The sequence below is a fragment of the Devosia sp. XGJD_8 genome (genome assembly GCF_046614475.1).
Lineage (GTDB): Bacteria > Pseudomonadota > Alphaproteobacteria > Rhizobiales > Devosiaceae > Devosia.
The window spans coordinates 110,400-165,591 of the sequence record NZ_JBKJHF010000001.1 but is presented as its reverse complement, the minus strand read 5'-3'; the positions used below and the strand labels follow the sequence as shown (position 1 = coordinate 165,591).

The 55,192-nt window shown below is 65.4% G+C and carries 57 protein-coding genes and 1 tRNA gene (2 of these 58 only partly in view); 22 read left to right on the top strand and 36 right to left on the bottom strand.

Going from position 1 to position 55,192, the window contains the following annotated elements; translation table 11 throughout:
* Positions 1–109, top strand: the 3' portion of a protein-coding gene (locus ACLI1C_RS00825) for an alpha/beta hydrolase (RefSeq protein ID WP_411394956.1). Its footprint begins 704 nt before the window's first position; 109 of the gene's 813 nt are visible here — the last part of the coding sequence; its start codon lies beyond the left edge, outside the window; the stop codon is at positions 107–109.
* On the opposite strand, the gene ACLI1C_RS00820 is transcribed toward ACLI1C_RS00825, so the two are convergent.
* Genes ACLI1C_RS00820 through ACLI1C_RS00805 form a run of 4 tightly spaced genes read right to left on the bottom strand, consistent with a single transcriptional unit; the run spans position 106 to position 3,472 of the window.
* A complete protein-coding gene (locus ACLI1C_RS00820) occupies positions 106–762 on the bottom strand; it encodes a GNAT family N-acetyltransferase (protein WP_411394955.1) in 657 nt (218 codons plus the stop codon). The two genes, ACLI1C_RS00825 and ACLI1C_RS00820, sit on opposite strands and share 4 nt — an antisense overlap.
* A complete protein-coding gene (locus ACLI1C_RS00815; RefSeq protein WP_411394954.1) occupies positions 759–1,628 on the bottom strand; it encodes an NAD-dependent epimerase/dehydratase family protein in 870 nt (289 codons plus the stop codon). The genes ACLI1C_RS00820 and ACLI1C_RS00815 overlap by 4 nt, the downstream gene beginning before the upstream one ends.
* Entirely contained in the window at positions 1,625–2,764 is a 1,140-nt protein-coding gene (queG, locus tag ACLI1C_RS00810; RefSeq protein WP_411394953.1) for a tRNA epoxyqueuosine(34) reductase QueG, read from the bottom strand. The genes ACLI1C_RS00815 and queG overlap by 4 nt, the downstream gene beginning before the upstream one ends.
* A 30-nt stretch (positions 2,765–2,794) precedes the next feature.
* Positions 2,795–3,472 (bottom strand): glutathione S-transferase family protein, encoded by a 678-nt coding sequence (locus ACLI1C_RS00805; protein WP_411394952.1) that lies wholly within the window; start codon positions 3,470–3,472, stop codon positions 2,795–2,797.
* Positions 3,473–3,586: 114 nt separating this feature from the next.
* Here ACLI1C_RS00805 and ACLI1C_RS00800 point away from each other — a divergent pair, with 114 nt between their 5' ends.
* On the top strand, positions 3,587–4,399 hold the full coding sequence (locus ACLI1C_RS00800) for an undecaprenyl-diphosphate phosphatase (protein ID WP_411394951.1): 813 nt from the start codon (positions 3,587–3,589) through the stop codon (positions 4,397–4,399).
* Positions 4,400–4,435: 36 nt separating this feature from the next.
* On the opposite strand, the gene ACLI1C_RS00795 is transcribed toward ACLI1C_RS00800, so the two are convergent.
* The 4 genes from ACLI1C_RS00795 to ACLI1C_RS00780 all read right to left on the bottom strand — a co-directional run bounded on the left by ACLI1C_RS00795 (position 4,436) and on the right by ACLI1C_RS00780 (position 10,012).
* Positions 4,436–5,059: a LolA family protein gene (locus tag ACLI1C_RS00795; RefSeq protein WP_411394950.1), complete on the bottom strand. Its 624-nt coding sequence runs from the start codon at positions 5,057–5,059 to the stop codon at positions 4,436–4,438.
* A 175-nt stretch (positions 5,060–5,234) separates the two neighbouring features.
* Positions 5,235–7,940 (bottom strand): DNA translocase FtsK, encoded by a 2,706-nt coding sequence (locus ACLI1C_RS00790; protein WP_411394949.1) that lies wholly within the window; start codon positions 7,938–7,940, stop codon positions 5,235–5,237.
* A gap of 349 nt (positions 7,941–8,289) precedes the next feature.
* A complete protein-coding gene (locus tag ACLI1C_RS00785) occupies positions 8,290–9,651 on the bottom strand; it encodes an ammonium transporter (RefSeq protein ID WP_411394948.1) in 1,362 nt (453 codons plus the stop codon).
* A 22-nt stretch (positions 9,652–9,673) separates the two neighbouring features.
* Positions 9,674–10,012 (bottom strand): P-II family nitrogen regulator, encoded by a 339-nt coding sequence (locus ACLI1C_RS00780; protein WP_332691979.1) that lies wholly within the window; start codon positions 10,010–10,012, stop codon positions 9,674–9,676.
* Between the two features lie 264 nt (positions 10,013–10,276).
* Here ACLI1C_RS00780 and ACLI1C_RS00775 point away from each other — a divergent pair, with 264 nt between their 5' ends.
* Positions 10,277–11,500: an FAD-dependent monooxygenase gene (locus tag ACLI1C_RS00775; protein ID WP_411394947.1), complete on the top strand. Its 1,224-nt coding sequence runs from the start codon at positions 10,277–10,279 to the stop codon at positions 11,498–11,500.
* A 2-nt stretch (positions 11,501–11,502) separates the two neighbouring features.
* Positions 11,503–11,709, top strand: a complete 207-nt coding sequence (locus ACLI1C_RS00770; protein WP_411394946.1) for a KTSC domain-containing protein — start codon at positions 11,503–11,505, stop codon at positions 11,707–11,709.
* Here the strand turns inward: ACLI1C_RS00770 and ACLI1C_RS00765 are convergent.
* Genes ACLI1C_RS00765 through ACLI1C_RS00755 form a run of 3 tightly spaced genes read right to left on the bottom strand, consistent with a single transcriptional unit; the run spans position 11,706 to position 13,628 of the window.
* A complete protein-coding gene (locus ACLI1C_RS00765) occupies positions 11,706–11,948 on the bottom strand; it encodes a Trm112 family protein (RefSeq protein WP_411394945.1) in 243 nt (80 codons plus the stop codon). The two genes, ACLI1C_RS00770 and ACLI1C_RS00765, sit on opposite strands and share 4 nt — an antisense overlap.
* Before the next feature lie 2 nt (positions 11,949–11,950).
* On the bottom strand, positions 11,951–12,619 hold the full coding sequence (locus ACLI1C_RS00760) for an LON peptidase substrate-binding domain-containing protein (protein ID WP_411394944.1): 669 nt from the start codon (positions 12,617–12,619) through the stop codon (positions 11,951–11,953).
* A gap of 58 nt (positions 12,620–12,677) precedes the next feature.
* A complete protein-coding gene (locus ACLI1C_RS00755) occupies positions 12,678–13,628 on the bottom strand; it encodes a tetratricopeptide repeat protein (RefSeq protein WP_411394943.1) in 951 nt (316 codons plus the stop codon).
* Positions 13,629–13,833: 205 nt separating this feature from the next.
* Here ACLI1C_RS00755 and ACLI1C_RS00750 point away from each other — a divergent pair.
* A tRNA-Gly gene (locus ACLI1C_RS00750) sits at positions 13,834–13,908 on the top strand.
* A gap of 138 nt (positions 13,909–14,046) precedes the next feature.
* On the opposite strand, the gene ACLI1C_RS00745 is transcribed toward ACLI1C_RS00750, so the two are convergent.
* The 5 genes from ACLI1C_RS00745 to ACLI1C_RS00725 are packed head-to-tail and all read right to left on the bottom strand — an operon-like array spanning position 14,047 to position 18,846.
* Positions 14,047–15,156, bottom strand: a complete 1,110-nt coding sequence (locus tag ACLI1C_RS00745; RefSeq protein WP_411394942.1) for a MalY/PatB family protein — start codon at positions 15,154–15,156, stop codon at positions 14,047–14,049.
* A gap of 2 nt (positions 15,157–15,158) precedes the next feature.
* Positions 15,159–15,887, bottom strand: coding sequence for an SDR family oxidoreductase (locus ACLI1C_RS00740; protein ID WP_411394941.1), 729 nt, complete (start codon positions 15,885–15,887; stop codon positions 15,159–15,161).
* Positions 15,887–16,813 carry a dihydrodipicolinate synthase family protein gene (locus ACLI1C_RS00735; protein WP_411394940.1) on the bottom strand — a complete coding sequence of 309 codons (927 nt, stop codon included), beginning with the start codon at positions 16,811–16,813 and terminating at the stop codon, positions 15,887–15,889. The genes ACLI1C_RS00740 and ACLI1C_RS00735 overlap by 1 nt, the downstream gene beginning before the upstream one ends.
* Before the next feature lie 12 nt (positions 16,814–16,825).
* On the bottom strand, positions 16,826–18,181 hold the full coding sequence (locus ACLI1C_RS00730; protein WP_411394939.1) for a dihydroorotase: 1,356 nt from the start codon (positions 18,179–18,181) through the stop codon (positions 16,826–16,828).
* Positions 18,182–18,183: 2 nt separating this feature from the next.
* Positions 18,184–18,846, bottom strand: a complete 663-nt coding sequence (locus ACLI1C_RS00725) for an aspartate/glutamate racemase family protein (RefSeq protein ID WP_411394938.1) — start codon at positions 18,844–18,846, stop codon at positions 18,184–18,186.
* A 193-nt stretch (positions 18,847–19,039) separates the two neighbouring features.
* On the opposite strand from ACLI1C_RS00725, the gene ACLI1C_RS00720 reads away from it, so the two are divergent.
* Complete coding sequence (locus ACLI1C_RS00720; protein WP_411394937.1) at positions 19,040–19,690, top strand: GntR family transcriptional regulator; 651 nt, start codon at positions 19,040–19,042, stop codon at positions 19,688–19,690.
* On the opposite strand, the gene ACLI1C_RS00715 is transcribed toward ACLI1C_RS00720, so the two are convergent.
* The 3 genes from ACLI1C_RS00715 to ACLI1C_RS00705 form a co-directional block, all read right to left on the bottom strand.
* A complete protein-coding gene (locus ACLI1C_RS00715) occupies positions 19,687–20,172 on the bottom strand; it encodes an SRPBCC family protein (RefSeq protein ID WP_411394936.1) in 486 nt (161 codons plus the stop codon). The two genes, ACLI1C_RS00720 and ACLI1C_RS00715, sit on opposite strands and share 4 nt — an antisense overlap.
* Positions 20,172–20,519: an ArsR/SmtB family transcription factor gene (locus ACLI1C_RS00710; protein ID WP_411394935.1), complete on the bottom strand. Its 348-nt coding sequence runs from the start codon at positions 20,517–20,519 to the stop codon at positions 20,172–20,174. Before ACLI1C_RS00710 ends, ACLI1C_RS00715 begins: the two co-directional genes overlap by 1 nt.
* Positions 20,520–20,691: 172 nt before the next feature.
* Positions 20,692–21,450, bottom strand: a complete 759-nt coding sequence (locus ACLI1C_RS00705; RefSeq protein WP_411394934.1) for an aminoglycoside adenylyltransferase domain-containing protein — start codon at positions 21,448–21,450, stop codon at positions 20,692–20,694.
* A gap of 228 nt (positions 21,451–21,678) precedes the next feature.
* Here ACLI1C_RS00705 and ACLI1C_RS00700 point away from each other — a divergent pair, with 228 nt between their 5' ends.
* The gene (locus ACLI1C_RS00700) at positions 21,679–22,392 is read left to right on the top strand and encodes a DUF1428 domain-containing protein (RefSeq protein ID WP_411394933.1); all 714 of its coding nucleotides are present in this window, start codon (positions 21,679–21,681) and stop codon (positions 22,390–22,392) included.
* A 65-nt stretch (positions 22,393–22,457) separates the two neighbouring features.
* Here the strand turns inward: ACLI1C_RS00700 and ACLI1C_RS00695 are convergent, their stop codons facing one another.
* The gene (locus ACLI1C_RS00695; RefSeq protein ID WP_411394932.1) at positions 22,458–23,369 is read right to left on the bottom strand and encodes a LysR substrate-binding domain-containing protein; all 912 of its coding nucleotides are present in this window, start codon (positions 23,367–23,369) and stop codon (positions 22,458–22,460) included.
* 104 nt (positions 23,370–23,473) lie between these two features.
* On the opposite strand from ACLI1C_RS00695, the gene ACLI1C_RS00690 reads away from it, so the two are divergent.
* Positions 23,474–23,620 carry a hypothetical protein gene (locus ACLI1C_RS00690; protein WP_411394931.1) on the top strand — a complete coding sequence of 49 codons (147 nt, stop codon included), beginning with the start codon at positions 23,474–23,476 and terminating at the stop codon, positions 23,618–23,620.
* A 54-nt stretch (positions 23,621–23,674) separates the two neighbouring features.
* Positions 23,675–24,169 carry a hypothetical protein gene (locus ACLI1C_RS00685; protein ID WP_411394930.1) on the top strand — a complete coding sequence of 165 codons (495 nt, stop codon included), beginning with the start codon at positions 23,675–23,677 and terminating at the stop codon, positions 24,167–24,169.
* Between the two features lie 125 nt (positions 24,170–24,294).
* Here the strand turns inward: ACLI1C_RS00685 and ACLI1C_RS00680 are convergent, their stop codons facing one another.
* Entirely contained in the window at positions 24,295–25,257 is a 963-nt protein-coding gene (locus tag ACLI1C_RS00680; protein ID WP_411394929.1) for an extensin family protein, read from the bottom strand.
* Positions 25,258–25,361: 104 nt separating this feature from the next.
* Here ACLI1C_RS00680 and lepA point away from each other — a divergent pair, with 104 nt between their 5' ends.
* Positions 25,362–27,167, top strand: coding sequence for a translation elongation factor 4 (gene lepA, locus ACLI1C_RS00675; RefSeq protein WP_411394928.1), 1,806 nt, complete (start codon positions 25,362–25,364; stop codon positions 27,165–27,167).
* Positions 27,168–27,350: 183 nt separating this feature from the next.
* A complete protein-coding gene (locus ACLI1C_RS00670; protein ID WP_411394927.1) occupies positions 27,351–27,605 on the top strand; it encodes a hypothetical protein in 255 nt (84 codons plus the stop codon).
* 85 nt (positions 27,606–27,690) lie between these two features.
* Here ACLI1C_RS00670 and ACLI1C_RS00665 read toward each other — a convergent pair whose 3' ends face one another.
* The 4 genes from ACLI1C_RS00665 to ACLI1C_RS00650 all read right to left on the bottom strand — a co-directional run bounded on the left by ACLI1C_RS00665 (position 27,691) and on the right by ACLI1C_RS00650 (position 31,749).
* Complete coding sequence (locus tag ACLI1C_RS00665) at positions 27,691–28,116, bottom strand: OsmC family peroxiredoxin (protein WP_411394926.1); 426 nt, start codon at positions 28,114–28,116, stop codon at positions 27,691–27,693.
* Between the two features lie 221 nt (positions 28,117–28,337).
* Positions 28,338–30,176: an AAA family ATPase gene (locus ACLI1C_RS00660; protein ID WP_411394925.1), complete on the bottom strand. Its 1,839-nt coding sequence runs from the start codon at positions 30,174–30,176 to the stop codon at positions 28,338–28,340.
* The gene (locus ACLI1C_RS00655; protein WP_411394924.1) at positions 30,173–30,667 is read right to left on the bottom strand and encodes an ABC-three component system middle component 2; all 495 of its coding nucleotides are present in this window, start codon (positions 30,665–30,667) and stop codon (positions 30,173–30,175) included. Before ACLI1C_RS00655 ends, ACLI1C_RS00660 begins: the two co-directional genes overlap by 4 nt.
* A complete protein-coding gene (locus ACLI1C_RS00650; protein WP_411394923.1) occupies positions 30,652–31,749 on the bottom strand; it encodes an ABC-three component system protein in 1,098 nt (365 codons plus the stop codon). The genes ACLI1C_RS00655 and ACLI1C_RS00650 overlap by 16 nt, the downstream gene beginning before the upstream one ends.
* Before the next feature lie 149 nt (positions 31,750–31,898).
* Here ACLI1C_RS00650 and ACLI1C_RS00645 point away from each other — a divergent pair, with 149 nt between their 5' ends.
* From ACLI1C_RS00645 to ACLI1C_RS00595, 11 genes are all read left to right on the top strand, one after another.
* Positions 31,899–32,501, top strand: coding sequence for a hypothetical protein (locus ACLI1C_RS00645; RefSeq protein WP_411394922.1), 603 nt, complete (start codon positions 31,899–31,901; stop codon positions 32,499–32,501).
* A 435-nt stretch (positions 32,502–32,936) separates the two neighbouring features.
* Positions 32,937–33,146 (top strand): cold-shock protein, encoded by a 210-nt coding sequence (locus ACLI1C_RS00640; protein WP_332688762.1) that lies wholly within the window; start codon positions 32,937–32,939, stop codon positions 33,144–33,146.
* A 57-nt stretch (positions 33,147–33,203) separates the two neighbouring features.
* A complete protein-coding gene (locus tag ACLI1C_RS00635; RefSeq protein ID WP_411394921.1) occupies positions 33,204–33,404 on the top strand; it encodes a hypothetical protein in 201 nt (66 codons plus the stop codon).
* A gap of 163 nt (positions 33,405–33,567) precedes the next feature.
* Positions 33,568–34,212 (top strand): DUF1236 domain-containing protein, encoded by a 645-nt coding sequence (locus tag ACLI1C_RS00630; protein WP_411394920.1) that lies wholly within the window; start codon positions 33,568–33,570, stop codon positions 34,210–34,212.
* Positions 34,213–34,309: 97 nt separating this feature from the next.
* On the top strand, positions 34,310–34,771 hold the full coding sequence (locus ACLI1C_RS00625) for a Crp/Fnr family transcriptional regulator (protein WP_411394919.1): 462 nt from the start codon (positions 34,310–34,312) through the stop codon (positions 34,769–34,771).
* 1 nt (position 34,772) lies between these two features.
* Positions 34,773–35,075: a SelT/SelW/SelH family protein gene (locus tag ACLI1C_RS00620; RefSeq protein WP_411394918.1), complete on the top strand. Its 303-nt coding sequence runs from the start codon at positions 34,773–34,775 to the stop codon at positions 35,073–35,075.
* A gap of 47 nt (positions 35,076–35,122) precedes the next feature.
* Entirely contained in the window at positions 35,123–35,782 is a 660-nt protein-coding gene (locus tag ACLI1C_RS00615) for a hypothetical protein (protein ID WP_411394917.1), read from the top strand.
* The gene (gene addB, locus ACLI1C_RS00610) at positions 35,779–38,790 is read left to right on the top strand and encodes a double-strand break repair protein AddB (protein ID WP_411394916.1); all 3,012 of its coding nucleotides are present in this window, start codon (positions 35,779–35,781) and stop codon (positions 38,788–38,790) included. Before ACLI1C_RS00615 ends, addB begins: the two co-directional genes overlap by 4 nt.
* Positions 38,787–42,221: a double-strand break repair helicase AddA gene (gene addA, locus ACLI1C_RS00605; RefSeq protein WP_411394915.1), complete on the top strand. Its 3,435-nt coding sequence runs from the start codon at positions 38,787–38,789 to the stop codon at positions 42,219–42,221. Before addB ends, addA begins: the two co-directional genes overlap by 4 nt.
* Before the next feature lie 77 nt (positions 42,222–42,298).
* The gene (gene trxA, locus ACLI1C_RS00600) at positions 42,299–42,622 is read left to right on the top strand and encodes a thioredoxin (RefSeq protein ID WP_332688223.1); all 324 of its coding nucleotides are present in this window, start codon (positions 42,299–42,301) and stop codon (positions 42,620–42,622) included.
* A 157-nt stretch (positions 42,623–42,779) separates the two neighbouring features.
* A complete protein-coding gene (locus ACLI1C_RS00595; RefSeq protein WP_411394914.1) occupies positions 42,780–44,450 on the top strand; it encodes a glycoside hydrolase family 3 protein in 1,671 nt (556 codons plus the stop codon).
* Between the two features lie 4 nt (positions 44,451–44,454).
* Here the strand turns inward: ACLI1C_RS00595 and ACLI1C_RS00590 are convergent, their stop codons facing one another.
* The 11 genes from ACLI1C_RS00590 to rpsA form a co-directional block, all read right to left on the bottom strand.
* Positions 44,455–45,747 carry a bifunctional folylpolyglutamate synthase/dihydrofolate synthase gene (locus ACLI1C_RS00590; protein ID WP_411394913.1) on the bottom strand — a complete coding sequence of 431 codons (1,293 nt, stop codon included), beginning with the start codon at positions 45,745–45,747 and terminating at the stop codon, positions 44,455–44,457.
* A gap of 77 nt (positions 45,748–45,824) precedes the next feature.
* Complete coding sequence (locus ACLI1C_RS00585; protein WP_411394912.1) at positions 45,825–48,332, bottom strand: methyl-accepting chemotaxis protein; 2,508 nt, start codon at positions 48,330–48,332, stop codon at positions 45,825–45,827.
* 104 nt (positions 48,333–48,436) lie between these two features.
* Positions 48,437–49,414 (bottom strand): acetyl-CoA carboxylase, carboxyltransferase subunit beta, encoded by a 978-nt coding sequence (gene accD, locus ACLI1C_RS00580; protein ID WP_411394911.1) that lies wholly within the window; start codon positions 49,412–49,414, stop codon positions 48,437–48,439.
* Between the two features lie 102 nt (positions 49,415–49,516).
* Positions 49,517–50,338 (bottom strand): tryptophan synthase subunit alpha, encoded by an 822-nt coding sequence (gene trpA, locus ACLI1C_RS00575; protein ID WP_411394910.1) that lies wholly within the window; start codon positions 50,336–50,338, stop codon positions 49,517–49,519.
* Between the two features lie 2 nt (positions 50,339–50,340).
* Positions 50,341–51,567, bottom strand: coding sequence for a tryptophan synthase subunit beta (gene trpB, locus ACLI1C_RS00570; protein WP_411394909.1), 1,227 nt, complete (start codon positions 51,565–51,567; stop codon positions 50,341–50,343).
* A gap of 47 nt (positions 51,568–51,614) precedes the next feature.
* Positions 51,615–52,262, bottom strand: a complete 648-nt coding sequence (locus ACLI1C_RS00565; RefSeq protein ID WP_411394908.1) for a phosphoribosylanthranilate isomerase — start codon at positions 52,260–52,262, stop codon at positions 51,615–51,617.
* Between the two features lie 8 nt (positions 52,263–52,270).
* Positions 52,271–52,633 (bottom strand): lipopolysaccharide assembly protein LapA domain-containing protein, encoded by a 363-nt coding sequence (locus tag ACLI1C_RS00560; protein WP_411394907.1) that lies wholly within the window; start codon positions 52,631–52,633, stop codon positions 52,271–52,273.
* 30 nt (positions 52,634–52,663) lie between these two features.
* Positions 52,664–52,945, bottom strand: a complete 282-nt coding sequence (locus ACLI1C_RS00555; protein ID WP_146291309.1) for an integration host factor subunit beta — start codon at positions 52,943–52,945, stop codon at positions 52,664–52,666.
* A 38-nt stretch (positions 52,946–52,983) separates the two neighbouring features.
* Positions 52,984–53,940, bottom strand: coding sequence for a signal peptide peptidase SppA (gene sppA, locus ACLI1C_RS00550; RefSeq protein WP_411394906.1), 957 nt, complete (start codon positions 53,938–53,940; stop codon positions 52,984–52,986).
* 66 nt (positions 53,941–54,006) lie between these two features.
* On the bottom strand, positions 54,007–54,498 hold the full coding sequence (locus tag ACLI1C_RS00545; protein WP_411394905.1) for a GNAT family N-acetyltransferase: 492 nt from the start codon (positions 54,496–54,498) through the stop codon (positions 54,007–54,009).
* A 79-nt stretch (positions 54,499–54,577) separates the two neighbouring features.
* Positions 54,578–55,192, bottom strand: the final stretch of a protein-coding gene (rpsA, locus tag ACLI1C_RS00540; RefSeq protein WP_411394904.1) for a 30S ribosomal protein S1. It continues 1,098 nt past the right edge of the window; only the last 615 of its 1,713 coding nucleotides appear in the window; its start codon lies beyond the right edge, outside the window; its stop codon occupies positions 54,578–54,580.

Genomic DNA, 55,192 nt, shown 5'->3' with positions numbered 1-55,192 from the left:
CGACCACCGCATGAGCCGGGACGAGGACCTGCAGCGGCTGAGAGATGCGGTAATGCGGCTGGTTGATTCTTCACCTCTCCATCTGGGGGAGAGGTCGGCTTCGTCCTAACCTCGCGTCGCCAGCCTGCTCTTTTGCACCCCGTCGGCATCGAAATTGTCCGGGCTCAGCCAGCGCTCATATTCCGCTCGCAGGGCGGGCCATTCGCTGTCGATCATTGAAAACCAGGCGGTATCCCGGCTCTCGCCCTTGATGATCATGTCCTGCCGGAACAGGCCCTCATACTGGAAGCCGAAGCGGCGCGCCGCCGCCTTGGACGGCTCGTTGCGGTTGTTGCACTTCCATTCGAAGCGCCGGTAGCCCAGATCGTCGAAGACGTGACGGGCGAAGAGATAGAGCGCCTCGGTGGCCAGGGGCGTGCGCGCCATGGGCAGGCCCCAATAGACGCCGCCGATTTCGATCGAGCCATGCGCGGGCCGGATGCGCATCCAACCCTGCTGCCCCACCGCCTTGCCGCTCGCCTGGTCGACGACGGCGACATAGCGGTCTTCGCCCCAGGTGGTGGCGGCAATGCGTGCTTCGACCTCTGCAAGCGTTTCGGGCGCCGTGCTGAACAGCCAGCGATAGCGCTCCGCGCCACCGGGCATGGTCGATATCTCAAAGATGTCCTTCGCATGCTTGCCGTCCAATGGTTCGAGCCGCACGAAGCGACCCTCCAGAACGATGCGCTCGGGGGCGGATTTGGCAGGCTTTGGTGCGCTCATTGTCTCGTCTCGAAAGTCTGGGCCAGCCCTTCCCGATAGGTGGGGTAGAGCAGTTCGATCCCCAGCGCCTCTTTGATGGCGGCATTGGAGACACGTTTGTTGTCGGTATAGAAACTGCGTTGCATCGGCGTCATCTCCGCCGTCTCGAAGGCGATTTCCGGCGGCGGCTCCACGCCCATCATGCCGGCGGCATGGACGATCACCTCCTGGGGTGGCGCCGGCTCGTCGTCGGCCAGGTTGAAGGTGCCGTCGAGACGCGCCGCTGCAGCCAGTGCGGTGACGCGCGCGATATCGTCGACATGGATGCGGTTGAACACCTGGCCGGGCTTGACCACCCGCCGCGACGTGCCGTCGGCCAGCTTGTCGAAGGTCGAGCGGCCGGGACCATAGATGCCGGCCAGCCGCAGGATGGTCAGCCTGACGCCGCGCCCGGCGGCATAATCGCGCCAGGCCTGCTCGGCCACGACGCGCCGGTCGCTGCGGGCATTGCGCGGCACGAGGGGCGCCGATTCATCGATCCAGGCGCCGCCGAAATCCCCATAGACCCCGATGGTGGAATAGTAGCAGAGCCATTCAAGGTGCTCCGCTGCGTCGAGATCGGCCCGGTGGTGCAACAGCGCCGGATCCCCGTCCTCGCCCGGGGCGATGGAGAAGATCACATGGCTTGATTTCCGCAGGTCGGGCGACAGGGTCAGGCCGGGCGCCGTACCGTCAAAGACATGGCCCGAAAGGCCCCTGGCGCGCAGCAGCTGTGCCTTTTCGGCGCTGCGCACGGTGCCGCCGATAGCGGCATATTGGCCCGATGCGCGCATTGCCATCGCGGCAGCGGTGGATGAGAAACCCAGGCCGAAAAAGAAGGCGTTCATGCAATATCCCCGGTCCATTCACCCATGACCGAGCTATCGCTTTCCCGGGCGCGATAGGCAAGGCTGAGTTCAGCCGCCCGCGCCGGCGCCAGTCGCCGCAAAGCCCAGACCGCTGCGCCGCGCACCAGGGCATCACCGGCATCGAGCCTTGCCTCGACCAGCGGGATCAGCGTTGCATCGTCCGAATTGCCAATGGCGATCAGCGCGTTGCGCAGGAAGCGGGCCAGCCCGATCCGCTTGATCGGCGAGCCGGCAAACAGGGCCCGGAAGCGCGCGTCATCGAGCTGCACCAGCTCGGCCAAAGCCGGCCGCTCCAGCTCGGGCCGGGCCCGCAGCCGCGCCTCGCGGCTGATCGAGGCGAATTTGTTCCATGGGCAGACGGCGAGGCAATCGTCGCAGCCATAGATGCGATTGCCCATGGGCGCCCGAAACTCCACTGGAATGGGGCCCTTGTGCTCGACCGTGAGGTAGGCAAGGCACCGCCGTGCCTCGAGCTGGAAGGGGGCGGGAAAGGCATTGGTGGGGCAGATATCGAGGCATCTGGTACAGGAGCCGCAGCTTTCCGCATGCGGCGCGTCCGCGGGCAGCTCGGCAGACGTCAGGATGGCGCCCAGGAACAGCCATGAGCCGAATTCCCGGCTGACCAGCACGGTATGCTTGCCCTGCCAGCCCAGCCCCGCCGCCTCGGCCAGGGGCTTTTCCATCAGCGGCGCGGTATCGACGAAGACCTTGACCTCGGCCGCCGTTCTTCGTGCCAACAGGCCGGCGATTTCCTTGAGCTTGCCCTTGATGATCTCGTGATAATCGCGGTTGCGCGCATAGACCGAGATCGAGCCGAGCGATTTCTCGCCCAGAATGGCCAGCGGATCGGTCTCGGGGCCGTAATTGATGCCCAGCAGGATCACCGATTTCGCCTCGGGCCACATGCCATTGGGGCTGCCGCGCCGCTCGGCAGTCTCGGCCATCCAGTCCATGTCGCCATGCCAGCCGGCGGCCAAAGCCGCGTCGAGCTTGGCCGGCAGGTCCGGCCGCGCATTGGCGGCCGCAATGCCGAAACTGTCAAAGCCGAGCGCCGTGGCACGGGCGCGCAGCTCGGCGACAAGGGTTTGGGCTGGCAATGTCGGTACTGCGTTCAATGAGCCCTCATTACCCCGCCGAGCGGCAGCTCAGAAATCCAGATCCGCATAGCCCTTTTGCGGTGGCATGCCGACGACGCGGTCGTTGAGCAGGGTCCGGAAGGCCGGGCGCGACTTGATGCGGGAATACCAGTCGCGCGTTTCCCCGGCCTTGCCCCAGTCGATATCGCCCAGATAGTCGAGCACGGACAGATGCGCCGCCAGGGCGAAATCGGCCAGCGTCAGCGCATCGCCGCCGAGCCAGGAGCGGGTGGCGAAGAGCCAGTTGAAATAGAGCATGTGCTCGTTGAGGTTGGCCTTGGCCACGCGCAGCACGGCCGGATCGGGCGTGGCGCCGCGCTGGTCGCGCTTGACGATCTTTTCCTCGAGCACATAGCGGGTCACCTCGTCATTGAGCTTGACGATGACCCATTCGAGCAGGCGCCACATTTCGGCGCGCTGGCCCGGCTCGGCAGGGATGAGGCCCGCGACGGCGCTCGGCGTATAGAGATCCTCTATCGTATGGATGGTGGCGAGGATCCCCACGATGGGCTGGTCGCTCTCGCCGATCAGGATGGGCAGGGTAGCGGCAGGATTGATCTCGAGCAGTTGCGCATCGCGCAGCCAGGGCTTGATCTCCTCCATGTCCAGCGGCACGCCATATTCGGCGCACATCAGGCGGATAAGGCGCGAGGACGGGTCGAGTGGATGATGGATCAGGCTCGGCATTTTTGACGCTCGTCTCTTTTTGAGGGCGCTGCGGGGCTGTCGCTTGGCGCTTGCTGCGAACCGCGCTAGAGCTTGCCGACACCATAGGCCCGCTGGACTGAATTAGGGGATCAAATGAACGCCGATCAAGGTCTTTTTGTGCCGCTGATCCTTGGAATTCTCGAAGGGCTTACCGAATTCCTACCCGTCAGTTCCACCGGACATCTGCTGCTGGCCGGCCATTTCTTCGGCCTCACCCAGCCGCCCACCTTTATCGTGCTGATCCAGCTGGGGGCGATCCTGGCGATCGTCACCGTCTATTTCGCCAAACTGGGCCTGCTGATCCGCGATGCGCTGCTCGGCAAGGCGCATGCCTGGAAGTTCGCGCTGGCCGTGGTGCTGGCCTGCCTGCCCGCCGTGGTTGCGGGCGTGCTGCTCCGCGATTTCATCCAGGGCGACCTCTGGGAATCGGCGGTGCTGATCTGCTGGACGCTGCTGATCGGCGGCATCATCCTGCTGATCATCGACCGGCTGCCGCTGCAGCCGAAATATGACGACATCTACCAGTTTCCCTGGCATCTGGCGCTGATCATCGGCCTGTTCCAGATGCTGAGCCTGGTGCCCGGCGTGTCGCGCTCGGGCTCGACCGTGGTGGCCGGCATGCTGTTCGGCGCCTCCAAGCGCGCCGCAGCGGAGTTCACCTTCTTCATCGCCCTGCCGATCATGGTCGGCGCCTTTGGCTATGACCTCTACAAGAGCCGCGAGCTGATCGACACGTCCATCGCGCTCAATGTGGCGGTCGGCTTTGCCGCCGCTTTCGTGGTGGGTGCCCTTGTGGTGCGCTACCTGCTCGGCTTTGTCAGCAGATACGGCTTCGCCCCCTTCGCCTGGTGGCGGATCGTGGTGGGCGCGGCGGGGCTGATCGCAATCTACGCCCTGGGGCGCTAGGCGATCGCCTCTCCCCCCGAGGGAGAGGCAGACGCCTTACTGCTCGAGCGGCTTGTAGTTGGCCGGGATGGAGAAGAAGGCGCGCGGAATGTCCACGCCCTTTTCCACGTCATAGAGCGAGAAGGTCAGCTCGGCCCCGCTCGGCTCGACCAGGCTCCACTGCGCCAGTTCCTTGCTGTCGGTATCGAAGATCAGCGAGACCTGGACGGTGCCGGCAATGGTCTCGTCGATCACGGTGATGGCCATGTAGCCATCCGAATTGGTGACATCGACCACATTGGCATTGAGCAGGTTGACCTCGTCGCCCAGGAACTGGCGCAACGGGATCGAGTCCTGCGGATAGGCGTAGTAGGTCTCGTCGCGCCGGTTGAGCACGTAGAAACCGCGGCCGATCGAGACGATTTCCTCGCGGCTGGGCGGGGCATAGCGGAAGGCGATCTTGTCGGGGCGCTCGAGGAAGAAGGTCCCCTCGGTGCGCCCGCCATTGGTATCGATCTGCAGGAACCGGCCGACCATGCTGCGGATCGCGGAATTATGCGCGCCGATATCGTTGATCAGTTGCTGTTCCTCGGGCGTCAGCGCGCGGTCCAGCGCCCAGGCGGGAACGCTGAGGGCGAAGGCGGCGGAAAGGCCGAGCAGCAGGGCATCGCGACGAATCATGGATATCGATCCCGGGTGGTGGTCGTTGTTGAAGCTAACCTAGAAAGCAATTGCGGCAACAGGTGGTTCCGTCGCGGCCGCGCGACCGCTGCGGCAAGGGGCCGCAAACAACAATCCCCGCTTTCGCGGGGATGTCGTCAGGCGGTTGGATGGATGCCGGCGCATCGGCCGCCGGCTAGTCGCTGCCCACGAGGATTTCGCGCTTGCCCGCATGGTTGGCCTGCGAAATGACGCCCTCGCGCTCCATGCGCTCGATCAGCGTGGCGGCCTTGTTGTAGCCGATGGCGAGGCGCCGCTGCACATAGGAGGTGGAGGCCTTCTTGTCGCTCAGGACGATATGGACGGCCTTGTCATAGAGCTCGTCGCCCGAGCCGGCATAGTCGTCGCTGCCAGCGGCATCGCCACCATATTCGCCGCCCTCGTCTTCTTCCTCGGTGATGGAGTCGAGATAGTCGGGCGCGCCCTGGCTCTTGAGATGCCTGACCACGGCTTCGACTTCGCTGTCGGCCACGAAGGGGCCGTGCAGGCGCTTGGTGCGGCCGCCCGAGGCCATGTAGAGCATGTCGCCATTGCCCAGCAGCTGCTCGGCGCCCTGCTCGCCCAGAATGGTGCGCGAGTCGATCTTGGAGGTCACCATGAAGGAGATGCGGGTGGGGAAGTTGGCCTTGATCGTGCCGGTGATGACGTCGACCGAGGGGCGCTGGGTGGCGGTGATGATGTGGATGCCAGCGGCACGGGCCATCTGCGCCAGGCGCTGGATGGCGCCTTCGATATCCTTGCCCGCCACCATCATCAGGTCGGCCATTTCGTCGACGATGACCACGATATAGGGCAAGGGCTCGAGATCGAATTCCTCGCTCTCGAAGATGGCTTCGCCGGTTTCGCGGTCAAAGCCGGTCTGCACCGTACGGGTGATGACTTCGCCCTTGGCCTTGGATTCGGTGACGCGCTGGTTGAAGCCGTCGATATTGCGGACGCCGATCTTGCTCATCTTGCGATAGCGATCTTCCATCTCGCGCACGGCCCATTTGAGCGCCACGACCGCCTTTTGCGGGTCGGTGACGACCGGGGTCAGCAGATGGGGGATGCCGTCATAGATGCTCAGTTCGAGCATCTTGGGGTCGATCATGATCATGCGGCACTGCTCGGGTGTCATCTGGTAGAGCAGGCTGAGGATGAAGGTGTTGATACCCACCGACTTGCCCGAGCCGGTGGTGCCGGCGATCAGCAGATGGGGCATGCGCGCCAGGTCGGCGATGACGGGCTCGCCGCCGATGGTCTTGCCGAGGCAGATGGGGAGCTTGCCCTTCATCTTCTCGAAGTCGGAAGAGGCCAGCATTTCGCGGAAATAGACGGTTTCGCGGTTCTGGTTGGGCAGTTCGATGCCGATGGCATTGCGGCCGGGCACCACGGCGACGCGGGCCGAGATGGCGCTCATCGAGCGGGCAATGTCGTCGGCCAGCGAGATGACGCGGCTCGACTTGATGCCTGGCGCGGGTTCGAGTTCGAACAGGGTGACGACCGGGCCGGGGCGGACATTGATGATGTCGCCCTTGACGCCGAAATCTTCCAGCACGCCTTCAAGCTGGCGGGCCATTTCTTCCAGCCGCTCGGGCGCATGCTCGGGCGAGGGGCCCAGATGCTTGGGCTCGGACAGCAGGCTCAGCGGCGGCAGCTCGAAGCCGCCGGGCTCGTCGAGGAAGCTGGCCTGGGCCTCGCGCATCATGCGCTGGCCGGGAGCCGGGCGGGGCGCCGGCGCGGCAACGCGCGGCTTGGCCGGATCGACCGGATGGAAGCGCGAATCGCCCTGCTGCCGGTGATTAGCCGGCGCGACCGGCAGATCGGGCACGAAGGGCACGTCATCGGCCTCGTCGGGATAATCGAGCTCGGTATCGTCATAGCTAGGCCGGGCATTGATGCGCGGCGAGATCTCGGGCGCCGCGTCGAATTCGGGCTCGGCCGGGGCATGGATGCGGCGCGTCACAGGGGCCAGCGAAGGCTCGCGGCGGCTGTCGGGCGCCCCTTTGCCATCAAGGCTGGGCTCGACATCATCATCGCGCCAGGAGGCGGCGTCGGCAGCGCGGCGTTCGGCATGGCTGGCGCGGGCGCGGCGGAAGGCGGTGCGCAGCGAATAGCCCAGATGCACCATGGCGCCGAGCGCGATATCGACGATCGGATTGGTCTCGGGCTCATCCTCTTCCGCCGGGGCGGCAACGCCTTTGCGGCCGGCAGCGGCCGAGGCCTTCTTCTGCGGCCCGGTGGGCTCGCTCTGGCCGAGACCCATGGCGATCCAGAAGGCGGCCATGGCCGGAATGGCGATAATGATGGCAAAGAGCACAGCCGTGACGGCCTGGGGCTGTTCGCCGGTGACCATGGCGGCGAGGCCCGTAAAGCCGTTGCCGATCAGCCCGCCGAGACCGGTGGGCAGCGGCCAGCTGGCCGGCATGGCGACAAAGGACAGCACGCCGGCGCCAAGCAGGGTTGCGCCGATCCAGGCCAGGAAGCGCAGGCCCATATGGGTGGGCATGCGGCGACGGGCGAAGGACCAGCCCCAGAGCGCCGGGGGCACCAGCAAGGCCAGCGCGGCGAGGCCAAAGACCTGGAACAGCGCATCGGCGATCACCGCGCCGGGAAAGCCCAGCCAGTTGGCCGGCACCTTGGCGGTGGCATAGGAAAAGCTCGGATCATCGACCGACCAGGAGGCCAGCGCCGCCAGGCAGATCGCCACGAGGCCCAGCAAGATCAGGCCCGCCAGCCGCACCGGAATGCGAATCGCCAGGGCCGGTGGCGGCACGGGCATGGACTTGGCGCTGGCACCCCGCGAGCCGCGCTGCGGCACGGAGCGGATTTCATCAAGCACGGGCGAGGGAGAACTGGGCATGGGCGAACTCAATACTGCCCGGACAAGACCGGGCCCACATTGGCTGCATGCTACCGAGGACGGGTTAACCCAAGGCTAACCATGGCGGGTGGCGGGCACCCTCTTCACCTCTGTCTTTGGGGGAGATGAAGAGGCGCAACCCAAAGAAAAGCCCGCCGGAGGGGCGGGCCAGGTTGCCGCGTGGGTCGCGAGGGAGGAGCGAGACCGCGGGAGTCGCGTTGATCGTGGAGTGCGGCCCGTGCAGTTTTGCGAGTGGGAAGCCTCTGTGGCGGGCCAAGAGGGACACGAGCCGCACGCCACGATCAACTTGGGGAGACCGGGCGGCGCGGACGCCGCCCGGAAGCTGGTATTAGTTGTAGGCGCGTTCGCCGTGGCTCGAGAGATCGAGACCATCGCTTTCGGCCGATTCGGGGACGCGGGCGCCGCCGAAGATGGCCTTGACGATGAACATGGCAACCAGGGCCACCACGCCCGACCAGACGATGGCAATGGCCACGCCGGTGAGCTGGATCATGAACTGGCCGCCGATCGAGTAGGCAGCGGCGTCGCCCAGCGGGTAGCCGCCCAGGCCAGGCGCAGCGACAATGGCCGTGCCCAGGGCACCGACAATGCCACCCACGCCGTGGATGCCGAACACGTCGAGGCTGTCGTCATACTTGAGCATGGGCTTGAGGTTCACGACCGCCCACAGGCAGACGATACCGGCAACCGCACCGAGCACGATGGCGCCGCCGACACCGGCAAAGCCGGCAGCCGGGGTGATGGCCACGAGGCCCGCAACGGCACCCGAGACGGCGCCCAGGGTCGAGGAGTGACCACGGGTCACCTTTTCGCCGATGGCCCAGGCCAGAGCCGCAGCGGCCGGAGCCAGCACGGTGTTGATCAGGGCAACGGCGGTCAGGGCGTTGGCTTCGAGATTGGAGCCGGCGTTGAAGCCGAACCAGCCGAACCAGAGCAGGCCGGCACCGACATAGGTCCAGACCAGGTTATGCGGAGCGATCGGCTCCTTCATGTAGCCGAGGCGCGGCCCCAGCACGATGGCGGCGACGAGAGCGGCCACACCGGAATTGATGTGAACCACGGTACCGCCGGCAAAGTCATAGGCGCCCAGGCCGAACAGCAGGCCAGGACCCGACCAGACCATGTGGGCCATCGGGATGTAGGAGAAGGTGAACCAGATGGCCAGGAAGGCCATCAGCGCGCCGAACTTCATGCGCTCGGCGATGCCGCCGACGATGAGGGTCGAGGTGATGCAGGCAAAGGTCATCTGGAAGGCCACGAAGACCATTTCGGGCAGTTCGAAGCCGGCCGAGAAGGTCGCCGCGGTGGATTCGAGCGTCACGCCCGCCAGGAAGAACTTGGAGAAGTCGCCCACGAAAGCGGACAGGCCGCCTTCGGTCGGGCCGGCAAAGGCCAGCGAATAGCCATAGGCCACCCAGAGGATGGAGATCATGGCAAAGCCCAGGAACACCTGGGTCAGGGTCGACAGGATGTTCTTGGCGCGGACAAGGCCGCCATAGAACAAGGCAAGGCCGGGAATGGTCATCACGATGACGACCATGGTGGAGACCAGCATCCAGGCCACGTCGCCCTTGTCGACGACGGCAGCGGCTTCTTCGACGACAGGCGCGGCAGCGTCCTGGGCAAATGCCGGCAGGGCCAGCAGCAGGGAGGCGAGTGCGGCGCTCCCCAGAATCTTAGACGTCTTCATCTGTTGTTTCTCCCGATGACGCTTAGAGGGCAGCCGCGCCGGTTTCACCGGTGCGGATACGGGTGACGGCGAGCAGATCGAGCACGAAGATCTTGCCATCGCCGATACGGCCCGTCTGGGCGCTATCGCGGATGGCTGCGGACACCGCGTCGGCGAGAGCGTCGTCAACGGCGATCTCGACCTTGAGCTTGGGCAGGAAATGCACGGCATACTCGGTGCCGCGGTAGATTTCGGAATGCCCCTTCTGGCGGCCGTAACCCTTTACCTCGGTGACGGTCATCCCGTGCACATCCAAGGAATTGAGAGCCTGGCGAACCTCTTCGAGGCGTGATGGCTTGATAATTGCAATCACCAGTTTCATGTGAGCCCCTTTGCGACTTGGCGCTTGGTCTGGAATGGCAAACTAGACTCAAGCGCCGTGCCAAGTTGATCGCGGGGCGAAATTGGACACAAATTCAACGAGTTAACGAATGGGCAAGGCAGCGATCGAAAATGCCAGCCGGGAAATGCACAATGTTTGTGCAAAACTTGGCGGATCTGGGCAAAATTAAGGCATGCCCCGCGGCGATCAGCGCGCTTGCATGGCGCGCCGCGCCGGAGACAATGGCGGCATGGAGAAACGGGCATGAGCAAGAGCGGCGAAAACTATGATGTGCTGATCGTCGGCGGCGGACCGGCGGGGCTGACGCTGGCGCTGGCGCTGGTGCAGTCGGCGCGCGGCATCAAGGTCGGCCTTGTCGACCGCCGCCCGCTCTCGGTGCCGCGCGATGCCCGCGCCTCGGCCATCGCGGCGGGCGTGCGGCGCGTATTCGAGGCGCTGGGCGTCTGGGACCGGATGGCGGCGGCGGCCCAGCCGATCACGGCCATGCGCATCACCGATTCGGGGGAAGGCGACATTTCCCGGCCGCTGTTCCTGGCCTTTGACGGCGATGTGACGCCGGGCGAGGCTTTCGCCCATATGGTGCCCAACAGCGTCAGCGCCCAGGTGCTGCTCGATGCCGTGGCCGACCGGATCAGCGTCATCGCGCCGGCAACCATCACCGGCTTTGCCGCCGAGGCCAATGCGGCCCGGCTGGTGCTGGAGGATGGCCGTATCCTTGCGGCCCCGCTGGTCGTGGCGGCCGATGGCGGCCAGTCGGCCCTGCGCGGCATGGCCGGCATCGGCGTCACCGGGCACGACTATGGGCAGACGGGACTCGTCACCACCATTGGCCATGCCCTGCCCCATGAGGGCGTCGCCTATGAACATTTCCGCCCGTCGGGCCCCTTTGCCAGCCTGCCGCTGCCGGGCAACCGCTCGTCGCTGGTCTGGACCGAGCGCAGCGAGAATGCCCCACGCTACCTCGCCATGGACGACTCGACGCTCGCCACCGAAATCGAGGCGGTGATGGGTTCGACGCTGGGCGCGGTGACGGTGGAGGAAAGGCTCATGGGCTTTCCGCTGCGCCTGCAGATCGCGCGCGACTTTGTCGGGACACGGCTGGCGCTGGTGGGCGATGCGGCCCATGTCATCCACCCCATTGCGGGACAGGGCCTCAATATGGGCCTCAAGGATGTCGCGGCCCTGGCCGAGGTGGTCATCGAGGCCATCCGCCTCGGGCTCGACCATGGCGGGTCCGAGGTGCTGGAGCGCTACCAGGCCTGGCGCCGCCTCGATACGGCCGCCATGGCCGCCATGACCGACGGGCTCAATCGCCTGTTTTCCAACGACGTGGCCCCGGTCCGGGCGCTGCGCGATTTCGGGCTGGGGCTCGTCGATCGGGCCGGCCCGGTCAAGTCGGCGCTGATCCGAACGGCCTCGGGGATTTCGGGCGGCGGCCCGCGGCTGCTCAGCGGCCTGCCGATCTAGCCATGGTCTGGTTCGACTCGGAGGCCATTGCCCGTGCCGAGTATGATGGGGAGGACGCGACCCTCTTCATCTGGTTCCGCGGCAATGAGCGGCCCTATGCCTATTACGCGGTGCCCGAGGAGATCTTCCATGCCCTGTGCGACGCCGAGTCCAAGGGCCGCTTCGTGCAGGAGCACATCATCGACCGCTATCAATATGCCCCGCCCTAGTGCTCGCCCCCGAGCTCGGGCAGTTGGCGCAGGGCTTCGGGCTCGACATTGCGGGCCTCGTCGAGGCTGAGCAGCGGCACGCCCTTGATGATGGGAAAGGCCAGCCGCGCCGCCACCGAAATCAGCTCGCTGCGATCGGCCGAAAGGGTCAGCCGCGTCTTGGTCAGCGGGCAGACCAGCATTTCGAGCGTCTTGACGTCGAAGACATGGCGCGGGCTGGTGTCTGGCGTTCCGCTCATGGTCAGTTCAGCGGCGAGGGGCTGCCCGAGGCGCCGCGGGCAATCTCGTATTCGGTCATGGCGATCAGCGTTTCGGCGCGCTGCTCGAGGGTCTGGGCTTCCAGCAGCACCTGCTTTTCGGCCGGACCATAGGGCCCCACCATGCAGCAGAAATTGACCAAGTCAGCCGTGCCGGTGCGCTCGATCTCGTCCCAGTTGAGCTCGATGCTGGCAAATTCGGCATAGTCGCGCATCATCTTGACGAAGCGCTCGCGATCCACCGCCTCCTCGCCGAAATCGCGGGTGAAGTCGGTGGTGAAATCGTCGGCGGAGATGACGCCCTGGCGATAGGGGGTCATCACGGTCAGCTCATGGGCAAGACGGAAGCGGGTCACGCCCTCGAGGATGATGAAGTAGCGCCCCTCCCCGCTCTCCTCGAAATGGGTGATCCGGCCCAGGCAGCCGATCGCCTGCAGCGGGCTGCGGCCCTTGGGGCTTTCCTCGCTGGTATCCTCTGGCTGGATCAGCCCGATCAGCCGGTCGCCGCGCAAGGCGGCGTCGACCATCTCGATATAGCGCGGCTCGAACACATTGAGCGGCCGGTGCGAGAAGGGCAGCAGCAGCGCCCCCGACAGCGGAAAGATCGGGACGGACTTGGGCAGATCGGCCGGCGAAGCGGGACGCCTGAGCATGATGCGTTCCTTATATATAGCGCGCTGGCCACCGGCCCCCGGGGCCGGCAGCAACGCCTTACGAGAACAGGGCAGCCGACAGCAGGCGGCGGCCCTTGGCGGTGGCCGGGTCCTTGGGGCCCCAGGCCTCGAAGAATTCGAGCAGCTTCTTGCGCGCGCCATCCTCGTTCCAGGTGCGGTCGCGCTTGAACAGGGTGACCAGCGCCTCGGCTGCCTCGACCCGCTGCCCCCTGGCATTGAGTGCCAGTGCGAGATTGTAACGCGCCTGATGGTCATCTGGATTGGCGGCGACGGCGGCCTCGAGGGCATCGGTCTCGCTGAGATCGGCGGCTTCGGCCAAGAGGCGAATGGAATTGACCAGGGTATTGTAGGCCTCGCCCTTGCGCTCGGCCTCGGGGACCATGTCGAGCGTGGTGCTGGCCTGCTCGGTTTCCCCGGCCGCCATATAGACACGCGCGAGGCCGATCAACGCCACGGCATGGTCGGGCTGGTGCTGCAACACCATGCCGAAGATCTGCGCCGCCTGGCCGAGATCGCCGGCCACCAGCGCCGCCTCGGCGCCCTCGATGGCCTGGACAATCTGGGCTTCGAGCGAATCCGCTGCCGGCTGCGGCGCCGGGGCGCCGGCAATCACCTTGTCGGCAAAGCGGCGCACCTCGCCCTCGGGCATGGCGCCCATGAAGCCATCGACCGGGCGCCCGCCGGAAAAGGCAAAGACGGCGGGGATGGACTGGATGCCGAGCTGGCCGGCAATCTGCGGGTTTTCGTCGATATTGATCTTGATCAGCCGGATCGCGCCGGCCTTCTCGTTGACCACCTTTTCCAGCGCCGGGGTCAGCTGGCGGCAGGGGCCGCACCAGGGCGCCCAGAAATCGACGAGCACCGGCTGGTCGAGCGAGGCGTCGATCACATCGGCCTTGAAGGCGGAATCGGTCGAATCCTTGATCAGCGCCCCGGCGGGAGGGGTGGTCTGGTGGGGAGCGGCAACGCCGTTGAACGGAGTGGACATGACGGAAACTGGGCCCTTGAAACGCGGCAGACTGGGATATTCGCGGACCTTATTGCGCCCGCAAACGGCGATGTGACAAGCCCCTCGACCCACAAGGCGACGACAAGATGACGATCGTGCCAAAATGTGGGTTGCAATGGGCGCTTCGATTGGGCATATAGGCGCGCGTCGCCGGACTGCCAAGGCAGGATGGAGACAACGGAGCGCGGGTGTAGCTCAGGGGTAGAGCATAACCTTGCCAAGGTTAGGGTCGTGGGTTCGAATCCCATCGCCCGCTCCAATCTTCCCAAAGGAAGAAACGATCAAAAGGCCGGGCTCATTGCCCGGCCTTTCGTTTTTTCGGCTCCGTGATGTTCGGCGCTGGAGCGTGGCGCGGTCCGCGGGAAGGCCAGCGTCGCTGTCAGCGGCCAATTCCGACTTACAGAGAAGCCGCCATCCGTTCCACGGCCTCGAGAACGCGTGCCCGCGTGCAGCCGAAGTTGAAGCGGATGAACTGGCCATAGGCCGGGCCGAAGTCGCTGCCGGGGCTGAAGGCGACGCGGGCATGGGTCAGGAAGTGGGCGGCGGGATCATCGAGGCCCAGGGCCGAGCAATCGAGCCAGGCGAGGTAGGTCGCTTCCGGCTTTTCCATCGTGATGCCGGGCAGATGCTCGGCGACGGCGCCGGCCAGCGCATCGCGGTTGCCCTCCAGATAGGCCAGCATGGCGTCGCGCCAGTCGGTAGCGTCGCGGAAGGCGGCCAGGGTGGCTTCCAGCCCCATTATATTGACACTGTCGACCATGCCCAGCCGCGAGGCCTCGAAGCGCTGGCGCAGCTCCGGGTTCTGGATGATGGCGAAAGCGGTCTTGAGCCCGGGAATATTGTAGGTCTTGGCTGCGGACATCAGCGTGATGCTGCGCCGGGCGATGGCCGGGTCGAGGCTGGCGATAGGGATGTGGCGCCGGCCATCATAGAGCAGTTCGCAGTGGATTTCGTCGGAGATGATCGGCCGGTCACCCATGGCCTCGGCCAGGGCCAGCAGCGCGGCGCGACCATAGACCTTGCCTGTCGGGTTGTGCGGATTGCACAGCAGCAGGGCGTGGGCGCGGGCCAGCTCGGCGCGCTGCTCGGCAATGGGGCGGTCGAGCCGCAGCGCGATCGGCTGCAGCGACCAATGCTCCGGCGCCACGCGGATGGGCTTATAGATCGGGGTCTGGAGCGCCAGGCTCTGCCCGGGCGCCAGCAGCGCCTTGATCGCCATGTTGAAGCCGGGTTCGACGCCGGGCAGGAAGACGATGTCCTCCGGCGTGATCGACCAGCCATAATTGGCCGCCATGTCGGCGACGATCTGCGCGCGCAGCTCGGGCCTCGCCGAGCAATAGCCGAATACCGGATGCTGCAGGCGCTGCATCATCGCTTCGACAATGGCGGGCGCCGCGGCAAAATCCATGTCGGCCACCCACATGGGCAGCACATCGGCGGGGTATCTGCTCCACTTGTTGCTGCCGGTCTGGCGGCGGTCGATGCCGGAATCGAAGTCGAAGGTCACGCCTAGAGCCCCCGGATCATGCCACCATCGACGCGCAGCATGCTGCCGGTCACAAAGCTGGCCTGCCGGCTGGCGAGGAAGGCCACGACGGCACCGAATTCTTCGGGCTGGCCATAGCGCCCCAGCGGGATGTCGCGGCGCGATGCCGCCTGCACGTCTTCCAGCGTGCTGCCGCTGCGCTGGGCCTTGCCGCTGTCGAGCTCGCGAACGCGGTCGGTATCGATGCGGCCGGGCAGGACCATATTGACGGTGATCCCCTGCGCCGCCACTTCGGCGGCCAGCGTCTTGGACCAGCCGGCAACGGCGCCGCGCACGGCGTTGGAGAGGGCGAGGCCCGGGATCGGTGCCAGTACGCCCGATGAGCCGATAGTGATGATGCGCCCCCAGCCGCGCTCGATCATCTGCGGCAGCAGGCCGTCGGTAATGGCATAGAGCGAGGTGGCCATGGTCTGGAACGCGGCAAGCCAGTCGGCGCTGGACTGCCCCTGGGCCGGGCCGGCCTTGGGGCCCCCGCTATTGTTGACGAGGATATCCACCCCGCCTTCGCCGCGAACCCGCTCGATGAGGGCCGCGACCGAGGCCGGGTCGGCGAGGTCGACCTTGTAGTCCCCAGAGCGGGAGGCGGCGAGCACCGTCACGCCCTCGGCCCGCAGGGCGTCGGCACTGGCGGCGCCCAGGCCACGACTGCCGCCCAGAACCAGGGCGCGCTTACCGGTCAGTCCAAAATCCATCAGCCAATATCCTTCAGTTTGCGCTCCTGCCGGGCGATCAGACGATCCACCTCGGCCACGGCCCTGGGCGCCAGCGGCGCGCCCGGCCGGCGCTGTTGCGGGCTCGCAATGGCGCCCCGCTTGTGCAGCGTGTGCTTGCGCACCGCCAGGCCCAGGCCCGGCTGCTGCTCATAGCGCACGAGCGGCAGATAGGCGTCGAATATATCCTGGGCCCGCTCCATGTCGCCCGCGCCGGCGAGGCGCACGACATCGACCATCATTTCGGGAAAGGCGAAGCCGGTCATGGCGCCATCGGCGCCGCGCTCCATTTCCTCGGGCAGGAACACCCCGCCATTGCCGCACAGCACCGACAGCCGGCGGCGGCCCTTGGCTTCGGCAGCGCGGATGTCGGAAATCTTGGCGAGGCCCGGCCAGTCCTCATGCTTGAGCATGACGATCGAGGGCATGGCCTCGACAATGCGGCCCAAGAGCGAAGAGCTGATGTGAATGCCGGTCACCAGCGGGAAATCCTGCAGCACCAGGGGCACGTCGGCGCCGATGGTGTCGACCACGCTCTGGTAATAGGCAAAGATCTGATCGTCGGTCTTGAGCGTGCCGGGCGGGGCGACCATGACGCCGGCTGCACCCATATCCATCACCGCCCTGGTCAGTTCGTCGATGGCGGCAAGGCCGGGCGCGGACACGCCGACGACGACGGGACGGCCCTCGGCCCGGGCCAGGGTGCGGCGGGTGATATCGAGCGCTTCGCCCTGGGTCAGCTTGGGTGCTTCCCCCATCATGCCAAGGATGGTCAGGCCATCGGCGCCCTTGTCGAAGTAGAAATCGGTGACGCTATCGACGCTGGCCATGTCCACGGCAAGCGTATCGGTAAACGGCGTGACAGCAATGACGAAGACGCCTTTGCTCTCTGTGGTGATCAAGGGCATGCACTAATCCTATCAGGCGAACCATTGGGAGGCGCGGCGCGGCGCATAGCGGCCGTCGCCGGGTTGGTTGACGATGTCCGTACCATTCCAGGCGAGCTTGCCGCCGACATAGGTGCGGGTGACGCGACAGTCGAAACGCCGCCCGTGGAACGGGCTCCAGTTCAGTTCGTCATGCGCCTTGCTCTCGTCCCAGACCATGGGTTCGGGCGAGAGGATGGCGATGTCGGCATCGGCGCCGGGCTGCAGCGCGCCTTTTTCCGGCCAGAGGCCGAAGAAGCGGGCCGGGCGCTCGCAGAGCTGGGAGACCGTCAGCGTCAATGCATCGAGATTGCGCTGCACTGCCCCGGTATAGAAGGCGGGCAGCAGGGTTTCGAGACCGGGTACGCCCGCGCCGGCATCAAAGATCGAGGGCGTGAACTTGTTGTCGATCGGCCAGCTGGAATGGTCGGAGCTGACGAAGGCGACCCGCCCCTCGACCACATCGGCCCAGAGCTTTTCGATCTGGCCGGGCCGGATGGGCGGATTGACCTTCATGCGCGCGCCCAGCTCGCCGTCCCGGTCGGGGTCGAACCAGAGATAATGCACGCAGAGCTCGCCCGTGGCGCGGAAGCCGTCGCGGCGATAGGTCTCGACCAGGTGAAAACCGCGCGCCGAGGTGAGGTGCACGATATGGGCATGCGCGCCACTCAAAGCGCCCAGCTCGAGGAAGTGCGCGGTCGAGGCCTGTTCCGCCGCAAGCGGGCGGCTCGATGAATGCGCCTCGATACCATTGTGACCGGCGGCGCGGGCGCGGGCGATGCGGGCGCGCACGATTTCCTGGTCTTCATTGTGAATGCCCAGCGGCACATGGGTGGGCGCCAGGGCCTCGAAGAGATCGAGCAGCTGGTCGGCGGCAATGCGCGGAAAGCGCGTGGGGCTGGATTCAAAGCCCGAAATCTTGAAGGCGACCACGCCGCCCTCGATGAGCGGCAGGACCGAGCTCATGTCCTGCCCCGGCATGACCGTGCCATAGAGCGCGACATTGGCATGGGCATGTTCGGCAATGGCCGCCGTCTTGTCGTTCAGCCGCTCGAGCGTGTTGAGCGGCGCCGGATTGTCATAGGGCATGTCGACAATGGTGGTGACGCCACCGGCGACGGCCGAGCGGGTGGTCGAGGCAATGCCCGGCAGGCCGCCATAGCTGCCGGCATGGGTCTGGCCATCGATCACCCCGGGAATAATGAAGCCGGCGCCTGCATCGAAGCTGGCCCTGGCCTGGGGCGGCGCGCCGGTGCCGATGGCGGCAATCCGGTCATTCTCGATCGCCAGCCAGCCATTGGGGATGGGGCCGGTCGGCGTGACGACCGTACCAAGGATCACTTCGTCCATGTTCAGCGCGCCTTCATGCGATATTGGAGGTCGAGGGTCGTCGCGGCGAGGGCCACCCCGGCCTGCACCGGGTCCACCACGGGCAGACCCAGGGCGGCTTCCAGCGCGGCGCGATAGCTGCCGAGGCCGGCGCAGCCCAGGATCACGACATCGGCGCCATCCTCGTCGCGCAGCTTGCTTCCGGTGCGCAGCACGGTTTCCACCACATCGGTGGCCATGAGTTGGGGGATGGTCATGTCGATCGAGCGGTCACCCGCCAGCCGGCCGGAAATCTGGAGCGCCTGCAGGTAGCGCAGGTGCCGGGCGATCGAGGACGGCCCCAGCGACACAATGCCGAAGCGGCGGCCCAGCCCGAGCGCGGCGAGATAGGCGGCTTCGGCAATGCCGATCACCGGTCGCGACGTGGTGGCGCGCACGCGGTCGATGCCGGGGTCGGAAAAGCAGCTCAGCACATAGGCGTCGGCATGCTCGTCGGCGATGCGCTCGATGATATTGGGCACGACCATTTCGACATGGGCATCGGTCTCGATGCCGGGCGGCGACTTGGCCAGTTCGGTCAGCGCGATGGCGTGCCGGCTGGTCTCGGTGATGATCGACAGGCATGCCTGCATCGACTGGGTGACCGAAACCGAGCTGTTGGGATTGATGACGAGAATGGAGGACAAGGCATGATCCCGCTTTGAATATTCCACGTAATATACTACGAAGGAGGGGGCGTCAAAGCCGTTTGCAGCTTTGGTAGCCAAAGACCAACCGTTGCCCTATGTTGAGGCAATTCCTGAAGAATCGAGCCGTCAAAGGCTGTACAAGGACGTTTTCGTGGCGATCAGCGGCTCACCCGACAAGGCAAGGAAGTCATTGACTGACCAGGCTTACGACGCCTTGCGCCAACAGATCATCACCGGCGTCCTGCCGCCCGGCCGCGAGATGAGCGAGCTGGAGCTGGCGGACGTGCTGTCGATGAGCAAGACGCCGGTGCGCGAGGCGCTGTCGCGCCTGGGCGTCGAGGGGCTGGTCGAGGCCTTTCCGCGCCGCGGCTACCGGGTGACCAGTGTCACCGTCAAGGACATGAACGATCTCTTCGCGGTCCGCGCCATGCTGGAGGGCACGGCGGGGGCGTTGGCGGCCATCAACCTCACCGAAGCCGAACTTGAACGGCTCGATGCGCTGGCCGATGCCAGCTATGTGCGCGGCGAGAACACCAGCACCCAGTCCTTCGTCAAGGCCAATGAGGATTTCCACTCCGCCATCGCCCGGGCGACGCGCAATCCGCGCCTGCACAACCTGGTGGTCAGCCACCTCGAGGAATGCGGCCGCTTCTTCTATATGGGCGCACAGGCCCGCGACGTGAATCCGGAAACCACCAACGACCACCATCGCATCGTCGCCGTGCTGCGCGAACGCGATCCGGAGCGGGCGCGCGCCGCCATGGTCGAGCATAACGAAAATACCCGCCAGGGCCTGCTGCGCGCCCTGCTCGATCGCTCGGACAGCGTGCTGTCCTTCTAGGCTGCCCGGCTTAGGCGGGCCACCAGCCGGTCGATGGTCATGGTCATGCCCGCCTCAAGCCCCTTGTCCAGCCAGGCCTGCACGGCGCCCTGGCTCAGATCGTCCGGCAGCCGCAGCGTCACCGTCAGCCGCGTCCGCGCGCCCACCGGCTCCAGCTCCACCGTCACTTCCGGCCCGTCCGGCTCGTCGGTATCGGGCCAGCCGCCGCTCGCCCCCCAGGCAAAGACCAGACGCCGATTGGGCACGATGTCGCGATAGATGCCGCCGGTGATGTATTGCGTTGTCGCATTCTCCACCATGTGCTGCCGCCAGGCACCGCCCACGCGCAGGTCGACCGTGGTCGGTTGGGTCGGCGTGGTGCCGGGGTTGAAAAACCAGTCCAGCTGCGCCGGGTCGGTCCAGGCTTGCCACACCAGTTCGGGCGGTGCATCGAGCAGGCGCGTCAGGGTGAAGCCGCGCTCCAGTGTATCGGTGGACGCCATCAGCGGTCTCCTTCCGTTTGGGTCTTGGTGGCCATCATGGTCTTGAGCTGGGCCTCGAGCCGGTCGAGCCGGGCGCCGAAGAAGTGCCGGTATTCCGCCAGCCAGCTATCCGCCGCCTCCAGCGGCAGCGCCTCCAGCCGGCAGGAGCGGAACTGCGCCTCGCGCACCTTGCTCACCAGCCCCGCCTCTTCCAGCACTTTCACATGCCGCGACACCGAAGGCAGGGTCATCGCGAAGGGCTCGGCCAGCTCATTGACCGTCGCCGGCCCCTGCGCCAGCCGCGCCAGGATCGCCCGCCGCGTCGGGTCCGCCAGGGCAGCAAAAGTAGTGCTCAGCGCGTCATCCATATTTGCGTACTTTGCTAATTACGTAAATAGCTAAATACGACTCACGCGGCCAGGAGTCAACCTTCTGTCTCAGCCCCGCACCGCCCGGTATCGTCCCGGGATCTATCCTGAGATCGCAGGGCGGCCGGCACTCTCGGCTATCGGGGAAGTGGCGCAGTGAAACGGACTTTCCCTACAGCAGGCTCAGGACCTTCTTCTGCAGATAGTCCGCTGCCAGTTGCGCTTCCGCGGGCCGCGTCGACCAGTCGTCCGCGACCTTGCCCAGATAGGCATCTCCCGCAAATCCTAGTGTATCGGCGATTCCAGCGGGGAGCAGCGGCGCTGCCCAGCTGGCTGCCGCGTCCTTGGCGACGAACGCCCCGGTTTCAGCCGTTCGCCACATCCGGGCCAGGGTCAGCAGGACATTGCGTTCATCACCCTCCAGGCCAGCCACCAAGGACGGGATGGCCTCGCGCATTGCCCGACGAACCTGGTCGGCGGGGATTTCAGGCAGAAGGTCTGACAGGTCGGGGCCGATCAATGGCACGGCCTCTTGCCGCGCCTGGGCAAGCATCAGCGTCACACCGGGATCGGAAAATGGCTCAGGAACGAGGCCGCTTTCGACGTCAGCGCGCAACCATTCCCCATAGAGAAATTCGCTTCGTCCCGGATAGCCGGGCGCGGCAAGGTCAGACGCCAGCACAACCGAGAGTTCGATGCAGCGCGGCTCGCCCGGCGGGTTGGGGTAGCGGCCGGATACCTTGAGCAATGCGGCTGCAAGGCTCTTGCGGTCCGCAGCAGACATTGGCCGGCTGATGACGATTATCAGATCAACGTCGCTTCGTGGCCGCAAGCCACCCGAGACAGCTGACCCATGAAGATAGGCGGCAACCAGCTCCTGCCCAAAGATGTGCGTCGCGATCGCGATCACGGCCTCCGCTTCCTTGAGCATTGCAGTTTCCAGTTCCGGCATTCGGTCTAACAGCGCTTATGTCCCCATTACTGACCGTTTGGTCATTGACGATCAACGTGGCCGTAACGCTCAGGCCCGGGCATCCGGGAATGACCGGCATGGGGTGGATTGCTGACCGATGCCTTCCGGAGGGGAAATCGTCCGCGCCTCGTCGAAACTGCGCTTTCCCGTTCGTCGTTGAGACAGACGCAACCCGAGAGGAGACGCATGATGTCCTATATCGATGGCTTCGTATTGGCCGTTCCGGCCGCCAACAAAGACCAATACATCGCGCATGCCAGGCAAGGTGCCGATCTGTTCAAGAAGCTCGGCGCCACGCGCCTGGTCGAAACCTGGGCCGAGGACGTGCCGCACGGCAAGCAGACCGATTTCTATCGTGCGACCAAGCTGGAAGAGGGAGAGGTGCCGCTCTTTTCCTGGGTCGAGTATCCCGACCGGGCCACCCGCAAGAAGGCCGGCGAGGCCATGATGAGCGATCCTGACGTGCAGGCCATGTCCGAAATGCCGTTCGACGCCTCGCGCATGATCTATGGAGGCTTCGAAGTGCTCCACGACACCGGCGCCCAGGGCAAGCCGGGCTATGTCGATGGCATGATTTCTCCAGTCCCCGCAGCCAACAAGGAGGCCTATCGCGCCGCCGCCCGGGCCCAGGCGCCGCTGCTTATTGCACAGGGCGCCCTTCGCGTCGTCGACACCTGGGGCGATGACGTGCCCGCTGGCGAAACCACCGACTTCCAGCGGGCCGTCGCGACCAGGGACGACGAAACTATCGGCTTTTCCATCATCGAATGGCCATCGCGGCAGGTGCGCGACGCCGCCTGGAAAATCCTGATGGAAGACCCCCGCATTGCCCCCGACCCAAAGATCTGGGACGCCTCCCGCTCGATCACCGGCGGCTTTGCGCCGGTCGTGGATCTCTAGGGCGAAATCCGCGCCAGCTCCCGCCCGCATTCGGGGCTCGGGCTGGCGCTTCTGAACAGGCCGCCCTACCCCCGGCTCTGGTGCACATAGCCCCTGACGCTGGCCGGCACCTCGACCTTGAGCCATTCCCGAAACGCGCGCAGCTTGCGGCTCTCCCGCCGCCCCTGGGCCGTAACCAGCCAATAGCCCAGCGGGCCGTCCACCGCGTGGTCGAAGGGCCGCACCAGTCGGCCGTCGCTGACCGCGTCTGCGCTCATCATGTCGGCGGCCATCAGCACGCCCTGTTCGGAAATCGCCGCGTCAAAGGCCAGCGAGGCGTCCGAATAGACCGGTCCGGTCAACCTGATCGCCGGGTCGAGCCCGGCTGCGGCGCGCCAGGCGTCCCAGCTCAGCATGGTGGTCTCGTCCTGGATCACCGGCACATGGGCCAGGTCCGCCGGGCGGGTCAGCAGCCTCGCCACCGGCGGGGCGCAGACCGGCTGGTATTGCGTGCCGCCGATCAGTTCCGCCCGCACGCCCGGCCATTGGCCATCGCCATAGCGGATGCCGCAATCGACGTCGGGCCGGCTCAGGTCCAGCATGGCCGCCGTCACGTTGAGCCGCACCTCGATATCGCGGTTGAGCAGGGTGAACTTGTTGATGCGCCAGATCAGCCAGCGCGAGGCAAAGACGCTGCCCACCGTCAGGTTCAGCACGCCCTCGTCGCTGCCCTTGAGGCTGGCGAGCCCGTCCTGCAGCGCGGCAAAACCCGAGGTCAGCTGCGGCATGGCGGCCTTGAGGGCCGGCAGCGGCCGCAGCCCGGCGGGCGTGCGCTCGAACAGCTCCATGCCCAGCCGCTCCTCGGCCCGGCGCAGATGCTGGCTCACCGCGCCGATGGTGACGCCAAGCTCCTCGGCCGCCGGGGCCAGCGCGCCGCGCCGCGCCACGATCTCGATGGCGCGCAGCGCATTGAGCGGAATGGGAAATGGGTTTGCCATATAGATTTTCTATATTCTGTCAGCGACCTTGTCCATTGCGCCTGCACTGGTCCGGGCGCACAACGGCATCATTGTCCACATCCGACCTGAAAGGAGGTCACAAAATGTCTAGTCTCGTTACCCGTCTCGCCCGCCTCGTCGCGGGTCTCTTCGCCGCCGATCGCGCCCCGCTCGATCCCGACAGCATGAGCCTGCATGACTGGGCCGATTTGCCCGCCCATCACCCTGCCTGCGACCGCGCGCCGTGCTGAGGCCACATTCGGGCCGTTGAAGGTGGGGCTGACCCCGCCTTCAAGGAGCTTCCGATGATCCGACCCCTCGCCGCGCTGGCCGTGCTCGCTCTGCTCACCGGCAGTGCCGTCGCCCAGGACGCCGCTGCACCGGCCCCGCCGGCCGCGACCGATATCGTCATCGATCCGGCGGCCAGCCTCGATACCACGCCCAAGCAGGCCAATATGCTGACCGGCTTTTACGCCACCCAGGCGGTGATCGAGCTATGCGCCGTGCCGATCGAGCCGGCCATTGCAGAGGGCATGGCGGCCGATCGGGTCCGCCTTGAAACCGCGCTCAGCATGGACGCCGCGGCCGCCGCCAAGGCCTATGGCCTGGTCAAGGCCGATGTCGAAAAGACCACGCCCGATTGCGCCGAGGGCAGCGCCGACCGCCTCGGCGTCGACGCCGTCACCGCCATCTATGCCGACCTGGCCGCTCCTGCCCCGGCCGCCCCCGCCCCGGCCGGCACGGTGGCTCCTGCCGCGGAGGCGGCCCCGGCAGCAGAAGCTGCGCCTGCAGCGCAGTAGTCTTTCCCAACTCGATCGTCACCCTCGGGCTTGACCCGAGGGCTCTACACTTGCCGATCCCTCGTTAAGTGAAGTCCCCACGGGTCAAGCCCGAGGGTGACGATCTGTGCTTTTGGGGGCTTTCTTTACTCGCAGATCCGCGCCGTACAGCTCTCGCCATGGCAGCCCAGGTCGAGATGCAGGTGGTCGCTGTGCTCGGCATTGGCCTCGGGCCCCAGTACCGTGGTGAAACTGCCGCAGGCCGCGTCATGTGCCAGCCGCAGCAGCCTGCCCTCCGGCGCAACGGCGCGGATCCAGTCGGTATCGACCGTGATGGCGCGTCCGTCTTCCAGCGTGAAGCCGATGACGTCCAGCCCATTGGCAAAGCCGTGTTCGGAAGTGAAGCCGCCCTCGCCATTATTGCGGTTGCGGCACATATAGCTGGTGCCGGTATCGACGCTGGCCAGCGGGCTTTCCAGCATGGCCTCGGCATAGCCGTCGACGCTCGCCACCCAGTCGGGCAGGGCGCTGGCCATCTGGCAATTGGTGGTGACGGGGCTCGAAAACGGCACCATGCGGCCGCGGCTCATCACGCCGGTGACCACGAGCGGGGATTGCTCCCCGCAGATACCCTCGCTCAGCGGCGGCGCCATCTCGGCTTCCACCAGCCCCATGATCACCGCCGGACAGGCCACCTGATAGACCCGCTGCGGGGCCGGTTCGGGCTCCGCCACCGGCTCGGGCTCAGGCTCAGGCGCGGCCACTGGCGCTGGCTCTGGCTCTGGCTCAACGGGGGGCTCGGGTGCGGCCTCGACCGCGGGCTCGGCTTCCTGCTCCGCCACCGGGGCGGCTTCCGGTTCCGGGCGGGGCACGGGGGTTTCCACCGCATCCACTACCGGCTCATTGGGCAGGTCCGGCGGCCGCGGGCGCGGCACGGGGGCCACGAGATCGGGCTTGGGCGCCGTGGTGCGCGGCACCCGCCGTGGCGGCTCATCCGGCTGGGTCAGGCGGTCCACCATGTCCTGCAGGGGGCCAAGAATATCCTGCGCCGCCACCGGGGGGATGACCAGCAGGGGAGCGAGGGCGATGAGTCTGAAAAGCGTGTGCATGCGCCCCTAACGCGCGAGTGGGGCAAAAGGCACCAGCCCGCCCGCTGTTAACGCCACGGAAACCATCTTTGCCTCACCCCCGCCTTCTGCTATCAGCCCACACCATGACAACGCCGCTTTCCCACATCCGCAATTTTTCCATCGTCGCCCATATCGACCATGGCAAATCCACCCTGGCCGATCGTCTGATCCAGACCACGGGGGGGCTGGACCTGCGCGAGATGAAGGAGCAGGTGCTCGATTCGATGGATATCGAGCGCGAGCGCGGCATTACCATCAAGGCCCAGACCGTCCGGCTGACCTACAAGGCCAATAATGGCGAGACCTATATCCTCAACCTGATCGACACGCCCGGCCATGTCGATTTCGCCTATGAGGTGTCCCGCTCCATGGCCGCCGTGGAGGGGTCCCTGCTGGTCGTCGATGCCTCGCAGGGCGTCGAGGCGCAGACCCTGGCCAATGTGTATCATGCGCTCGACGCCAATCACGAGATCGTCCCGGTCCTCAACAAGGTCGACCTGCCCGCCGCCGATGTCGAGCGCGTCAAGACCCAGATCGAGGATGTCATCGGCATCGACGCCTCCGAGGCGCTCGAAATCTCGGCCAAGTCGGGCTTCGGCATCGACACCGTGCTCGAGGCCATCGTCCACCGCCTGCCCGCCCCCAAGGGCGACATCAATGCCCCGCTCAAGGCGCTGCTGGTCGACAGCTGGTACGATACCTATCTGGGCGTCGTCGTCCTCGTCCGCATCATCGATGGCGTGATGAAGAAGGGCCAGCGCATCCGCATGATGGCCTCCGGGGCCGTCTATGAGCTCGACCGCGTCGGCGTCAACACGCCCAAGCTGGTCGAGGTCAAGGAGCTGACCCCGGGCGAGCTCGGCGTCTTCACCGCCTCGATCAAGGAAGTGGCCGATACCAATGTCGGCGATACCATCACCGATGATCGCAAGCCCACCACCACGCCGCTGCCCGGCTTCCGTCCGGCCCAGCCCGTGGTGTTCTGCGGCCTCTTCCCGGTCGATGCCTCCGACTTCGACGAGCTGCGCGCCGCCATGGGCAAGCTGCGCCTCAACGATGCCAGCTTCAGCTTCGAGATGGAAACCAGCGCCGCGCTCGGCTTCGGCTTCCGCTGCGGGTTCCTGGGGCTCCTGCATCTCGAAATCATCCAGGAGCGGCTCTCCCGCGAATTCGATCTCGACCTGATCGCGACGGCCCCCTCGGTGGTCTACGAAATCGCCATGACCAATGGCGAATCCATGCTGCTGCACAATCCGGCCGACCTGCCGGACGTGATGAAGATCGAGGAAATCCGCGAGCCCTGGATCAAGGCGACCATTCTCACCCCGGATGAATATCTCGGCTCCATATTGAAGCTCTGCCAGGATCGCCGCGGCATCCAGCGCAACCTTTCCTATGTCGGCAGCCGCGCCATGGTGGAATATGACCTGCCGCTCAACGAGGTGGTGTTCGATTTCTACGATCGGCTGAAGTCCATTTCCAAGGGCTATGCCAGCTTTGACTATACCCTGGCCGATCACCGCGTCGGGGACCTGGTCAAGCTCTCGATCCTCGTCAATGCCGAGCCGGTCGATGCGCTGTCCATGCTGGTGCACCGCACCGTCGCCGAAAGCCGCGGGCGCCTCATGTGCGAAAAGCTCAAGGAGCTGATCCCGCCCCATCTCTTCGTCATCCCGATCCAGGCCGCCATCGGCGGCAAGATCATCGCCCGCGAAACCGTCCGCGCCATGCGCAAGGACGTGACCGCCAAGTGCTATGGCGGCGATGCCACGCGCAAGCGCAAGCTCCTGGAAAAGCAGAAGAAGGGCAAGGCGCGCATGCGCCAATACGGCAATGTCGAAATCCCGCAGGAAGCCTTCATCAAGGCACTCAAGATGGGTGACGATTAGCTGGCTGCCGGCGCCTTCGCGCAAAATCGCTCCGGTGGAGCGATTTTAGGCAGCCAGGCCCGGAGCGCTATGCGCGCAGGGCCCGGGCTTTCCGCAGGCACGCAACCCCACAACGCAACTTCGTGATGGAACCCCCGACTCGCTCAGCCCTTGTTGAGCCAACACGGCGGGGACCCATCCAATATGATCACCACGGAACTCAAGCGCATCCACCCTCATGAGCGCCAGCCGCGCGACGCCGTCATCGTCACGGTGCGCCGCGCTCTGGGCCGCACCGTGGCCGATGTGGCCGCCGTCGAGGTGATCGCCGATTTCCCCCGCCCGGTGCCCGCCGCCCTCGAGGCCGCCGAAAGCCTGCGCCAGGCGGAGGGCCTCAAATCCATCGCCGTCATCGTCGACGACGCCGACTGGCGCCCCGAATGGGGCAAGCTGGTCTAGCTTCGAGGCGGCCCCCGCCTCTCACCTCTCCCTTTGGGGGAGAGGTCGGCGCGCAGCGCCGGGTGAGGGGGCCTTATCCGAGCCCCTACCCCAGCTTCGCATCCAGCGTAACGGCAATCGCCCCCAGCGCCCGGGAGACCGGGCATTCCGCCTTGGCCCGCTCGGCGATTTCGGCAAACTTGGCTGCGTCGATGCCGTCCACCTTGCCCACCAGCGTCAGCGCGCTGCCGGTAATCCCGGTGCCCGGGATCAGCTCCACGGCGGCCGACACCTGCAACTGGCTGGCCGGCGTGCCGTTTTCCGCCAGGAAATGGGCCAGCTGCATGGCAAAGCACCCGGCATGCGCCGCGGCAATCAGTTCCTCGGGATTGGTGCCCGATTGCCCGCTCTCGTCAACAAAGCGCCCCTTGAATGTATAGGGCAGGGCCGAAAGAGCGCCGCTCTGGGAGTCCAGCGTGCCATTGCCCTCGGTCAGTGAGCCAGTCCATTTCGCCGTCGCGCTGCGCTTCATGGTGCAAATCCTCTGGTTGGAAAAAAGGTGTCGTGGCGCGTGGCGCGCCCGCAATGAAGACAAAGGCGGCGGCGCGCACTTCGTTCCAGCCCGGCACGCCCTTGCGCCCTGATGATGGACGAGACTGCGCATCGTTGCCAGTCCCCGAGCCATCCCGGCCTTGAACCGAGCCCCATCGCTACCCGCCTCTGTTGGTCGGCGCGCAGCGCCGGGTGAGGGGGCTAGCGCGGTGGAAATAGACCAAAGCGGCCGCGATTGTTGACACCGGTGAAAACGATATAGTGGCCGGCGCGTTCAGCGCTGGCAGGGGGGTCTGTATTCTCTATAATGATCGTCTGTCGCCAACCTTGTTGTTGGCCCAATGCATTGTAGAAGCTGGAGTCCAGATCGTGACCTCTCAAATCGTCTTCTGGGTTGTCCGGTTCCCTGTAGGACAGGAGGGGGGAGTCTAGAACTACAAAACCGGGGTGGGGCGTGTCCTCGCGCTTACAGTATTCCAATAGACCTATTGAGAACGCGGCTTGAGTAATAGCTCTAAGGCCCTTACCATAGGATGCCCGTGGCTTGCCGTTGATGACAAAGTCCTTGGTTTTCATGTCGAAATGCAGTCTATCGGCGGATGGGAAGTGCCAAAGTTTTAGTAATTCCAGGACAACGACGGAAAATTTATCGACTACGGAAGCAGACAGACCCGTCTCATAGGTATTTGAACCGTCTGTCGCAGACTCTCTTTCCAGAGAGGATTTTCTTTCCTCTAAATCTTGCAATGTGCTGTACGCCGACAGAGCCTTCTGAACGTTCACACGCTTGTCTGAAAGGTCGCTGTATTTTTGCCTTGCGGATTTAAGCGGGGCAACCACATCAGCGTACCGGATCGAGGCCTCCGAAATGCTTTGCTCCGTTCGAGGTATGCGTCGCTGAAGTGTATTACGCTCCTTTTCAAGGCCCTCGATAGTTATGCCCAGGTCACCTTGGCGTGTCCGTATCTTGGTCATCTCAGAACGCGCGGCTTCCACTATAGGGAGGACGTTACCCCCACAGTCGTCGTGCGAACCGTGATGCTCGGGGGCTGCGCCACAGAGTGGACAGGGACCAGGGCCGAGCGCGGCAAACAAGCTCCCTGATTCTTCAATGGCCTCAAGTCGTTTCAAGTCCGAAACGTAGTGCTGAGCCAGCAACGCAAATCGCTCAAGAAGTGCTAGCACCTCCGTCAGACGATTGTTGTCGTCTTCTAGACGCTTAAACAAATGTCGACGCTTGGCAGACGCATCCCTGAACTGAGCCTCGGTAGCAACTAAGTCTTGCGATTGCGACAGTAGGGTGCCCTCTAAGCGCTCCAGCTGCTCTTCCAGTTCACGCGGTGGTCCGGCGAGCTTTTTAATTCGCTCTCTGTAGTCACCAATTAGATCGTCAAGAAGGTCAAGTTGAGCGCCGCGCGTTTGTTGCGCAGGTGAAGATGTATCGGCCTGTTTTAGCGAGCCATCGTCGACCCCGGTCAACAAGAGCTTAAATGTCGAAGCGTTCGCGGTATCCGCAACATAGTTGCCGTCCGACAACGGCGACCTTTGTTGAATTATCTCTTCTTCGTTGACAACGACAAGCCGAGCAAGATTTCTGAAGCTTAAGCTTTGGGTATCGCCGCGCCTGTTTCGTCGGATGTGCCTATCGGTAAGCGATAGGCACTTTAGCAGCTGAACCGACAGGTTGTCCTCGCGACGTTCATTGTGTTGATCCGACAAGATACGCCCCTCCCCGTCGGGAAGCTTGTCAGAGTGTATCCCGTCAAAGACTCGAAAGGGGCCGCCCTCGGTACTTCTGAGCAACGAAAACGCGCTGTTTTCCGTCTCAATTGCTAGCATCACCTGACTATAGCCAACCCGCTCGGGAATGTCCCTAAGTGGTCCCCTGCCACCGAGCATGAAGTCCACTGCCTCTACGATGAAGGACTTGCCTGTGTTGGAGGCGCCATAGATGACATTTAGGCCATCACGGAATTCCACAGTGGCCGGAGCACGATTCGGCCCAAAAAATGAGAGATACCGCAGCCTGAGAGCACTCATTCGTCGGCCCCTGAGCTTCGTTCCACAGCATGGAACTCGGCAACCCAGTCGTCGAATAGGTTCTTCATGAGTTCGTCAAAGTCGCCATCGTCGTAGTCTCCGACAAGCGACGCCAACCATTCTGCTCGCGATCGTAGTTCCCCAAGGTAAGGGGACTGCGTAGCATCCAGAAAGGGGGCCGCAACCTCACCAGCTAAGTACCTGATACCCTTACTGCTAACTTCCCGCTCGACAAGACCGCGCGACATCATAAGCAAAAGAGCAGACTCAATGAGTCTCCGACGCACTTCAGTGGCAGGTGATCTGATTGGCGCCGCTGGATGCAGGTCGGGCGGGCCACCCAACTCATGGGTCCTCAGCAACAGGTAATCCAAGGCGGTCATGCGCTGCAGATCATAAGAGCGTGGATAGAGCGCCATAAGAACGGCGACGGCGCGCACACCGGCCTCCAGAGGCCCATTGAATGTTTGCATTGTCATGATTTCAGCCACCCAAGCCGGTCATCATTGGCCAATTGATGGCAGATGCCGCGTTTGTCAGTGGGAAACACGCTTGCGCTTAGTGGATGTGCGCCCAAGTCCATATCTTGTGCAGCCTTAGTCACCTGCACGACGCACTCGTAGCCGTCCTTGTACTCCGCATTACGAGTATCAATAACACCGCCAAAAATCTCGCTCTGGAGGTTTTCGAAGGTACCGGGCTCAACTTTGTCACGCACAAAGATGCGAAGAGACTCAGCCTGGTAGAATGCCTCACGAGATCGCTTAAGGTGGTCCTCTAGTTTCGGATGCTGATGTAGATCGTGAATTGATAGCGTCGGAGCCGTCAAGTGATCTGCATACGCCTCCAAGAGCTTTGCGACATAACCGCTCTCGTGGCCAGCAGGTGCGTCAGGCGGCAAACCCGGTCTTGGCCTTGTCGGCAGTCCGCCCCCAAAGCGTGGAAGGTAGTATTGAGTCGCTTGGTGCTGCTCCAAGACCGTACGAATTGACATCGGCCTGAAGATGGAAAAGTCAAAGGCAAGCACATACTTCGCAAACTCGCCCTCAAACTCGACGGGAGCAGAAGCGATGTGGGTCCGCACGGATTTTTCCCACGCCTTGATCAAACCGTCTTTGAGCGCTTTCTGATCACCCAGAAGTCTTGTCGATTTTGTGGACGTTCCTCGCGGGGCAACGAAATAGCATGCCCTTGGCGGTGCATAGTGCTTGCTAAAGGAATACCAAAGGATCTTGCCTACTTCTGGCCACAACACCCCAGGACCTAGTGGAGCGCCATAGTGCTTGCACTGAAAGTTGTCCCAAATCCCGTTTAGATAATTCTGATCTGAAAATCCAGCAACATCGATCCCCATGTCGCCTGAGCCGGTATAGCGCAGTACATCCGAGTATTTCTGTTTAAGTGAAAAAACCCACTCGTCTATGAACGTTTCCCATTCATCGGGGCTGTACGTGATGAGTCTTGCGGTGGGACTAATCCATGGACCAAGCTGAAGCTGCGCGGCTGTCTGCAGCGTGTCCCCGTTGCTTAGCCCCTCAATCGGCGTAAACTCTGCCAGCGCGATCTTCGACAAGCGGCCCCCCATCTTCTCTGCATACCTTATTCGCCGGTAGTCTTCCACTAGTGCTGCTGCCTACCAACAGCAGGGAAGAAAATCTTATCCCCCTCCCTCCACCCCGCCTTAGACTTCCGCCCCGGCATGTCGCCGCAAAGGAGGTTTTGTTGCCACACGAGATCACAACCCAGGCCATGGCCGAGCGGCATGAGGCGCTGTGGATCAGCCTCTCCGCCCTGCACAAGGACGTAATCGCGCTGGGCGCGAAAAAGCCCCAGGCGCCGGTGTCCGAGGCGGTGCGCATCACTGCCGAGGGCCTGCTCAGCGATTGCGCACCCTTCATCCGCCGGCGCGGCGAGCGGCTGCCGGTGGCGGCGCCCGATCTGGCGGGGCTGGCGGTGCAATTGGGACAGGCGCGGGCGGCGCTCGACGCCTGGGAGAGCCTCCACACTGTTCTGGACGCAAGCTTGAACTGCACGATGTGGAACCTGGACGGCAACAAGCTGCCGGTCATGCGCCTCAAGCCGCCCGCCGCAGCACTGCACCAAGCCAGGGCCGATACGACCGGGCGCCGCGCAAAGCTGGCCCGGCTGATCGATGAGCGTCGGCGGGGAATTTATCAGGACGGCTACCGGGCGGGCCTGGCCGCCCGGTCCGGTCCGCCTGCCGATTCTGCCAATCCCCATGGCGGAGAGCGCGCTGCGGGGCCGGACGCCGGGGGCTTGGCCGTGCCGGAACAATCTTATCCCCGGCTGCGCCAGCTCTCGTAAAATCATGGCCATCACCCCGCACGGGCGGCCTGCAGGCGAACAGTGGCGGGGTGAGCCGGGCGCGGGCTTTGCCTCTCGCGCAGGTTCGAGACCTGGCCGCACGTGGCGAGCGACCATCGTGCGCGATAACCGGGACTGTTCCAAAAACCGGCGCCCCGAGGCGGCTGACGTCTCGTTTTACAAATACCAGAGGCGGCATCCGCCTCGGGGTCCGTCCGCTAGCGAAACCCGGAGGCGCCCTGCGCCGTCCGGTCCAGAGGCTTGCCTTGTTGCGGGAGGGGCAGACGTGCTACAAGGGCGGATACGTTTTCAGCCTTGCACGGCTAGCCACGCGGCGAACCCCCAATCTTGCGAACGTTTTATGCAATCCCGTGTGCATGTTGCCGCGGGAATAACGCTCGTTCGCTTTCGACCGGGCTTTTCGGGATCGCTATCATGGCCATCAACGGCACTGTCAAATTCTTCAATTCCACCAAGGGCTTCGGCTTCATTCAGCCGGATGACGGCAGCGCCGACACCTTCGTGCATATCTCGGCTGTCGAGCGTGCGGGCCTGTCGGGCCTCAATGAAGGCCAGAAGGTCTCCTTCGAAGTCGAAAAGGGCCGCGACGGCCGCGCCAGCGCGACGAACCTGTCGGTTCTCTAGTCCACAAGCGGGCCGCCGCCCCTCATCGGGCGGCGCCTGCATCTCTGGAGATTCAGCATGCACAAATACAAAATCGGCCAGACGCTCGACCTGTTGCCCAATCGCGGTTCGTCCAGCCGCAAGGCCGGCGAATGCAAGATCGTGGCCCTGCTCCCCTATGAGGGGCATGTCATCCAGTACAAGGTGCAGTCCGTCACCGAGACGCATCAGCGCATTGTCAGCGAAAACGATCTGCAGCTCTCGGTCGCGCGCGCCTGAGGCCATCGCGCCACGGCGCGAACGCACAATTGCTTCGTCATCGGAACGAACCCGGCATGAGCCCGTTGATGGGCCACGGGGCGGAACAGATGCGCGGCGCCGCCCGGCACCGCGCTCCGCAAGCAAGAGGGCTCAGGCCCTCCGATACGAAGGAAATAATAACATGAAGAACCTCCTTTTGGCCTCCGTGGCCGCACTTTCGCTCGCCGCTGCAGTCCCGGCCTTTGCCCAGGACAAGGTTGTCGGCGTTGAGTCCAGCTCCAATGCCGAAGCCGGCGCCGTGATCGGCGCGACCGGTGGTGGCGCTGGCGGCGCGGCCCTCGGCTTCTTCCTCGGCGGCCCCATCGGCGCCGTGATCGGCGGCTTTGCCGGCGCCACCATCGGTGCCGAGACCGGCATCGAGACCGCCTCGATCGAATATGTCGCCGCCAATCCGGTCGAGCCCATCTATATCGATGGCGCAGCCGAGATCGGCTATGTGGTCCCCGCCGAGGTGACCATCTACCCGATCCAGGGCGATGACCGTTATGGCTATATCTATGCCAATGACCGCGTCTGGATCGTCGACATGGAAACCCGCGCCTTCGTGCAGTCGCCGGGCTATCTCGTGCCGCAGGCCACGGCTGATTACGCCATGGCCAACCCGGTCGCTTCGGCCGAGGTCGAGGGTGACGTCGTGGTCGGCTATGTGCTGCCCGAGACTGTCGAACTCACCCCGGTTCCCGATTCGCGCTATTCCTATGTCTATGTCGGCGAGCGCCCCGCGCTGGTCGATGGCACCAGCCGCACCGTGATCTGGCTGAACTAAGCCACGCCAAGGCCGCCCGGGTTCACCCCCGGGCGGCTTTGCTTTGACCGGCCAGGAGTTTGCACGATATACAAAGCCCAATCGGGCGGAGGTGCAGATGGCCGACATTCTCGAATATTGCGAAGGCCTCAAGCAGGTCACGTTCAAGCCGGGTACGGTCATGCTGCCCGAGGGCGAGCGGCTCGGCCGGCTCTATGTGCTGGTCGACGGCCAGGTCGAGGTCATCCGCGAACGCACCCAGGTCACCCATGTCGATGAGCCCGGCTCGATCTTCGGGGAAATGGCCGTGCTGCTCGACATGCCCCATTCCGCCACGGTCAAGGCGCTGTCGGCTGTCACCGCCTATGAAATCCCCGATGCGCTGACCTTCCTCGACAGCCGCCCGGAATTTTCGCTCCACATCGCCACCATGCTGGCCCGCCGGCTCTATTACACCACCTCCTATCTCGTCGACCTGCAGCAACAGGCCGCCGGCAAGCGGCAGGATCTGGACCTGGTCGACGCCATCCTGGCGAGCCTGGTCGAACCGGCCGACCACAAGAAGCGCCAGAAGGCCTGACGTGGACGAGGCCAAGCCGCAGCTGACCATCACCTACTGCACCCAGTGCAACTGGCTGCTGCGCTCCGCCTGGATGGCCCAGGAAGTGCTGTCCACATTCAGCCTCGAACTGGGCGCGGTCACCCTCGTGCCCGGCACCGGCGGCATTTTCGAGATCAGCCTCGATGGCGATCTCGTCTGGGAACGCAAACGCGACGGCGGATTTCCCGACGTCAAGCAGCTCAAGCAGCTGGTGCGCGACCGCATCGATCCGGAGCGCAGCCTGGGCCATATCGATGGCCACCCCGCCACCAGCGCGGACTGAGCGGAGGCGCACTGGACATCCCGAGCGCGCCCCGGTCTTATCCGGCCATGATCGAAACCACCCGATTCCCCGACGTGATGCTGCTGACCGCCGGCAATGACACGGTCCTGTGGCCGGTCGCCGGCCTGCCCCTGGTCGAGCGCGTCATGGCCAATGCCCGGGCGGAAGGAGCCACGCGCTTTGTCGCCAACGGCCTGCCGGGTGACACGGGCGTGCTCGCCCATTTCGGCGGCCTCGTCAAAGTCAGCCGGGAGGAGGTCCCCCTCGGCAGCGGCGGGGGCGTCAGGCAGGCGCTGCCCATGCTGCATGCCGATCCGTTCTTCGTGATGCAGACCAGTGGCTTCTGGCCGGCCGGCAGCGACGCCCCATTGCAGCGCATGGTGGCCCGCCACACGGCGCAGGAGGACATCGTCCTGCTCTGCGTGCATCCGCGCAACGCCGCCGGCTTTGCCCGCAGCCACGATTTCTGCCTGTCGCCCCAGGGCCTGATCACCCGCGACTATGGCGCGCCGGTCATCCATGCCGGCGTTGCGCTGCTGGGCAAGGGCCTCTTCGCTGCAACACCGGATGGCGCCTTCTCCCTTGAGGATCTGTTTGACGCCGCTCTCGGGCGCGAGACGCTGCATGGCGTGGTGCTCGACGCGCCGTGGTTCAATGTCACCGATGCGGCAGGGCTGGCAGAGGCCGAGCGGCGGCTGGCGCCATGAGCGTCTTCTCCATCGCGCCGCACGCGAAATTCCTGCCTCTCCTGGCCGAGAAAGTCAGCGACGGCACGCTGCTTTCGGGGACCGACCGTACGGATCCCTTCTGGCTGAGCGACGTCACCATCGTCGTGCCAACCCGCCGCGCAAAACTGGCGCTGGCTGAGGAATTTGCCCGGCTTGGCCACGGCCTGCTGCCCGACATCCGCACCTTCGGCGGCGAAGTCGAAGACGAAGAGCCCTTCCTGCCGCCCTTCGACGCGCCGACGCCACTGCCACCAGCCACCCCGCTCGAACGCCGGCTGTCCTTGTCCAGCCTTGTCGATCAATGGGCCAACTCCCCTGCCGGACAGCGGGCCTTTTCCAGCCCGCCCACGGCGGGGGAAATCCTCTCTATGGCGGACTCGCTCGGCCAGCTGATCGATGACCTCTTGACCGAGGAGCGGACTGCCGCCGACATCCGCGCCATCGTCCCCGAAATCGAGGCCAATCTGGGCGAATACTGGCAGCAGACGCTGGCCTTCCTCGATATTGCGCTGACCTACTGGCCCGCGCATCTGGACGCGCTGGGCAAGGCCGATATCGCCGCCCTGCGCGGGCAGCGGCTTGACCGTCAGGCCCAGGCCGCAAGCCTCGTCTATGGCGACCGACCGGTGATCGCGGCCGGCTCCACCGGCTCGATTCCGGCCACCGCCCGCCTGCTCAAAGCCATCAATGCCCTGCCGCGCGGCGTCGTGGTGCTGCCCGGGCTCGATTGCGGCATGAGCGCGGCCGACCATGCCGCCCTGCTCGACAACAACAACAACCCGCATGGCCATCCGCAATATGGGCTGGCCAAGCTGCTGCGCCTGCTCGGGGTCTCTGCCCAGTCGGTGACCGAGCTGGCGCCGGTCGAGAACCTGCGCACCACGCTGGTCAATCGCGCCCTGGCGCTGACCCGGGACACCGCCCAATGGTCCGGGCAGCGACTGATGGGTCTTGAAGTGGGTATGGCCTGCGAGGGCCTCACCGTCATCAAGGCCCGCAATGAAGACGAGGAGGGCCGCGCCGTCGCCCTGGCCGCGCGTCACTGGCTCGCCAACAAGCGGACCGTCGGCATCGTCACCCCCGATCGCAACCTCGCCCGCCGCATCGCCGCCGAGCTCAAGCGCTTCGATATCCTCGTTGACGATGCCGCCGGCACGCCCCTGTTCCAGTCGGCCGCCGGGCGGCTCTTGCGGCAGATCCTGACGCTTGCCACCGGCAATTGCGCCCCGATCGATCTCGTTGCCCTGCTGCGCAACCGTGCTGCACTATTCGGCCTGCGCCGCGCCGACGTCGCGGCCCTGGCCGACGATATCGAACTGGGCCTGCTGCGCGGGCAGCGCCCCAATCCGGGTCTGGCGGGCCTGCGCGCGCTGCTCCATGCCAATGTCGGCAAGGCAACGGAACATGTCGCGCGGCGGCTTTACCCAAACCAGGCCGAAGCCATCGAAGCGCTGTTCGTCCGCATGGAGACGGCGCTGGCGCCGTTGATGGCGCTGCTGGCCGAACGCCGCATCAAGGCCGGGGCCCTCGCCACCGCGATCTGCGCCGCCTTCGATATCGTCGCCGACGGCGCCGACATTCCCGGACGCAAGGAGCTGGCCGATTGGGCCAGCCAGATGCAGGCGCTGGCCGAGCAGGGGCACAGCTTTCCTCCGCAGGGCCTCGAACGCGTTCTCCTGGCGCTGATGGCCGGCTTTCAGGTCCGCACCCGCGAGGATCGGCGGGCCGATATCGCCATATGGGGCCAGCTTGAAGCGCGCCTGCAAAATCCGGACCTCCTGATCCTCTGCGCGCTCAACGAAGACAAATGGCCCGAAACAGCCGATCCCGGCCCCTGGCTCAGCCGCGGCATGCGGCTGGCAGCCGGGCTCGAGCCCCCCGAGCGCCGGCAAGGCCTTGCCGCGCATGACTTTGCGCAAGGCCTGGGCAACGAGACTGTCATCATCGCCTATTCCGACCGCGTCGGCACCAGTCCGGCTTTGCCCAGCCGCTTCGTGCAGCGGCTGGAAGCCTTTGCCGGCGAGGAAAGTGCCAAGGCCTGGCAGCAGCGCGGCCATGTCTGGCTCGACCAGGCGCGCCGCCTCGATGCCGTCGCCGAGGCGCGCGCCGCCAGCCGCCCGGCGCCCAATCCGCCCGCGGCCCTGCGCCCGCGCCAGCTCTCGGTGACCGAAATCGAGGCGCTGATGCGCTCGCCCTACGATATCTATGCAAAGCACGTGCTGCGCCTGCGCCAACTCGACGCGCTGGGCGAAACGCCCGAGGCGCGCGAACGCGGCACCATCATCCACGATGTGCTCGCCCGCTTTGTCATCGAGGGACATGATGTCATGGCGCCCGATGCCTTCGAGACGCTCAAGCAGTTTGCCTTCGAGGCCTTTTCCGGGCTCGAGGGCATTGCCGAGCGCCGTGACATCTGGCTCCGCCGTTTCGAGACCGCCGCGCGGCAGTTTCTCGATTTCGAGCGCGAGCGTGATGCCGGCGTGCGCAAGCGTCATGCCGAGATCGACGGGCTATGGCCGCTCCCCACCGGCTTCACCCTCAAGGGACGGGCCGACCGGGTCGACGAAATGATCGACGGCACCGTGCAGATCCTCGATTTCAAGACCGGCTCTGTGCCCGCCTCAGGCGTGATGAAGGCCTTCGAGGCCCCGCAACTGCTGCTCGAGGCGGAGATGGCGCGGGCGGGAGCCCTCGCGGGCCTGCCTCCGGCCGACAGCTCGGCGCTGACCTATATCAAGATCGGCCTGGGCCCCGAGGCCTTCAACCCCAAGCCGTTCGCGCTGGGCGAGGGCCACACCATCATGAGCGCCGCCGAGGAAATTTCACTTCGTCTGCAGCGCCATGTCGACCTCTTCCTGTTCCGCGACACGCCCATGCCGTCGCGGCTCCTTCCGCTCAAGACGCAGCGCTTCCCCGGCGCCTATGACCATCTCGCCCGCATGGACGAATGGACTGCCGTGGACGATGAGGAGGAGGACCTGTTTTGAGCAGCGAGCGCGGCAAGCCCGTCATCAATCCGCAGACCCGCGCCAGCCAGGCCCAGGCGGCCGATCCACGCATGTCGATCTGGGTCGAGGCCAATGCCGGTTCCGGCAAGACGTTCGTGCTCACCCGCCGCGTCCTGCGCCTGCTGCTGGCCGGCGCTCGGCCGCAGTCCATCCTCTGCCTCACCTATACCAAGGCGGCCGCCGCCGAAATGCGCGGCCGCGTCGCCAAGGAGCTGGCCCGCTGGGCCACGCTGCCCGAGGCCGAACTGGTCAAGGAACTCAAGGAGGTCGAGGGTGCCGCCTATAGGCCGGACCTAATCGAGCGCGCGCGCACCCTCTTTGCCCAGGCGCTCGACACGCCGGGCGGGCTCAAGATCGTCACCATCCACGCCTTCTGCGAAAGCGTGCTGCATCGCTTTCCGCTCGAAGCCGGCGTGCCCTTCGACTTCAAGGTGATCGAGGACGAAGAGCGCAGCCAGCTGCTGACCCAGACACGGGAGGCGGTGCTGGCCGCCGGCCTGCGCGGCGAAGGCGCCACCGCGGCGGTGGAAACGCTCTTTGGCCTGCTCAGCGATTTCGCGCTGAGCGAAGCGGTCGAGCTCGCTCTCAGCGATGCGCGCAAGCTCAAGACCGTCTTGGCCAGGCCGGACGTCTCCAAGGCCAATCTGCGCGCGCTGCTCGGCACACCGCAGCCCCGCTCCAGCCAGGCCATCACCGCCGCCATTGTCGATGAGCGGCTGGTCGGACCTGCCGAGATCGGCCCGCTTATCGCGCTGGGCGGCAAGGCCCTGGCCAACAAGCTGCGCGCTCTCGATCCCCAGGCGCCACGCCCGGAAGACTGGCGCGCCGCCTTCCTCACCAATGACGACATCCCGCCCGCCAACTTCCCCGGCAAGGCGCTGGAAAAGGCCGATCCAGCCCTGGCCCGGCTGGCGCTGGCCGAGGCGGAACGGCTGGCCGCCCTGATGGAGGAGCGCCGCACCAGCCTCGTCATCGAGCGCAGCGAGGCCCTGCTCGACGTGCTGGCGCTGATCGCCGGCAGGTATCAGGGCCACAAGCGCGCCCGCTCGCTGCTCGATTTCGACGACCTGATCGAAAAGATGGGCGACCTGCTGGAAAATCCGGAGGTCGGCCCCTGGGTGCAATACAAGCTCGATGCCGGCATCGACCATGTCCTGGTCGATGAAAGCCAGGATACCAATCCCCAGCAATGGCGCGTGGTGAAGGCCATCGCCGCCGAATTCTTCGATGGAGCGGGCGAGATCACCCGGCTGCGCTCGCTCTTTGCCGTGGGTGACCAGAAGCAGTCGATCTACTCCTTCCAAGGGGCCGAGCCGCGCCTGTTCGGCGAGACCGGTGACCTGTTCCGCCAACAGGCCAGCGTGGTCAACGTGCCTTTCGCGCCCCTGCGCCTGCATATGAGTTTCCGCACCCTGCCCGAAATCCTCCTTGCGGTGGACAAGGTCAGCGATCAGAGCGAAATCCAGGCTGCGCTGCTGGCGCGGGAAAAGGTGCATCACGACACCGCCCGCCCCACCACCGGTGGCAGTGTTACCCTGTGGCCGCCCGTGCAGCAGGCTCCGGCCGATACCGGCGCCCGTGCCTGGCCGGAAGAGCCCGCCACCGGGGGCGATCTCACCGCGCCGCGCCAGATCGCCCAGCGCATCGCCAGGGAGATTCGCGGCTGGATCGACACCAAGCGCCCGCTGGCCCATCGCGGCCGGCCGGTGCGGCCCGCCGATATCCTGATCCTCGTGCAGTCGCGTGGCGCCGTGTTCCAGGAGATCATCCGTGCGCTGCGACAGGAAGGACTGCCCACCCCGGGTGCCGACCGGCTCGCAGTGTCAAAGCACATCGCGGTCATGGACCTCCTGGCGCTCTGCGATGTGCTGCTCAACCCGGCCGAGGATCTGCAGCTGGCGGCCCTGCTGCGCTCGCCACTCTTCGACCTCTCCGAAGACGATCTCTTCGCTTTGGCCCAGCCGCGCGCCAAGGGCGAAACCCTGTACCAGGCCCTCAAGGCCAGCACGAACCCGGCCTGTGCCGCCGCCTATGCCCAGCTGTCGAACTGGCGCGGGGCGCTCGACTTCGAGCGGCCGTTCGAATTCCTGACCACGGTGCTCTACGCCGAAGGCGGGCTGCGCCGTTTCCACCAGCGGCTGGGCGACGAGGTCGACGAGGTCTTTGCCGAACTGCTCGAACTGGCGCTGGCGCATGAGCAGGGCGATCAACCCTCGCTGCAGGGCTTCGTTGCCGAGATGCGCCGCAGCGAGGTGTCGATCAAGCGCGAACTGGCCGAGGCGGGCACCGGCATACGGGTGATGACCGTGCATGGCGCCAAGGGCCTCGAAGCCCCCATCGTCATCCTGGCCGATGCTGCCAGCAAACCGCAGGGCAACCAGACCAACCGGCCGGTCTATCTGCTGGCCGAGGCGCCCGGGCCGCTGCTGGTGCATGCCTCGGGCAAGAAGTCCCATGTGCCGCAGAGCCGGACCGTGCGCGACGGTGTCGAGGCAAATCTGGGCAAGGAATATTGGCGCAAGCTCTATGTCGCCATGACCCGTGCCGAAGATGAGCTCTACATCACCGGCGCGCTGACCCCGGGCAGGACCATTGACAGCCAGCTGGACGGTACCTGGTACCAGGCCATCGACCGCGCCCTGCGCCCCGATAGCGAAATCCAGCTGGATGCCGAAGGGCAGGAGACCGCACTGGTCTATCCGCGCGAGCGGATAGCGCCGCAGCCGGTCAAGCGCCTTGCCGAGCTCGTCCCGCTGGCCAATCAGCCCATCGCCTTTGCCCCGGTGCCCGCGCCGCCGGTCGTGCCGCTGGTGTCGCCTTCGCTGGCGGGCGAGCGCGTTGCGCCCCTCGTGGCGCTCGATGGCCTGGCCGAGCTGGCCCGCGACGCCGAGCTGGCCCGCAGGGAAGGCATTGCGCTTCATGCCCTGCTGCAGCATCTGGGCCGGCTTGAGCCGGACATCCGTCCCGCCATCGCCCGCAAGGCGCTCGAGGCCCTGCTGCCCGATTCGCCTGCCGAACATGCCCGTGTCGCGGCCAAGGCGCTGTCCATTCTCGATCGGCCGGGGATGGCGCCCATCTTCGGCCCCGCCAGCCGGGCGGAAGTGCCGTTCCTGCTTGATGCCAGTCGTGATGGGCAGCCCATTCGTTTGACGGGGAGGATCGATCGTCTGGTGGTTGACGAAGGGGGGGTAACGGTGGTCGACTACAAGTCCGATGCGTCGGTGCCCGGGGGGCCGGGCGACGTGCCGGGGAACTATCTTACCCAGCTCGGATTGTATGCGTTGGTTGCAGGTCAGCTTTTCCCGGGACGGGCCGTACATGCGGCAATACTGTGGACACAACTGGAATCATTGATGTTTCTGCCGTCAGACACTCTGGTGGCGGCGACAAGGGGCTTCACCATGCGGTGAGCCATCTTGCCCCTGGGCTGGACTCTACCCAGCTTTAGGCGCACAGAGACCGCCGCTTTCAACCCAAAGGCAACAACATGACCACTCACGTTTCCGACGCCAATTTCGGCGAGGAAGTCCTCAACTCCAAAGAGCCAGTTCTCGTGGATTTCTGGGCAGAATGGTGCGGACCGTGCCGCGCAATCGCTCCCGTGCTCGATGAGCTCTCCACTGAGCTGGCCGGCCGGGTCAAGATCGTCAAGCTCAATGTCGATGACAATCCGGGTACCGCCAGCAAGTATGGCGTGCGCTCGATCCCGACCATGATCCTGTTCAAGGGCGGCGAGGCCGCCGACATGAAGATCGGTGCGGGTACGCCAAAGGCTGGCCTGACCAAGTGGCTCGAGAGCCACGCCGCCTGATTCTGGCGACACGAATTTAGCAAGACACCGCTGGGGCGACCCGGCGGTGTTTTCGTTTGTGGACCTGCCGCTTCCCGTGCGCCGTGCAGCCCCTCTGGCTGCTTTTGTGTCTTGCCTCTGTTACACAGAACAAAACAGAAGACCTGGAGGAAGCACCTTGGCCCCGATCGATCTTTCCGCCGCGCCGTTTCATCTCAATGACGCGGCCATCGCCTGGGTCGCGGCCACGCGGGACAGCCTCTCCCCGCGCGACAAGCTGGCCCAGCTCTTCGTGCTCCTGGCGCGCGGCACGCCCGAGGAAGTGGCGGCGGAAGTCAGGAGCTTCAAGCCCGGCGGTATCACCCGCATCTATTCCGACGATCTCGATGCCGAAGTCGGCCTCTTCGGCACGCTGCATGCCGGCAATACCATTCCGCTGCTGATCAGCGCCGATCTGGAAGGCAGCCGTATGAGCCTGCCTTTCGGCACGTCCGTTCCCAATCCTCTGGGATTGGCGGCAGTCGATGATGTGGAGGCGACCACGGCCATTTCCACCATCATGGCGCGCGAGGCCAGCGCCGTGGGGCTCAATTGGAGCTTCACCCCGGTCATCGACATCAACGCCGCCTGGCGCAGCGCCATTGTCGGCACGCGCTCCTATGGCAGCGACATCGACAAGGTCGAACGCCACGCCATGGCGCAGATTGCCGCCTTACAGGCCAATGGCGTCGCCGCTACGGTCAAGCACTGGCCGGGCGAAGGTTTTGACGACCGCGACCAGCACCTGGTCACCACCGTCAATCCGCTCACCATGCCGCAATGGGAGGCCAGCTTCGGACGGCTCTATCGCAAGGCCATTGCCGATGGCGTGCTGAGCATCATGTCGGCCCATATCGCCTTGCCGGCCTTCGTCCGCGCTCTCGATCCCGATGCCGGCGCCGAGGCCTATCGCCCCGCATCGCTCAGCAGGGTCCTTAACGAGGATCTGCTGCGGCGCGAGCTTGGCTTTAATGGCCTCATCGTCTCGGACGCCACGCCCATGGCCGGCATGGGAGACTGGGGGCCGCGCGACGTGGTGCTGCCCGAGGTGATCATCTCGGGCTGTGACGTCATCCTCTTCAGCGACGATGCCAATGCGGACCTGATGCGGTTGGTCAAGGCCGTTGCCGATGGGCGCCTCAGCCAGGACCGGGTGGACGAAGCCGTGACGCGCATCCTGGCGCTCAAGGCCGCCCTGGGCCTCCACAAGGAAAAGCCCGCGCCCAGCATGGAGGCGGCACGCGGCGTGGTGGCAACTGATGCGAGCCGACAGCTCGCCCAGGCCGTTACCGCCCGGGTGCCGACGCTGGTCAAGGATGTCAACAAGCTGCTGCCGCTCTCGCTGGCCAAGCACAAGCGGGTGCTGGTCTTTTCGGGCGGGGCGGTGCTGCCATTCGCGCCCCAGCCGCTGCCCCTCAGCCTGCCCGACCGGCTGGAAAAGGAGGGCTTTGCGGTTACCGTCCATGTCCCCGGCATGGCGATCGACCCCAGGGATTTCGACCTCGTGCTCTATCTCCTGGCCGAGGAAACGCTGCTCACCCGCAGCCGCATCTTCCTCGACTGGCACAAGCTCACCGGCTCGGTCTTCGGCGCCATGCACAGGTACTGGCATGACCTGCCGACGCTGATGATTTCCTTCGGCTACCCCTATTATCTCTACGATGCGCCGCGCGTGCCCGCCTATATCAACGCCTATGGCTCAAGCGAAGCGCTGCAGGCGGCGGTCGTCGAAGCCATCATGGGGCGCAGCGCCTTTGCCGGCACCAATCCGGTCGACCCCTTTGTCGGCAGCGAGCAGGGCAGATACTGAGCGGTCAGTCCGGCGGCGTGCCGTTGCGCGCCAAGACGTCCCCCGCCAGATAGAGCGAGCCGCAGATCAGCACGCGGGCATTGGGCTGCGCCGCGGCGGTCTTCAGCGCCGTCACCACCGATCGGCTGGCCTGGGCGGCAAAACCCGCCTGACGCGCCTGCTCGGCAATATAGTCGGCCGGGTGCGCATTGGGCTCGCCGGGAATGGTCAGGGTCAGCACCTGCGCCGCCTGGCCCTTGAATGGCGCGAGGAATTCTGCCGGTGAGCGGGTATTCATCATGCCCATGATCAACACCAGCGGCGCCGGGCGCCGGCGGTCCATATCGGCCAGGGCCTGGGCCAGGGCGGCCGCGCCATGCGCATTGTGCCCGCCATCGAGCCACAGTTCGGCGCCCGCCGGCAGCAGGTCGCGCAGCTTGCCATGCAGCGGAGCCAGGCGCGCCGGCCAGACCACATTGCGCAGGCCGCGGGCAAAGGCTGCGGTATCCACCGGAAGGCCGAAATGGCGGCTGGCGGCAATGGCCAGCGCCGCATTGTCGAACTGGTGCCCGCCCAGCAGCGCCGGCGGCGGCAGATCGAGCAGGCCAGCCTCGTCCTGATAGACCAGCCGGCCATCCTGGGCCGCGCCATGGAAGTCCTCGCTCTGCCAGAGCGGCACTATGCCGAGGCGGCGCGCCGTTCGTTCCAGCACGATGCGGGCCTCGGGCCGCTGCAGGCCGATCACCGCCTTGCTGCCGCGCTTGAAGATGCCGGCCTTGTTGGCCGAAATCTCGGTGATCGTATTGCCGAGGAACCCCTGGTGGTCGAAATCGATGGGGGTGATGATCACGCCCAGCGGCCTGGCCACCACATTGGTCGTGTCATAGGTGCCGCCCATCCCGGTCTCGAGCAGCAGGTAGTCGGCTGGCGTCTCGGCATAGAGCAGGAAAGCCGTTGCCGTGGTGATTTCGAAAAAGGTGATCGGCCGGCCGGCATTGACAGCCTCCACCCGCTCCAGCGCAGCATTGAGCCGGCGGGTGCTCACCAGCGTGCCGGCCAGCCTGATGCGCTCGTTGAAACGCACCAGATGCGGCGAGTTGTAGACATGCACTCTCTTGCCGGCCGCCTCCAGAAACGCCCGCAGATAGGCGATGGTCGAGCCCTTGGCATTGGTCCCGGCGACATGGATCACCGGCGGGAGGCGTTCATGCGGGCTGCCCAGCTCTTCAAGGAGCGGCAGGATGCGGTCGAGGCTGAGATCGATCAGCTTGGGGTGCAGGGCCGAAAGGCGCTTGAGAATGGCATCGGTGCGGGACATGGAGACTCAACCAGGGCGGCGGCGGGCCCTGATGGGGTAGCGCCGATTGCCCCGCCGCTCAATGGCTCAGTACGCCGTCAGAACTCTGCCCAGTCCTTGTCGACCGCTGCGTTGCCGCGCCGGAGGTAGGCACCCGCCACCGCCTTGAGCTTGTCCTGCATGCCGCGGATGCCTTGTGCAGGCGCGGGCGCGTGTACCGGCTTGGGCGCAGCAGCCCGGGAGGGCGCTGCATCGATGGTAAAGATATCCACGATGCGGTCGAGTTCGCTGGCCTGGGCCTCGGTCTGCTCGATGGCCGCATTGGTCTCTTCCACCAGCGCCGCATTGTGCTGGGTCATCTCGTCCATCAGGCGGACGCCGACATTGACCTCCTCGATCGAGCCGGCCTGATCGCGGCTTTCGCGCGAAATGGCTTCGAGCGCCGCGGTATTGTCCCTGATGGCGCCGAGCATGCCGGCGAGCTTGGCTGCGGCGTCGGCGACGAGCCGGGAGCCGCCCTTGACCTCGTTGGCGCTCTGCTCGATCAGCACCTTGACGTCGGCCGAGGCACTGGCCGCCGATTGTGCCAGCCGGCGCACTTCCACGGCAACCACGGCAAAGCCCTTGCCGGCATCGCCGGCACGCGCCGCTTCCACCGAGGCGTTCAGGGCCAGAAGGTTGGTCTGGAAGGCGATATCGTCGATCAGCCCGATAATGTTGGAGATCTTGCCCGACGACTGGGTGATGCGATCCATGGCGTCGGTGGCCTGGGCCATGACCTGGCCGCCCTCTTCGGCGGTGGCGGAAACCGACTTGGCCTGGATGCTGGCGGATTCGGCCTTCTTGGCATTCTCCAGCACGGTCGAGGCCAGTTGCTCCATTGCCGCCGATGTCTCTTCGATCGTGGCGGCCTGCTTGGTAGTGCGTTCGCTCAGATCATTGGCGCCGCTGAGGATTTCCCCGGTCGCCGTCTTGAGCGCGCCCGAGGTCTGGCGCAGCTGACCGACGATGTCGCCGAGCTTTTCGGCCACGGCATTGGTATCGGCCTTGAGCCGGGCAAATGCCCCCTCATAATTGCCGCGCATGCGCAGCGTCAGGTTGGCATCGGCCAGGGCGGCGAGCACTTCGCCGGTCTCGGTCAGGCCGCGATCGACTGTCTCGACCAGCGAATTGACCGAGCGGGCCAGGGCATTGAGTTCGGCATCGGGGAATTCTGCCTCGACCCTGCGGCTGAAGTCGCCGGCAATGGCGGCATCGACCACATTGCCGAAGGCGCGCTGCAGCCCTTCCATCATGCGGGCGCGTTCGGCCTGGTTGGCCAGCACCTGGGCGGCTTCCGCCTCGGTCATCTGCGCCACCTTGAGGCCATTCTCGCGGAACACTTCCACCGCCCGCGCCATGGCGCCGAGTTCGTCGGTGCGGTCGGCGCCGCGGACTTCGACGTCAAGATCGCCCTCGGCCAGCGCCTCCATCGTGCCGGTCAGCCGGCTGATCGGCTTGGTGATGCTGCGCGAGAACCAGAGCCCCAGCGCGGCGACCACGGCCAGCAGGCCGGCGCCGATCAGCAGCATCATGTTGCGCATATTGGCGACCGGGGCGAGCACCTCGTCCGTCGCCATCACCGCGACGGCGGCCCAGCTCTGGCCGCGCGTGGTGATCGGCGCCGCGGCGACCAGCATATTGGTCGCGCGATAGGCGCTGGTTTCCCCCTGAGCCGGCGTCCCCGCCAGCGCGGCGTCGAGCATCGGTCCGGTGAAACCGGTCACCAGCGCGTCGTTGGCCTCGGTGAAGCTGGAATCGGAGCGCAGCAGACCATCAGGGCCGGCGACCAGCACTTCCCCGGTCTCGCCCAGCCCGGTGCGATCGCCGATGACGGCGTCGAGCCGCTCGGATGGCAGCTGGATGGCCAGGACCCCCACCTTGCGGCCCTGGCCGTTGAAGACCGGCTTGGCAAAGAAGCTGGCCGGCAGGCCGGCAGCGGGGGCATAGGCGGCAAAATCGGCGAAGACGATGTCATCGGGATTTTCGATGGCCACCGCCTGCTGGAATACCTGGCCCAGGCTCGACGTGGCCAGCGGCCCGCCTTCGGCAAAGCTGGTGCCGAAATCCTCGGCCTTGTTGACCGAATAGACCATGAACCCCTTGAGATCGAACAGATAGAGGTCGCGATAGCCGCGCGCGCCGATCTGGGTGCGATAGCCGGGATGGAAGCGGGTGTGGGTGACGTCATAGGCGCCGGTCGTGCCCAGCGTGTCGAGCGCCGCCAGGTTGTCCTTGTTGGCATTGTCATCGACGTAGAGCTTGCGCACTTCGGCGGTCGGATCGACCTTGAACTGCAGCCAGGCGCCGCCGAAGTCGCGCAGCGCCTGCACCGTCGCCTCCGAACGCGAGGTCGCGACGAGATCGTCTTCCACCGATTTGAGATAGGTCGAAACCTGGCTGGCGCGTTCGCTGGCCAGGGTCATCAGATTGGTTTCGGCAGCGGTCCGCAGCGCCTGGCTGCCGATGAAATAGCTGGCCGAGCCCACGCCCAGGCTGACGAGAAGCGCCGAACCCAGCAGCGCCAGGGGCAACTTGCGGGCAATCGGCATGGAGAACTTGAACATGGGACGATTCACCTGGAGGCAAAGGCGCGGCGCGTGGAATCACGCGCCAGGCGCATTGCCGCAAAATTAGGCGAATTGTCCTTAAGTGCGAGTAAAGGCGCTGCCTATTCGGCGTGCGCCCCTACGGGCGGCGTGACCAGGTCACCGTCGTCGCCTTCGGCGGCCAGAGCCGCGTCGCGCAGGCTCGCCCGGGCCACGGTCGGCGCCGTATTGGTCAGGGCACCCGAGGTCTCCGCCTTGGTCAGGATGGCCGCCAGCGAGCCGATGGTCGAGCGCAGGTTGTGGCGATGCACCACCATGTCGACCATGCCGTGCTCATAGAGATATTCCGAGCGCTGGAAGCCCTTGGGCAGCTTCTCGCGGATGGTCTGCTCGATGACGCGGGCGCCGGCAAAGCCGATCTGCGCGCCCGGCTCGGCCAGATGCACATCGCCCAGCATGGCGTAGGAGGCGGTGACCCCGCCGGTGGTCGGATTGGTCAGCACCACGAAGAAGGGCAGCCCCGCCTCGCGCAGCCGCAGCACGGCAACCGTGGTGCGTGGCATCTGCATCAGGCTCAGAACGCCCTCTTGCATGCGCGCGCCGCCCGAGGCGACGAACAGCACGAAGGCCGTCTTCCGGTTGGCGGCGGTTTCGAGCCCGGTGATGATGCCCTGGCCGGCCGCCATGCCGAGCGAGCCACCCATGAAATCGAAATCCTGGATCGCGACAGTGATATCGCGCTCGAACAGCTTGCCGGTGGCGACGATGACGGAATCGTCGAACCCGGTCTTGGCGCGGTTTTCCTTGAGGCGGTCGGGATAGCGCTTCTGGTCGCGGAATTTCAGCGGATCGACCGGCACCGATGGCACCGGGACCAGTTCATAGGCGCCATCGTCCAGGAAGGTCTTGAGCCGGTCCACCGGCTTGATCTTCATGTGGTAGCCCGAATTGGGCACGACCCACTGATTGGCCTCGAGATCGCGATAGAACACCATCTCCCCGGACTCGGGATCCTTGACCCAGAGGTTTTCCGGCGTATCGCGCTTCGTATTGAGGAACGAGCGAATTTTGGGGCGGACGAAGTTATCGATCCAGTTCATGGCGAGCCTCGCGAAGGGACGGATGTCACCTAGGGGTCAATTGTGGCAAATCTTATCAGAGCGGGGCGCCCGGGGCAAAGGCGGAACGCAGCCTGTGGACAGCTAGCTGCGTGCGCGCCGTACGCCCGAGGCCAGGTCTGCCACCAGATCCCGCACGGCGCTGACCGTCCGGTCCGTGGCCTTGCCATCGACCAGCGACCTGGCCACCGCATCCACCAGCACCGTGCCCACGACGATGCCATCGGCATGCTTGCCGATCTCGGCGGCATCCTCGGCTGTCTTGATGCCGAAGCCGACGGCCACCGGCAGGTCGGTATGGCTCTTGATGCGGTCCACCGCGTCGCCCACCGCGCCGCGCGACTTGATCACCGCGCCGGTAATGCCGGTCATCGAGACGTAATAGACAAAGCCCGACGTGTTCTTGAGCACGGCGGGCAGCCGCTTGTCGTCGGTTGTCGGGGTGGTGAGGCGAATGAAGTTGAGCCCGGCCTTGAGCGCGGGAATACACAATTCCTCGTCTTCCTCGGGCGGCAGGTCGACGATGATCAGCCCATCGACGCCGGCATGCTTGGCCGCCTCGATGAACCTGTCGACGCCGAAAATGTAGATCGGGTTGTAGTAGCCCATCAGCACGATGGGCGTGGTCTCGTCCTTGCGGCGGAAATCCTCCACCATGCCCAGTACGCCGCGCAGCGTCTGGCCGGCGGCCAGCGCGCGCTGCCCGCCCAGCTGGATCGCCACGCCATCGGCCATCGGATCGGAGAAGGGCATGCCCAGCTCGATGATGTCGGCGCCCGCCTGCGGCAGCGCCTCGAGGATTGCCTGGCCCGTGGCAAGGTCAGGATCGCCACCCATGACAAAGGTGACAAGGGCCGGACGGCCGGCGGCCTTGACCTCGGCGAAACGCTTTTCGATACGCGACATGACTACAGCAGCCCCAGATACTTGCCGACGCTTTCCACGTCCTTGTCGCCACGCCCGGACAGGCACAGCACGATCGACTGGTCCTTGCCCATGGTCGGGGCGACCTTCATCAGCTGCGCCAGCCCATGCGCCGATTCCAGCGCCGGAATGATGCCTTCGAGCCGTGTGCACAGCTGGAAGGCGTCGAGCGCCTCATTGTCGGTGATGGGCGCGTAGGTCACGCGCTTGCTGTCATGCAGGAAGGCATGTTCCGGGCCGACGCCGGGATAGTCGAGACCGGCCGAGATGGAATGGCCCTCCAGGATCTGCCCGTCGCCATCCTGCAGCAGGTAGGTGCGGTTGCCATGCAACACGCCGGGGCGGCCGCCGGTCATCGAAGCGGCGTGGCCATTCTCGGTGTCGATGCCATGCCCGCCCGCTTCGGCGCCATAGAGCGCGACGTCGGGATCGTCGAGGAAGGCGTGGAAGCTGCCGATGGCATTGGAGCCACCGCCCACGCAGGCGACCACCGCATCGGGCAGCCTGCCCTCGCTCTGCTTGAACTGCGCCTTGAGCTCGGTACCGATCACCGACTGGAAGTCGCGCACCATTTCCGGATAGGGATGCGGCCCCGCCGCAGTGCCGATCAGGTAATAGGTGCTGTCGACATTGGTCACCCAGTCGCGCAGCGCCTCGTTCATGGCGTCCTTGAGCGTGCCGGCGCCAGCGGTGACGGGGCGCACTTCGGCGCCCAGCATCTTCATCCGCAGCACATTGGGCATCTGCCGCTCGACGTCGGTAGCGCCCATGAAAATGGTGCAGGGCAGATCGAATTTGGCGCAGACGGTGGCCGTCGCCACGCCATGCTGGCCGGCCCCGGTCTCGGCAATCACCCGCGTCTTGCCCATGCGCTTGGCCAGAAGGATCTGCCCGAGGCAGTTGTTGATCTTGTGGCTGCCGGTATGGTTGAGCTCTTCGCGCTTGAACCACACCTTGGCGCCGCCCAGATGCTCGGTCAGCCGCTTGGCGAAATAGAGCGGACTGGGACGGCCGGCATAATGCACCGACAGATCGTCCAGTTCGGCCTTGAAGGCCGGGTCGATCTTGGCGGCGCGATAATGCGCCTCAAGGTCCAGGATCAGCGGCATCAGCGTTTCGGCAACGAAGCGCCCGCCATAGAGCCCGAAACGGCCCTGGTCGTCGGGGCCATTGCGCAGGGAGTTGAGGCCTTCGGTATCCACGCGGTCCATCCTTCGATATCTGGCCGCATCCGGCCAATCGGACCGGTGGGCTTGGCTTATACGGCGGCGCGCGCGTTTCGGATGAACGCTTCGATCATCCGCTGGTCTTTTACGCCGGGCGCCGATTCCACGCCCGAGGACACATCCACGCCAAAGGGCCGGACCGTCTTGATCGCTTCTGCCACCGTCTGCGGTGTCAGGCCACCGGAAAGCATGAAGGCGATGGACGGGTCAAGCGCCTTGAGCAGGCTCCAGTCGAAGGTTTCGCCCAGCCCGCCCGGCCGGTCGGCTCCCTTGGGCGGCTTGGCGTCGACCAGGATGCGGTCGGCAATGTCGACGAAATCGGCGACATGGGCCACGTCCTCGGCCGAACCGATGGGCAGGGCCTTCATGATCTCCACCCCCGCTTCGGCGCGAATGGCCTCGACGCGGTGCGGGCTTTCGGGCCCGTGCAGCTGGATCCAGTCAGGTCCCAGCGCCGCCACTTCGGCCACGCAGCTATTGTCGGGGTTGACCAGCACCACGCAGGTCTCGATGCGGCCACGCGCCGCCGAGATCAGCGAACCGATCTCCTCGATCGTCACATGGCGGGGCGAGCGTTGGAAATGCATGAAGCCCACCATGTCGGCGCCCGCCGCAATGGTGGCGTCCAGCATGTCGAGAGTCTTGATGCCGCAAATCTTGATAATCAGGGGATCGGCCATAGGGTCGCTCAGCGCAGCTCCAGCAGGTCATCGACTTCGGCCTGCGGGCCGGCAATAGCCTGGCCCTGCTGCCGCCGCAACGTTTCCAGCTCGCCATTGAGCTGGTGGGCCTCGCGCCGCCAGTGCTTCTCACCGCGGCGATGGCGGGCCTGGGCAAACCAGGTGGCGGTGCCGCCCAGCAGGACGCCGACCAGCAGCACCACATAGAGCACCACGAAGAGCGGCACCCCATAACCGGGAATGACCGCGCTCTCGACGGGCGCGAAGGGATTGAAATTGATCGCGACGAAGTGCCGGTTGGCGAGGGCGAAAACGATCAGCCCGAGGCAAAGCGGAACAAGCACCACCCAACCAACGATTTTATTGACCATATGTCTGGTGCCTATGGAGCCCTGGCCCCGTTACGAACGGTTGAGCCGTTCGCGAATTTCTTTGCCGGCCTTGAACTGCGGCACATATTTCTCGCCCACATCGACCTGCTCGCCGGTGCGCGGATTGCGCCCGATGCGGGCCGGCCGGTTCTTGACCGAGAAGGCGCCGAAGCCGCGCAGTTCGACACGGTCGCCCCGTGCCATGGCATCCCCGATCTCGTCGAGGATGGCGTTGACGATATTCTCGATATCACGCTGGAACAGATGCGGATTTTCCGCCGCGAGCTTCTCGACGAGTTCCGACTTGATCATCCCAGGCTCCAGTTGCGAGGCCGTCCCTGCTCCAAAGATCAGGAGCGCGAGCCAACCTGCCAAAGCGAGACCAGCCCGTCAAGCGTGATGGGCCCGTCTGGCAGGCCCAGCGCGCTGCGCGCCTGCCCGTTGAGGAAGGTTCCGATGAGGTCAAAGCCCTGTTCGGGCTCGGGCCACACCGTCTTGACCTCCAGGTCGACAGGCACATCACGTTCGGCCTCGAGCCAGGCAATCGCCTCGGCTTCCCCGCCAATGGCGTCGATCAGGCCTGCCTCCATGCCCACCCGGCCGGTCACGATGCGGCCATCGGCCAGCGCCAGCGTCGCGCCGCGCGTCAGGCCGCGCCGTTCGGCGACGACATCGACGAACCACTGGAAGCTGTCATCGACCAGAGCAGCAATCGAGGCACGCGGCGCGCCCTCCATCGGCTCGTCGAAGTCCGGCTCTGCCTTGAGGGGCCCCGACGCCACCTTGTCGAGATCGACACCGATGGTTTCCAGCAGCTTGCCGGCATTGACGTGCTGGTACAGCACGCCGATGGAGCCGACGATGGACAGCCTGCGGGCAAAGATGTGGTCCGTGGCGATCGCGGTCATATAGGCTGCCGAGGCGCCCAGTTCCTTGATGACGGCGACCGTCGGCTTGCTGGCCCGCAACTGGCCCAGCGCCTCATAGAGCTCCTCGCCGCCGGCCGTCGTGCCGCCGGGCGAGTTGATGGCGATGATCACCGCCTTGACGGCGCCATCCTCGGCCAGCGCCTCGATGGTCCGCAGCCGGCCGGGGTCGGTGGCAATCGTGCCGTCGATCACCAGCCGCGCCACATAGTCGCCGGCCGCCCCCTGCGGCATGGCAAAGCGGCCCAGGCCCACGATGATGGCGATGGCCAGCGCGATAAAGGCCAGCACGCGCCACAGCCCCCGCGAGCGACGATAGGTCTCGGCGGCGATCACGCCGTGCGGATCGCGCTGGGGCTGGGAAACCGGCTCGTCAATCATGGCTGCCTCTATGCTTGCGACGCGCGCAGCTAGACTCGCTCCAGCCCATTTTGGCAAGCCTTGTGCCTAGACAAGCGGCTTGGAGAGCAGGCGCGCGGCCGTCTCGTAGCTGGCCAGCTTGTCCGCCAGTTCGGGCGCCGCCACCGGGCGGAAGCCGTGTTTGTGCCAGAAGGGCAGCGAACCGTTCACCGCCACAAGGCTCATATTGGCAAAGCCCGCCGCCCGGGCATGCCGCAATATGTCGCCCACGATCATGGCCGCGGCGCCGGTGCCGCGTGCGGCGGGCAGCAAGGCCAGGTCGTGCAGGTAATAGGTATCGGCATCGGCCGGAAGTGCGCCCAGCAGCGCGTTGAGCTCGGGCAGCTGCTTGAAGCGCCAGGGATGGGATAGGATATAGCCCGATGGCTGGCCGTCGAGCTCGAGCAGCCGCGTGCCCTCGGGGTAGAGGCGCAGGCGCTCGGCAAAGACCGCCGCGTCCTCGGGGAAATTGGGATGCACCTTCGCGGCGATCGCCTCGACCGCCGGCAGGTCGAGCGTGGTCAGGGCGCGCCAATGCATTGCTGTGTTCATCCGCTTCTTAAAAAGCAAAAGGCCCGCGCTGTGAAGCGCGGGCCGGCAGTTTGGTGCGCGTCGAGACTTACTTCTCGTCGCGGCCCTTGAGCGCTGCGCCCAGGATGTCGCCCAGCGATGCGCCCGAATCGGACGAACCGTAATTGGCGACGGCTTCCTTTTCCTCGGCGATTTCCAGCGCCTTGATGGAAAGCTGGATGCGGCTGGTCTTGCGATCGTACTGGGTGACGCGTGCGTCGACCTTTTCGCCCTTGGAGAAACGCTCCGGGCGCTGGTCGTTGCGATCGCGGCTGAGATCGGCGCGACGGATGAACGCGGTCATCTCGGTGTCGGCGATGCGGACTTCGATGCCCCCATCGTTGACTTCGATCACGGTGCCGGTGACGACAGCGCCCTTGCGGATGCCGCCGGCCTCGCCGGTATCGCCCGAGGCAGCCGAAGCTTCGCCAGCGGCGAGCTGCTTGATGCCCAGCGAGATGCGTTCCTTTTCGACGTCAACATCGAGGACCTTGGCCGAAACCATGTCACCGCGGTTGTAGTCTTCCAGGGCCACTTCGCCCGACTTCTGCCAGTCGAGGTCGGACAGGTGAACCATGCCGTCCACATCGCCGTCGAGGCCGATGAACAGGCCGAATTCGGTCTTGTTCTTGACTTCGCCTTCGATGACCGAACCGACCGGGAA

Bases quoted from the DNA above. Each gene is read 5' to 3' on its own strand.
- ACLI1C_RS00715 (WP_411394936.1), bottom strand. From the start codon at position 20,172: ATGGCGTCCACCGATACACTGGAGCGCGGCTTCACCCTGACGCGCCTG.
- ACLI1C_RS00775 (WP_411394947.1), top strand. From the start codon at position 10,277: ATGAGCAAGAGCGGCGAAAACTATGATGTGCTGATCGTCGGCGGCGGA.
- ACLI1C_RS00615 (WP_411394917.1), top strand. From the start codon at position 35,123: ATGATCGAAACCACCCGATTCCCCGACGTGATGCTGCTGACCGCCGGC.
- ACLI1C_RS00640 (WP_332688762.1), top strand. From the start codon at position 32,937: ATGGCCATCAACGGCACTGTCAAATTCTTCAATTCCACCAAGGGCTTC.
- ACLI1C_RS00795 (WP_411394950.1), bottom strand. From the start codon at position 5,059: ATGATTCGTCGCGATGCCCTGCTGCTCGGCCTTTCCGCCGCCTTCGCC.
- ACLI1C_RS00760 (WP_411394944.1), bottom strand. From the start codon at position 12,619: ATGCTCAGGCGTCCCGCTTCGCCGGCCGATCTGCCCAAGTCCGTCCCG.
- ACLI1C_RS00695 (WP_411394932.1), bottom strand. From the start codon at position 23,369: ATGGCAAACCCATTTCCCATTCCGCTCAATGCGCTGCGCGCCATCGAG.
- accD (WP_411394911.1), bottom strand. From the start codon at position 49,414: ATGAACTGGATCGATAACTTCGTCCGCCCCAAAATTCGCTCGTTCCTC.
- ACLI1C_RS00590 (WP_411394913.1), bottom strand. From the start codon at position 45,747: ATGTCCCGCACCGATGCCATTCTCAAGCGCCTTTCGGCCCTGCACCCC.
- sppA (WP_411394906.1), bottom strand. From the start codon at position 53,940: ATGATTGACGAGCCGGTTTCCCAGCCCCAGCGCGATCCGCACGGCGTG.
- ACLI1C_RS00740 (WP_411394941.1), bottom strand. From the start codon at position 15,887: ATGGATTTTGGACTGACCGGTAAGCGCGCCCTGGTTCTGGGCGGCAGT.
- ACLI1C_RS00700 (WP_411394933.1), top strand. From the start codon at position 21,679: ATGATGTCCTATATCGATGGCTTCGTATTGGCCGTTCCGGCCGCCAAC.
- ACLI1C_RS00765 (WP_411394945.1), bottom strand. From the start codon at position 11,948: ATGAGCGGAACGCCAGACACCAGCCCGCGCCATGTCTTCGACGTCAAG.
- ACLI1C_RS00755 (WP_411394943.1), bottom strand. From the start codon at position 13,628: ATGTCCACTCCGTTCAACGGCGTTGCCGCTCCCCACCAGACCACCCCT.
- ACLI1C_RS00630 (WP_411394920.1), top strand. From the start codon at position 33,568: ATGAAGAACCTCCTTTTGGCCTCCGTGGCCGCACTTTCGCTCGCCGCT.
- ACLI1C_RS00730 (WP_411394939.1), bottom strand. From the start codon at position 18,181: ATGGACGAAGTGATCCTTGGTACGGTCGTCACGCCGACCGGCCCCATC.
- ACLI1C_RS00555 (WP_146291309.1), bottom strand. From the start codon at position 52,945: ATGATCAAGTCGGAACTCGTCGAGAAGCTCGCGGCGGAAAATCCGCAT.
- trpA (WP_411394910.1), bottom strand. From the start codon at position 50,338: ATGTCGCGTATCGAAAAGCGTTTCGCCGAGGTCAAGGCCGCCGGCCGT.
- ACLI1C_RS00565 (WP_411394908.1), bottom strand. From the start codon at position 52,262: ATGGCCGATCCCCTGATTATCAAGATTTGCGGCATCAAGACTCTCGAC.
- ACLI1C_RS00625 (WP_411394919.1), top strand. From the start codon at position 34,310: ATGGCCGACATTCTCGAATATTGCGAAGGCCTCAAGCAGGTCACGTTC.
- ACLI1C_RS00790 (WP_411394949.1), bottom strand. From the start codon at position 7,940: ATGCCCAGTTCTCCCTCGCCCGTGCTTGATGAAATCCGCTCCGTGCCG.
- ACLI1C_RS00680 (WP_411394929.1), bottom strand. From the start codon at position 25,257: ATGCACACGCTTTTCAGACTCATCGCCCTCGCTCCCCTGCTGGTCATC.
- ACLI1C_RS00660 (WP_411394925.1), bottom strand. From the start codon at position 30,176: ATGAGTGCTCTCAGGCTGCGGTATCTCTCATTTTTTGGGCCGAATCGT.
- ACLI1C_RS00560 (WP_411394907.1), bottom strand. From the start codon at position 52,633: ATGGTCAATAAAATCGTTGGTTGGGTGGTGCTTGTTCCGCTTTGCCTC.
- ACLI1C_RS00635 (WP_411394921.1), top strand. From the start codon at position 33,204: ATGCACAAATACAAAATCGGCCAGACGCTCGACCTGTTGCCCAATCGC.
- ACLI1C_RS00815 (WP_411394954.1), bottom strand. From the start codon at position 1,628: ATGAACGCCTTCTTTTTCGGCCTGGGTTTCTCATCCACCGCTGCCGCG.
- ACLI1C_RS00705 (WP_411394934.1), bottom strand. From the start codon at position 21,450: ATGCTCAAGGAAGCGGAGGCCGTGATCGCGATCGCGACGCACATCTTT.
- ACLI1C_RS00685 (WP_411394930.1), top strand. From the start codon at position 23,675: ATGATCCGACCCCTCGCCGCGCTGGCCGTGCTCGCTCTGCTCACCGGC.
- ACLI1C_RS00780 (WP_332691979.1), bottom strand. From the start codon at position 10,012: ATGAAACTGGTGATTGCAATTATCAAGCCATCACGCCTCGAAGAGGTT.
- ACLI1C_RS00710 (WP_411394935.1), bottom strand. From the start codon at position 20,519: ATGGATGACGCGCTGAGCACTACTTTTGCTGCCCTGGCGGACCCGACG.
- ACLI1C_RS00785 (WP_411394948.1), bottom strand. From the start codon at position 9,651: ATGAAGACGTCTAAGATTCTGGGGAGCGCCGCACTCGCCTCCCTGCTG.
- lepA (WP_411394928.1), top strand. From the start codon at position 25,362: ATGACAACGCCGCTTTCCCACATCCGCAATTTTTCCATCGTCGCCCAT.
- ACLI1C_RS00690 (WP_411394931.1), top strand. From the start codon at position 23,474: ATGTCTAGTCTCGTTACCCGTCTCGCCCGCCTCGTCGCGGGTCTCTTC.
- trxA (WP_332688223.1), top strand. From the start codon at position 42,299: ATGACCACTCACGTTTCCGACGCCAATTTCGGCGAGGAAGTCCTCAAC.
- ACLI1C_RS00585 (WP_411394912.1), bottom strand. From the start codon at position 48,332: ATGTTCAAGTTCTCCATGCCGATTGCCCGCAAGTTGCCCCTGGCGCTG.
- ACLI1C_RS00805 (WP_411394952.1), bottom strand. From the start codon at position 3,472: ATGCCGAGCCTGATCCATCATCCACTCGACCCGTCCTCGCGCCTTATC.
- ACLI1C_RS00670 (WP_411394927.1), top strand. From the start codon at position 27,351: ATGATCACCACGGAACTCAAGCGCATCCACCCTCATGAGCGCCAGCCG.
- ACLI1C_RS00800 (WP_411394951.1), top strand. From the start codon at position 3,587: ATGAACGCCGATCAAGGTCTTTTTGTGCCGCTGATCCTTGGAATTCTC.
- ACLI1C_RS00545 (WP_411394905.1), bottom strand. From the start codon at position 54,498: ATGCATTGGCGCGCCCTGACCACGCTCGACCTGCCGGCGGTCGAGGCG.
- addB (WP_411394916.1), top strand. From the start codon at position 35,779: ATGAGCGTCTTCTCCATCGCGCCGCACGCGAAATTCCTGCCTCTCCTG.
- ACLI1C_RS00665 (WP_411394926.1), bottom strand. From the start codon at position 28,116: ATGAAGCGCAGCGCGACGGCGAAATGGACTGGCTCACTGACCGAGGGC.
- trpB (WP_411394909.1), bottom strand. From the start codon at position 51,567: ATGGACCGCGTGGATACCGAAGGCCTCAACTCCCTGCGCAATGGCCCC.
- ACLI1C_RS00770 (WP_411394946.1), top strand. From the start codon at position 11,503: ATGGTCTGGTTCGACTCGGAGGCCATTGCCCGTGCCGAGTATGATGGG.
- ACLI1C_RS00820 (WP_411394955.1), bottom strand. From the start codon at position 762: ATGAGCGCACCAAAGCCTGCCAAATCCGCCCCCGAGCGCATCGTTCTG.
- ACLI1C_RS00735 (WP_411394940.1), bottom strand. From the start codon at position 16,813: ATGCCCTTGATCACCACAGAGAGCAAAGGCGTCTTCGTCATTGCTGTC.